Source organism: Thauera sp. 2A1 (assembly GCF_009469595.2).
In the GTDB taxonomy this organism is placed as follows: domain Bacteria; phylum Pseudomonadota; class Gammaproteobacteria; order Burkholderiales; family Rhodocyclaceae; genus Thauera.
In genome coordinates, this window is record NZ_SSXV01000027.1 from 1 (window position 1) to 57,671 (window position 57,671).

General features: G+C 69.1%; 49 protein-coding genes (1 of these 49 running past the window's edge). 20 read left to right on the forward strand and 29 right to left on the reverse strand.

What is annotated here, in order from left to right; genetic code table 11:
* Nucleotides 1-252 precede the first annotated feature (252 nt).
* From GH664_RS19165 to GH664_RS19205, 9 genes are all read right to left on the reverse strand, one after another.
* Nucleotides 253-1,068, reverse strand: a complete 816-nt coding sequence (locus GH664_RS19165) for an NYN domain-containing protein (RefSeq protein ID WP_153169674.1) — start codon at nt 1,066-1,068, stop codon at nt 253-255.
* Between the two features lie 73 nt (nt 1,069-1,141).
* A complete protein-coding gene (locus GH664_RS19170; protein ID WP_153169675.1) occupies nt 1,142-1,420 on the reverse strand; it encodes a Txe/YoeB family addiction module toxin in 279 nt (92 codons plus the stop codon).
* Nucleotides 1,410-1,667 carry a type II toxin-antitoxin system Phd/YefM family antitoxin gene (locus GH664_RS19175; protein ID WP_153169676.1) on the reverse strand — a complete coding sequence of 86 codons (258 nt, stop codon included), beginning with the start codon at nt 1,665-1,667 and terminating at the stop codon, nt 1,410-1,412. Before GH664_RS19175 ends, GH664_RS19170 begins: the two co-directional genes overlap by 11 nt.
* Before the next feature lie 181 nt (nt 1,668-1,848).
* Complete coding sequence (locus tag GH664_RS19180) at nt 1,849-2,190, reverse strand: DUF86 domain-containing protein (RefSeq protein ID WP_153169677.1); 342 nt, start codon at nt 2,188-2,190, stop codon at nt 1,849-1,851.
* Entirely contained in the window at nt 2,180-2,590 is a 411-nt protein-coding gene (locus GH664_RS19185) for a nucleotidyltransferase family protein (RefSeq protein ID WP_228111625.1), read from the reverse strand. The genes GH664_RS19180 and GH664_RS19185 overlap by 11 nt, the downstream gene beginning before the upstream one ends.
* A gap of 12 nt (nt 2,591-2,602) precedes the next feature.
* A complete protein-coding gene (locus GH664_RS19190; protein ID WP_153169678.1) occupies nt 2,603-3,679 on the reverse strand; it encodes an FAD:protein FMN transferase in 1,077 nt (358 codons plus the stop codon).
* On the reverse strand, nt 3,679-4,638 hold the full coding sequence (gshB, locus tag GH664_RS19195; RefSeq protein ID WP_153169679.1) for a glutathione synthase: 960 nt from the start codon (nt 4,636-4,638) through the stop codon (nt 3,679-3,681). Before gshB ends, GH664_RS19190 begins: the two co-directional genes overlap by 1 nt.
* A 121-nt stretch (nt 4,639-4,759) precedes the next feature.
* On the reverse strand, nt 4,760-6,049 hold the full coding sequence (gene gshA, locus GH664_RS19200; RefSeq protein ID WP_153169680.1) for a glutamate--cysteine ligase: 1,290 nt from the start codon (nt 6,047-6,049) through the stop codon (nt 4,760-4,762).
* Nucleotides 6,050-6,218: 169 nt separating this feature from the next.
* A complete protein-coding gene (locus tag GH664_RS19205) occupies nt 6,219-6,680 on the reverse strand; it encodes an Lrp/AsnC family transcriptional regulator (protein ID WP_153169681.1) in 462 nt (153 codons plus the stop codon).
* A 195-nt stretch (nt 6,681-6,875) separates the two neighbouring features.
* On the opposite strand from GH664_RS19205, the gene putA reads away from it, so the two are divergent.
* The 6 genes from putA to GH664_RS19235 all read left to right on the forward strand — a co-directional run bounded on the left by putA (nt 6,876) and on the right by GH664_RS19235 (nt 15,756).
* Nucleotides 6,876-10,559 carry a trifunctional transcriptional regulator/proline dehydrogenase/L-glutamate gamma-semialdehyde dehydrogenase gene (putA, locus tag GH664_RS19210; protein WP_228111626.1) on the forward strand — a complete coding sequence of 1,228 codons (3,684 nt, stop codon included), beginning with the start codon at nt 6,876-6,878 and terminating at the stop codon, nt 10,557-10,559.
* Nucleotides 10,560-10,714: 155 nt separating this feature from the next.
* Nucleotides 10,715-11,809, forward strand: a complete 1,095-nt coding sequence (locus tag GH664_RS19215) for a branched-chain amino acid ABC transporter substrate-binding protein (RefSeq protein WP_153169683.1) — start codon at nt 10,715-10,717, stop codon at nt 11,807-11,809.
* A 152-nt stretch (nt 11,810-11,961) separates the two neighbouring features.
* A complete protein-coding gene (locus GH664_RS19220; RefSeq protein WP_153169684.1) occupies nt 11,962-12,876 on the forward strand; it encodes a branched-chain amino acid ABC transporter permease LivH in 915 nt (304 codons plus the stop codon).
* Nucleotides 12,876-14,192 carry a high-affinity branched-chain amino acid ABC transporter permease LivM gene (livM, locus tag GH664_RS19225; RefSeq protein WP_153169685.1) on the forward strand — a complete coding sequence of 439 codons (1,317 nt, stop codon included), beginning with the start codon at nt 12,876-12,878 and terminating at the stop codon, nt 14,190-14,192. The genes GH664_RS19220 and livM overlap by 1 nt, the downstream gene beginning before the upstream one ends.
* Complete coding sequence (locus GH664_RS19230; protein ID WP_153169686.1) at nt 14,189-15,043, forward strand: ABC transporter ATP-binding protein; 855 nt, start codon at nt 14,189-14,191, stop codon at nt 15,041-15,043. The genes livM and GH664_RS19230 overlap by 4 nt, the downstream gene beginning before the upstream one ends.
* On the forward strand, nt 15,043-15,756 hold the full coding sequence (locus GH664_RS19235; protein WP_153169748.1) for an ABC transporter ATP-binding protein: 714 nt from the start codon (nt 15,043-15,045) through the stop codon (nt 15,754-15,756). Before GH664_RS19230 ends, GH664_RS19235 begins: the two co-directional genes overlap by 1 nt.
* A 155-nt stretch (nt 15,757-15,911) precedes the next feature.
* Here the strand turns inward: GH664_RS19235 and GH664_RS19240 are convergent, their stop codons facing one another.
* Nucleotides 15,912-16,196, reverse strand: a complete 285-nt coding sequence (locus tag GH664_RS19240) for a type II toxin-antitoxin system RelE/ParE family toxin (protein ID WP_153169687.1) — start codon at nt 16,194-16,196, stop codon at nt 15,912-15,914.
* A gap of 14 nt (nt 16,197-16,210) precedes the next feature.
* Complete coding sequence (locus tag GH664_RS19245) at nt 16,211-16,456, reverse strand: CopG family ribbon-helix-helix protein (RefSeq protein WP_153169688.1); 246 nt, start codon at nt 16,454-16,456, stop codon at nt 16,211-16,213.
* A 91-nt stretch (nt 16,457-16,547) separates the two neighbouring features.
* On the opposite strand from GH664_RS19245, the gene GH664_RS19250 reads away from it, so the two are divergent.
* A complete protein-coding gene (locus tag GH664_RS19250) occupies nt 16,548-17,450 on the forward strand; it encodes a DMT family transporter (protein WP_153169689.1) in 903 nt (300 codons plus the stop codon).
* A 341-nt stretch (nt 17,451-17,791) separates the two neighbouring features.
* Here the strand turns inward: GH664_RS19250 and GH664_RS19255 are convergent, their stop codons facing one another.
* From GH664_RS19255 to GH664_RS19270, 5 genes are all read right to left on the reverse strand, one after another.
* Nucleotides 17,792-18,583 carry a DUF3750 domain-containing protein gene (locus GH664_RS19255; protein WP_153169690.1) on the reverse strand — a complete coding sequence of 264 codons (792 nt, stop codon included), beginning with the start codon at nt 18,581-18,583 and terminating at the stop codon, nt 17,792-17,794.
* Nucleotides 18,584-18,641: 58 nt separating this feature from the next.
* Complete coding sequence (locus GH664_RS23945) at nt 18,642-18,791, reverse strand: DUF72 domain-containing protein (protein ID WP_153169750.1); 150 nt, start codon at nt 18,789-18,791, stop codon at nt 18,642-18,644.
* Between the two features lie 6 nt (nt 18,792-18,797).
* Nucleotides 18,798-20,039 carry a class I SAM-dependent methyltransferase gene (locus GH664_RS19260; protein ID WP_153169691.1) on the reverse strand — a complete coding sequence of 414 codons (1,242 nt, stop codon included), beginning with the start codon at nt 20,037-20,039 and terminating at the stop codon, nt 18,798-18,800.
* Nucleotides 20,040-20,181: 142 nt separating this feature from the next.
* Nucleotides 20,182-21,486: an EAL domain-containing protein gene (locus tag GH664_RS19265; protein ID WP_153169692.1), complete on the reverse strand. Its 1,305-nt coding sequence runs from the start codon at nt 21,484-21,486 to the stop codon at nt 20,182-20,184.
* Nucleotides 21,479-22,771 carry an HD-GYP domain-containing protein gene (locus GH664_RS19270; RefSeq protein ID WP_153169693.1) on the reverse strand — a complete coding sequence of 431 codons (1,293 nt, stop codon included), beginning with the start codon at nt 22,769-22,771 and terminating at the stop codon, nt 21,479-21,481. The genes GH664_RS19265 and GH664_RS19270 overlap by 8 nt, the downstream gene beginning before the upstream one ends.
* A gap of 232 nt (nt 22,772-23,003) precedes the next feature.
* Between GH664_RS19270 and GH664_RS19275 the strand changes: the two genes are divergently transcribed.
* From GH664_RS19275 to GH664_RS19295, 5 genes are all read left to right on the forward strand, one after another.
* Entirely contained in the window at nt 23,004-23,798 is a 795-nt protein-coding gene (locus GH664_RS19275) for a caspase family protein (RefSeq protein ID WP_153169694.1), read from the forward strand.
* A gap of 117 nt (nt 23,799-23,915) precedes the next feature.
* A complete protein-coding gene (locus tag GH664_RS19280) occupies nt 23,916-29,429 on the forward strand; it encodes a CHAT domain-containing protein (protein ID WP_153169695.1) in 5,514 nt (1,837 codons plus the stop codon).
* A gap of 149 nt (nt 29,430-29,578) precedes the next feature.
* A complete protein-coding gene (locus GH664_RS19285) occupies nt 29,579-30,550 on the forward strand; it encodes an ABC transporter substrate-binding protein (RefSeq protein ID WP_153169696.1) in 972 nt (323 codons plus the stop codon).
* Nucleotides 30,551-30,626: 76 nt separating this feature from the next.
* Complete coding sequence (locus tag GH664_RS19290; protein WP_153169697.1) at nt 30,627-31,517, forward strand: ABC transporter permease; 891 nt, start codon at nt 30,627-30,629, stop codon at nt 31,515-31,517.
* Between the two features lies 1 nt (nt 31,518).
* On the forward strand, nt 31,519-32,313 hold the full coding sequence (locus GH664_RS19295; RefSeq protein ID WP_153169698.1) for an ABC transporter ATP-binding protein: 795 nt from the start codon (nt 31,519-31,521) through the stop codon (nt 32,311-32,313).
* Nucleotides 32,314-32,320: 7 nt separating this feature from the next.
* On the opposite strand, the gene GH664_RS19300 is transcribed toward GH664_RS19295, so the two are convergent.
* From GH664_RS19300 to GH664_RS19360, 13 genes are all read right to left on the reverse strand, one after another.
* Complete coding sequence (locus tag GH664_RS19300) at nt 32,321-33,340, reverse strand: PHB depolymerase family esterase (protein ID WP_228111627.1); 1,020 nt, start codon at nt 33,338-33,340, stop codon at nt 32,321-32,323.
* Nucleotides 33,337-34,359, reverse strand: a complete 1,023-nt coding sequence (locus GH664_RS19305; protein ID WP_153169699.1) for a PA2778 family cysteine peptidase — start codon at nt 34,357-34,359, stop codon at nt 33,337-33,339. The genes GH664_RS19300 and GH664_RS19305 overlap by 4 nt, the downstream gene beginning before the upstream one ends.
* An 11-nt stretch (nt 34,360-34,370) precedes the next feature.
* Nucleotides 34,371-34,766 carry a PA2779 family protein gene (locus tag GH664_RS19310; RefSeq protein ID WP_153169700.1) on the reverse strand — a complete coding sequence of 132 codons (396 nt, stop codon included), beginning with the start codon at nt 34,764-34,766 and terminating at the stop codon, nt 34,371-34,373.
* A gap of 196 nt (nt 34,767-34,962) precedes the next feature.
* The gene (locus tag GH664_RS19315) at nt 34,963-35,202 is read right to left on the reverse strand and encodes a hypothetical protein (RefSeq protein ID WP_153169701.1); all 240 of its coding nucleotides are present in this window, start codon (nt 35,200-35,202) and stop codon (nt 34,963-34,965) included.
* Between the two features lie 20 nt (nt 35,203-35,222).
* Nucleotides 35,223-37,148 (reverse strand): exodeoxyribonuclease V subunit alpha, encoded by a 1,926-nt coding sequence (gene recD / locus GH664_RS19320; protein WP_194270448.1) that lies wholly within the window; start codon nt 37,146-37,148, stop codon nt 35,223-35,225.
* The gene (gene recB, locus GH664_RS19325; RefSeq protein ID WP_153169702.1) at nt 37,145-40,936 is read right to left on the reverse strand and encodes an exodeoxyribonuclease V subunit beta; all 3,792 of its coding nucleotides are present in this window, start codon (nt 40,934-40,936) and stop codon (nt 37,145-37,147) included. The genes recD and recB overlap by 4 nt, the downstream gene beginning before the upstream one ends.
* Before the next feature lie 120 nt (nt 40,937-41,056).
* Nucleotides 41,057-41,635 carry a TIGR01841 family phasin gene (gene phaP / locus GH664_RS19330; protein WP_153169703.1) on the reverse strand — a complete coding sequence of 193 codons (579 nt, stop codon included), beginning with the start codon at nt 41,633-41,635 and terminating at the stop codon, nt 41,057-41,059.
* A gap of 117 nt (nt 41,636-41,752) precedes the next feature.
* Nucleotides 41,753-42,517, reverse strand: a complete 765-nt coding sequence (locus tag GH664_RS19335) for a proteasome-type protease (protein ID WP_153169704.1) — start codon at nt 42,515-42,517, stop codon at nt 41,753-41,755.
* Nucleotides 42,514-43,464, reverse strand: a complete 951-nt coding sequence (locus GH664_RS19340) for an alpha-E domain-containing protein (RefSeq protein WP_153169705.1) — start codon at nt 43,462-43,464, stop codon at nt 42,514-42,516. Before GH664_RS19340 ends, GH664_RS19335 begins: the two co-directional genes overlap by 4 nt.
* A gap of 46 nt (nt 43,465-43,510) precedes the next feature.
* Entirely contained in the window at nt 43,511-44,956 is a 1,446-nt protein-coding gene (locus GH664_RS19345) for a circularly permuted type 2 ATP-grasp protein (RefSeq protein WP_228111628.1), read from the reverse strand.
* A gap of 174 nt (nt 44,957-45,130) precedes the next feature.
* Nucleotides 45,131-46,072 (reverse strand): transglutaminase family protein, encoded by a 942-nt coding sequence (locus GH664_RS19350; RefSeq protein ID WP_153169706.1) that lies wholly within the window; start codon nt 46,070-46,072, stop codon nt 45,131-45,133.
* A 19-nt stretch (nt 46,073-46,091) separates the two neighbouring features.
* A complete protein-coding gene (locus tag GH664_RS19355; RefSeq protein ID WP_153169707.1) occupies nt 46,092-48,755 on the reverse strand; it encodes a circularly permuted type 2 ATP-grasp protein in 2,664 nt (887 codons plus the stop codon).
* A 6-nt stretch (nt 48,756-48,761) separates the two neighbouring features.
* Nucleotides 48,762-52,250, reverse strand: a complete 3,489-nt coding sequence (locus GH664_RS19360) for a DUF2126 domain-containing protein (RefSeq protein ID WP_153169708.1) — start codon at nt 52,248-52,250, stop codon at nt 48,762-48,764.
* Nucleotides 52,251-52,640: 390 nt separating this feature from the next.
* Here GH664_RS19360 and GH664_RS19365 point away from each other — a divergent pair, with 390 nt between their 5' ends.
* The 8 genes from GH664_RS19365 to cutA form a co-directional block, all read left to right on the forward strand.
* Entirely contained in the window at nt 52,641-53,747 is a 1,107-nt protein-coding gene (locus tag GH664_RS19365; protein WP_153169709.1) for a VanZ family protein, read from the forward strand.
* 116 nt (nt 53,748-53,863) lie between these two features.
* Nucleotides 53,864-54,187 (forward strand): ferredoxin, encoded by a 324-nt coding sequence (locus tag GH664_RS19370; RefSeq protein WP_153169710.1) that lies wholly within the window; start codon nt 53,864-53,866, stop codon nt 54,185-54,187.
* Nucleotides 54,184-54,843, forward strand: coding sequence for an alpha/beta hydrolase (locus GH664_RS19375; protein WP_153169711.1), 660 nt, complete (start codon nt 54,184-54,186; stop codon nt 54,841-54,843). Before GH664_RS19370 ends, GH664_RS19375 begins: the two co-directional genes overlap by 4 nt.
* 40 nt (nt 54,844-54,883) lie before the next feature.
* Nucleotides 54,884-55,495: a glutathione S-transferase gene (locus tag GH664_RS19380; RefSeq protein ID WP_153169712.1), complete on the forward strand. Its 612-nt coding sequence runs from the start codon at nt 54,884-54,886 to the stop codon at nt 55,493-55,495.
* A 28-nt stretch (nt 55,496-55,523) separates the two neighbouring features.
* On the forward strand, nt 55,524-56,267 hold the full coding sequence (locus GH664_RS19385) for a TerC family protein (RefSeq protein ID WP_228111629.1): 744 nt from the start codon (nt 55,524-55,526) through the stop codon (nt 56,265-56,267).
* Nucleotides 56,268-56,280: 13 nt separating this feature from the next.
* Entirely contained in the window at nt 56,281-56,718 is a 438-nt protein-coding gene (locus GH664_RS19390) for a universal stress protein (RefSeq protein ID WP_153169713.1), read from the forward strand.
* A gap of 177 nt (nt 56,719-56,895) precedes the next feature.
* On the forward strand, nt 56,896-57,360 hold the full coding sequence (locus GH664_RS19395; RefSeq protein WP_153169715.1) for a bacterioferritin: 465 nt from the start codon (nt 56,896-56,898) through the stop codon (nt 57,358-57,360).
* Between the two features lie 136 nt (nt 57,361-57,496).
* On the forward strand, nt 57,497-57,671 hold the 5' portion of the coding sequence (cutA, locus tag GH664_RS19400; RefSeq protein ID WP_153169716.1) for a divalent-cation tolerance protein CutA. It continues 173 nt past the right edge of the window; the window shows 175 of its 348 coding nt (coding positions 1-175); the start codon lies at nt 57,497-57,499; its stop codon lies beyond the right edge, outside the window.

A 57,671-nucleotide genomic window follows, 5' to 3' on the forward strand; every position in this document is an offset into this window, starting at 1 on the left:
CTGATGAGGTTCTTGCAGACCCTGTAACTATGCAGAGCACACCACGCCCCAGTGCGGCCGTCGACCGAGCGAACAGCCATGCTGGGGGGTGCCCCTACGCATAGTTGAGAGCTATGCATAGGGGTCGGCAGTTCACGTTCGCGGGTTTGTGAACCTGACGTTCCCTCCCGCGTTAGCTCAAGGTCCCCTGTGCGAACGAATTGGCCGATCACAAGCTGCGCACCTCTCCCGTGCGCAGGCTCTTTCCGATCGCTAGGGCTTCTGCTTGGCCCGAATGTAGAGGATCTTGCTCGTGCCGCCAGGCGCCGTTCGTTCTTCGTGCACGAACAAGTCACTGCGACCACGCACCAGATCCGAAAGCTTCTTGAATCCGTAGAGTCTCGAGTCGAAATCAGGCTGGATCTTCTGAAGGTAGCTGCCGAACGTGCCCAGATGAGCCCAACCCGAGTCATCGGCGGACTTTTCGAGCGCTTCCATCAGGAAATCTTTGGGAAATGATGGGCGCTGGATATCCGCCTGCGAGCCCGTGGCACTCCCGGGCACTTCGACAGGCAATGAAGGCGCATTCGGTTGCGCGGCGGGGTCGACGGCGGCAACGGGCTTGCGGAGCACTTCGGTGAAGATGAACTTGTGGCACGCGTTGCGGAATGCCTCGGGGGTCTTCTGCTCGCCGAAGCCGTACACGACAAGGCCTTCTTCCCGCAGTCGCACGGCCAGGCCGGTGAAGTCGCTGTCGCTGGTGACGAGGCAAAAGCCATCGAATCGGCGCGTGTAGAGCAGATCCATGGCATCGATGATCATGGTGCTGTCGGTCGCGTTCTTCCCCGTCGTGTAGGCGAATTGCTGGACAGGCTTGATCGAATGGCGATTCAGCACCTTTTTCCACGATGCGCTGTTCGGTGACGTGAAATCGCCGTAGATCCGTTTGACGGTCGCTTCACCGAAGCGGGCGATTTCTTCGAGCAGGCCTTCGATCACGCCCGCCTGGGCGTTGTCGGCATCGATCAGTACGGCAAGACGCTTTGCCGGCTCCTCCGCCTCGACTCTGACGACCGTTTTCGGCTGCATCTCGACCTCATGTGTTTTGACTATGCAGAGAGTATAGCCAGGGAGCAAGGGAGCGGGGGGGTGCGACGCCGGATCAGTGGTAATGGTAACGGCAGGCAATGATTACCAAGGCGCTGTCATCGACGGTGTACACAAGCCGATGGGTGTCGTCGATTCGGCGGGACCAGAAGCCGGAGAGGTTTTCCTTCAGCGGTTCCGGCTTGCCGACCCCGTCGAAAGGATGACGCAGGCAGTCCTTGATCAGGGCACTGATGCGCTTCAGGGTCTTGCGATCCTGAGTTTGCCAGTATTCGTAATCTTCCCAGGCCGCCAGTGTCCAGGTCAGTCGAAGCAGTCGGCCCTCAGCCGGCATCGTCGAGGCCCTGCTCGATGGTCTTGCCCTGCTGGAATTGCGCGATGGAGCGCGCCAGATGCGCCGCGTTGGCGGGAGACCTCAGCAGATGCACCGTTTCCATCAGGCTGTTGAACGTGTCCAGCGACATCAGCACCGCATCGGGCGCGTCGCGACGGGCGATGACCGTGTAGTCGGCATCGTCAATGACCTGATCGATCACACCCTTGAGACTGTTTCTGACCTCGGAGAAATTCACGACACGCATGGCGAACACACCCTGAATTGAACAACAAGCGGTACAAGTCTAGTCCGTTCGCCAGTGCGTTGGCAATGCACGATGCGCCCTCGCCCGACCCGCTTCACGCGACGATCGGCTTCACATCGCCGATGACATGCAGCCGTGCGCGCAGCACTTGCTCGACATTGAAGCAGCGCATCACCAGGCGTCAGTCGTCGCCGGCAATGATCGCCCTCAACCGAGTCAGGAGAGCAGGCACCTCGACGGTCGCAGCAATCCAGAGGATGTCCTTGTCGACGTCGAAATAGGCGTGGATCAAACGATTACGCATCCCCGTCAGCGCCACCCAAGGAATTGATCGACAGGCATCCCGTGTTTCCGCCGTAACCTTGCTTGCTGCCTCGCCAATGATCTCGATTGCACGCACCAAGGCGAACAGGCGCATCTGGTCGGAATCGAGGGCGGATCGATCACAGCCGGATACGAACGCCTGCACGCTCTGGCAGGCGTCCACCATGTGCAGCAGCCGGACCCGATCCTCAGCCTGCATACTGGATCTCGGCGCTGCGAATGACTTCGTCCCTGAAGTGGCGCGACAGCTCAGCCGCCGTCCGTAGGTCTACCTTGTGCCCCATCATCCCGGAGAGCTCTATTTCGAGCGCCGAAATCCCCAGCAGGCCCGGCGTGTGCCCCTGCTCGAACTCCACCAGGAGGTCGACGTCACTATCAGGGCGCGCGCTGCCCTTCAATCGCGAGCCAAACAGTGCGAGACGCCGAATGTGGTTCTGACGACAGAATCCGGCGAGCGCGTCGTGGTCGAACATCAGCCGACTGGCCATATCGATAATGACGGTGATGGTTTTCGTTCGGAAATTATCGACCCAAATCCGCGATAAGTCAGTGCCCACAATATCCGACGCTTCCCCACTCACCCACGGCGGCGCTGTCACGCCCGGTACGCCTCAGTCAACGACGACGGGCTTGATGTCATCGCTGAACTGCAGCCGCGCGCGCAGCGCCTGCGTCACTTCGACGCGGCCGTCCTCCGCCACGCGCAGCGCGTGGTCGATGTTGAAGCGGCGGGTCATCGCGCGCCAGTGGTCGCCGGCGATGAAGGCGGGCTTGCTGGCGGCGTCCGACAGCGTGCCGACCGATTCCAGCGCCATGGCGCCGGTGATGCTTGCCGGCGTGACCAGCACGGTGAGCGAGTGCGTGCCGTGCGCGGGTTCGCCGGTGCGCGGGTCGAGCAAGTGGGAATAGCGACGGCCCGCCAGTTCGAAGAAGCGCTGGTAGTCGCCCGAGGTGCCGATGGCCTCGCCGTCGTACAGCGGCAGCGTGGCAATCGGCGGCTGGCCGGGGCGCGGGTCCTGGATGCCGATGCGCCAGGGCTGGCCGCCCTTGGTGCCGAGCGCCATGAGGTTGCCGCTGATGTTGATCAGCGCGTTGGCCACGCCCTGCGCGCGCAGGATGCTCGCCGCGCGGTCGAGCGCATAGCCTTTCGCGTAGCCGCCGAGGTCGAGCTGCACCGCCGGATTGCGGCTGGAGACGCGGTTGCCGTCGATGACCAGATCGGACATGCGTGGCCTCGCGGCGATCAGCGCCTGCACCTTGGCCGGGTCGGGCAGGCGCGGCACGAAGGTGTCGGTGTGGAAGCCCCACAGCTCGATGAGCTTGCCCAGCGCCGGGTCGAACAGCTCGTCGCCGGCGGCGGCGATGCGCTGTGCATCCTTCAGCATCGCCGCGAGCTCGTCGGACACGGTGGCGGTCTCGCCGCGGGCGATGGCGGCATTCAGCGCGGTGAGCTCGGACGGTTCCCACGCGTGGTAGGCGCGATGCAGGCGATCGAACTCGCGCAGCACCGCGCCGATGGCGGCATCGGCCTGCGCTTCATCCTCGCCGTACACCGCGACCGAGACCTGGGTGCCGAAGACGTAGGATTCGCGATGGAAGACCTGCGGACGCGAGCATCCCACCAACAGCATTGCCAGGCAGAGCAGCAGGAGGCCGGCAACCCGGCCGGCGGCGCTCGCGCCCCGCATCAGAGGCCGCAGGCCTGCTCGAGCTTGGTGATCACCAGCCCGGCGACGTCGAAGCCCTGCTGCTGGGCGATCTCGACCATGCAGGTGGGGCTGGTGACGTTGATCTCGGTGAGGTGGCCGCCGATCACGTCCAGCCCGACGATGAGCAGGCCGCGCGCCCAAAGGATCGGCGCGAGGTATTCGGCGATCTCGCGCTCGCGCGCGGTGAGCGGCATGGCCACGCCACGGCCTCCGGCGGCGAGGTTGCCGCGCGTCTCGCCGGCCTGCGGGATGCGTGCCAGCGAGAAAGGCACCACTTCGCCGCCGACGATCAGCACGCGCTTGTCGCCCTCGGAAATCTGCGGCAGGTAGCGCTGCGCCATGATCGTGCGCCGGCCTTCCTGGGTGAGCGTCTCGATGATGACGTTGCGGTTGGGGTCGTCACGGCGCACGCGGAAGATCTGGCTGCCGCCCATGCCGTCGAGCGGCTTCAGGATGACGTCGCCGAGCTCGTCGATGAAGGCCTGGATATCCACCGCGTCGCGCGCCACCAGCGAGGTGGCCATGAACTGCGGGAATTCGGTGATCGCCAGCTTCTCGGAGTGGTCGCGGATCGCGCGCGGGTTGTTGAATACCCGGGCGCCGGCCTGCATCGCGTCTTCCAGCAGCCAGGTGGCGGTGACGTATTCGAAATCGAAGGGCGGGTCCTGGCGCATCAGCACGGCGTCGAAGTCGGCGAGCGACATCGGCTGCTCGTCGCCCAGCGTCTCGTACCAGCGCTCGTCATCGGCCAGCGGGCGGATCGGCAATGCGCGCGCGATGACCGCGCCGTCGCGCCAGGTGAGCGCGCTGCGCTGCATCGTCCACACCGCGTGGCCGCGGGCGGCGGCGGCGCGCATCATGGCGATGCTCGAATCCTTGTAGGCCTTCAGCGCGTCGAGCGGGTCGAGGATGAAGGCGAGCTTGAGGGGACGGGTCATGGTCGAGGCGCGCAAAGGGTTCGGGGTTCGGGATTCGGGGTTCGGAAATCCTGCGTAGGAGCGGGCTTGACCGCGATCAGCGGCGTTCGGTCGCGGTCGAGCCCGCTCCTACGCGTGCATGTCAGGCGAGGGCATCTGCCGGCGCGGTTTCCTCGATCTCGACCGAGGCGGCGAGCAGCGCCAGGCGCGCCACCACGCCATATGCATAGAACCTGTTCGGCGCCGCATCCGGCCCCTGGGCGCTGTCGGGCAGCGTGCAGCAGGCGTCGAAGGCGAGCGGCTTGAAGTGCATGCCGGGCGCATTGAGGTTCTCGTCGCGGCCGCGCTCGGTGTGCACCCGGTAGAAGCCGCCCACCACGTAGTGGTCCATCATGTAGACGACCGGCTCGGCGACGCCATCCTCCACCGTCTCGAAGGTGTGCACGCCTTCCTGGATGATGACCTCCTGCACCTGCAGGCCTTCCTTCACGACCGCCATCTTGTTGCGCTGGCGACGGTTGAGGCCGATCACCTCGGAAGCGTCCTTCACCGTCATCACGCCCATGCCGTAGGTGCCGGCATCCGCCTTCACCACCACGAAGGGTGTGTCGGTGACGCCATATTCGGCGTACTTGGCGCGGATGCGGGTGAGCAGCTTATCGACTTCGGCCGCCAGGGCCTCCTCGCCGGTGCGCTCCTGGAAGTTGATCTGCTTGCACACGCCGAATTCAGGATTGATGCGCCACGGGTCGATGCCGATGGCGCCGGCAAAATCGCGCACCACGCGGTCGTAGCACTCAGCGTGCTTCGACTTGCGCCGCGAATGCCAGCCCGCATGCAGCGGCGGGATCAACCATTGCTCGTCCAGGCCCTGCAGCAGCGAGGGGATGCCGCCCGACAGGTCATTGTTCAGCAGCACCGCGCAAGGATCGAAGCCTTCCAGGCCGAGGCGGCTGCCGCTGCGCTTGAGCGGCTCCAGCGTCAGCGTGGCACCGTTCGCCAGTTCCAGCACGGTGGGCTCGGTGATGTCGGGCAGCAGGCTGCCGATGCGCACGTCCAGCCCGGTCAGGCGCAGGATGGACACCAGCTTGGCGACGTTCTGCAGGTAGAACTGGTTGCGGGTGTGGTTCTCCGGCACCAGCAGCAGCTTGCTGGCGTCGGGGCAGATGCGCTCGATCGCCGCCTGCGCCGCCTGCACGCAAAGCGGCATGAAGGCGTCGTTGAGGTTGTTGAAGCCGCCCGGGAACAGGTTCAAGTCGACCGGTGCGAGCTTGAAGCCGGAGTTGCGCAGGTCGGTGGAACCATAGAACGGCGGCGTGTGGTCCTGCCATTGCGTGCGGAACCACTTTTCGATGTCGGAGGCATTGTCGAGAAACTGCTTTTCCAGCTCCAGCAGCGGGCCGGTGAGCGCGGTGGTGAGGTGAGGGACCATGTCTTTTCCCGGGGAAACGCCATCGACGCGAACCGGCGATGGCAAGAAGGATTGGTTGGAATATTACACCAAAGGCCTGTTGCGCCTTCGCGTCTGCGGGCGCGCCAGAGCGTTTGCGCGGCCACGTCGGCGTCTCTTCCTGGGCCACTCTCGTCTTATTGCGGGCCGCTCATGACCGGGGCAGCGGCAGCTTGCGCTCGTCCTTGACCACTTCCATCACCACGTAGGTGTGCGTCTGGCGCACGCAGGGCAGCGCCGAGATGCGGTCGCCCATCACGCGCCGATACTCAGCGATGTCGCGCGTGCGCACCTTCAGCAGATAGTCGAAATCCCCGGCGATCATCAGGCAGGATTCGACCTCCGGAATGCGCCTCACGGCGTCGTTGAAGCGGCTCAGATCCTGCGCCGAGGTGCTCGACAGCAACACCTGCACCACCACCAGGTGGTCGACGCCCACTGCCTTCGGGTCCAGATCCGCGTGGTAGCCGCGGATCACGCCGTCCTTCTCCAGCCGCCGCATGCGCTCGGCGCACGGCGTCTTGGTGAGACCGACGCGTTGTGACAGTTCGACCACCGACAGCCGTGCGTCGTCCTGAAGCTCGCCCAGAATTTTCAGATCGATCCGGTCCATTGCACTGCAGCAGGCTTTCCGCCTGTGCCTCGAGGTAATTTCAGGAATTATGTCTGTATAAATGGCAATTTTGGCGCCATTAACTGCACTTGTTGGAGAAGAATTCCGCTCCGGGATCCGGCACATAGCGAGCCTGCCGCCCGCCCGTCCGAACCCTGTCGTGCCCCTGCCTCGGGCATGCAACGGAGCCGCACCATGAACAACAGCCTTTCCGCCGCCGCCCTGCCCGACAGCCCGCGCAGTCCGCTGCGCCAGCGCATCGATGCCGCCTGGCGCACGCCCGAACCGGAATGCGTGCCGCACCTGGTGGAGGCGGCGCGCCTGGACGAACGGCTGCAGGCGAAGGCGCGCGACATGGCGCGCAAGCTGGTCGTGGGCCTGCGCGCCACGCGCGCCCGCTCCAGCGGGGTCGACGCGCTGATGAAGGAATTCTCGCTGTCCAGCCAGGAGGGCGTGGCGCTGATGTGCCTCGCCGAGGCGCTGCTGCGCGTGCCCGACAAGGCCACCGCCGACCGCCTGATCCGCGACAAGCTTGCCGACGGCGACTGGCGCTCGCATATCGGCAACAGCCCGTCGCTGTTCGTCAATGCCGCGACCTGGGGCCTGCTGATCACCGGCCGGCTGGTGTCGACCAGCAGCGCCGAAGGGCTGGGCTCGGCGCTCACGCGGCTGGTGGCGCGCGGGGGCGAGCCGCTCATCCGCAAGGGCATGGACCTGGCGATGCGCATGCTGGGCGAGCAGTTCGTCACCGGCCGCACCATCGACGAGGCGCTCGAGCGCGGCCGCGCCCACGAGCAGCGAGGCTACCGCTACTCCTTCGACATGCTGGGCGAGGCGGCGATGACCGCCGCCGATGCCGAGCGCTACTTCCACGACTACGAGAGCGCGATCCACGCCATCGGCAAGGCGTCCGCCGGGCGCGGCGTGGTCGACGGCAACGGCATCTCGGTGAAGCTCTCCGCCCTGCATCCGCGCTACACCTGGGCGCAGCGCGAGCGCGTGTTCGCAGAGCTGCTGCCGAGGCTGAAGGCGCTGTGCGTGCAGGCAAAGAGCTACGACATCGGCCTCAACATCGACGCCGAGGAGGCCGACCGCCTCGACATCTCGCTCGACCTGCTGGAGGCGCTGGCACACGATCCGGCCCTCGGCGATTGGACGGGCCTGGGCTTCGTGGTGCAGGCCTACCAGAAGCGCGCACCTTGCGTGCTCGATTTCATCATCGAACTCGCGCAACGCAGCGGCCGGCGCATGATGATCCGCCTGGTGAAGGGCGCCTACTGGGATGCCGAGATCAAGCGCGCCCAGCTCGACGGCCTGGCGGGCTACCCGGTGTATACGCGCAAGGTGTACACGGATGTGTCCTACCTCGCCTGTGCGAAGAAGCTGCTCGCCGCGCGCGAGCTGATCTACCCGCAGTTCGCCACGCACAATGCGCACACGCTGGCAGCCATCTTCCAGCTTGGCGCCGACAGCACGCCCGACGGCGGCTGGCAGGCCGGCGACTACGAATTCCAGTGCCTGCACGGCATGGGCGAGCCGCTCTACGATCAGATCGTCGGCGACCCCGCCACCAAGCGCCTGGTGCGAATCTACGCGCCGGTGGGCAGCCACGAGACGCTACTGGCCTACCTGGTGCGCCGGCTGCTGGAGAACGGTGCCAACACCAGCTTCGTGAATCGCATCGTCGACGAGAACGTGCCGGTCGAGGAGCTGATTGCCGACCCGGTCGAGCAGGCGGCCCTGCTCGCCGGGGCGCCGCATCCCAGGATCCCGCTGCCATCCGGCATTCTCGGCGCTCGGCGGAACTCCGCCGGTCACGACCTCGCCAGCGAGCCGGTGCGCGCGCGCATCGCCGCCGCGCTGGCCGCCAGCCGCGCCACCGCCTTCGCCGCGGCACCGATGCTGGCGGCGGCGGTCGTGACCGGCGGCGAAGCGCTGCCGGTGACCAACCCCGCCGATCGCAGCGAGGAGGTCGGCAGCGTCATGGAAGCCGACACCGCCGCAGTGGACGCGGCCTGCGCCGCGGCCGCCGCTTCAGCCCGCGGCTGGGCGATGCGCCCGGCCAGCCAGCGCGCCGAGATGCTCGAGCGCGCCGCCGATCTCTTCGAAGGCGATGCCGACACGCTGCTGGCGCTGGCGATCCGCGAAGCCGGCAAGTCGTGGTCCAACGCGGTGGCGGAACTGCGTGAGGCGGTGGACTTCCTGCGTTACTACGCCGCGCAGGTGCGCGACTTCGATCCGGCCAGCCATCCGGCGCTGGGCCCGGTGCTGTGCATCAGCCCGTGGAACTTCCCGCTGGCGATCTTCAGCGGCCAGGTGGCGGCGGCGCTGGCGGCCGGCAACCCGGTGCTGGCCAAGCCCGCCGAGCAGACGCCGCTGATCGCCGCGCGCGCGGTGGCGCTGCTGCACCGGGCCGGCATCCCGGCCGACGTGCTGCAACTGCTGCCGGGCCGCGGCGAGACGGTGGGTGCCGCGCTGGTGGCGGATGCGCGCGTGCGCGGCGTGATGTTCACCGGCTCCACCGAGGTCGCCGGCCTCATCAACCGCACGCTGGCGCAGCGCGGCGGCAATGTCCCGCTGATCGCCGAGACCGGTGGCCAGAACGCGATGATCGTCGACTCCACCGCGCTGCCCGAGCAGGTGGTGGCTGACGTCGTCGCTTCGGCCTTCGATTCCGCCGGCCAGCGCTGCTCGGCGCTGCGCGTGCTGTGCCTGCAGCAGGACATCGCCGACCACACGCTGGCGATGCTGCGCGGCGCGCTCGACGAGCTGCGCGTCGGCAACCCGGCGGACGTGCGCATCGACATCGGCCCGGTGATCGACGCCGACGCGCAGCGCGGCCTCGAGGCCCACGTTTCCGCGATGCAGGCGAAGGGCGCACGCGTCACCCGACTGCCACTGCCCGCGGGCTGCGCAACGGGCACCTTCGTCGCGCCGACCATCATCGAGATCGGCAGCATGGCCGAACTCGGCCGCGAGCAGTTCGGCCCGATCCTGCACGTGCTGCGCTTTGCCGCGGGCGAGCTGCCCGCGCTGGTCGACACCATCAACGCCAGCGGCTACGGCCTGACGATGGGCGTACATACCCGCATCGACGAGACGATGGAGCAGATCCGCAGCCAGGCCCACGTCGGCAACCTTTACGTGAATCGCAACATCATCGGCGCAGTGGTGGGCGTGCAGCCTTTCGGCGGCGAGGGCCTGTCGGGCACCGGCCCCAAGGCCGGCGGCCCGCTCTACCTGCACCGGCTGGTGCAGCGCAGCCCCGGCGCGCAGTTGCAGGACGGCGCGCTGCGGGTGGAGCACGACAGCGAGCTGCCGCTGTTCGATGAGCTGGTGCAATGGCTGGACACCCACGGCCGCGCGCTGCTCGAAGGCGACGAGATCATTGTGCTGCGCGACCGCGCCGACGCCTGCCGCGCACGACGGCTGGCCGGCCTGCGCCTGGTGCTGCCCGGCCCCACCGGCGAGGACAACAACCTGCGCTTCGTGCCGCGCGGCCGGGTGGCCGGCGTGGCGGCGACGGCCGCAGGCTGCGTGCATCAGTTGCTGGCCGCGCTCGCCAGCGACAACCGCATCGTGTTCGACGACGGCGCGGTGACGCGCCGCGTGCAGGCTTCGCTGCCCGAGGCCATCCGCAGCCGCATCGATCTGAGCGCAAGCTGGTTCGACGCCGATTTCGGCGCGCTGCTGGTCGATGGCAGCGACACCGAGGCCGACGCCTGGCAGGCGCGTCTGGCGGCCCGCCCCGGCCCCATCCTGCCGCTGCTGCGCCCCGCGCCGGACTACGACCACGGCCGCCTGGTGCACGAGCGCAGCGTCAGCATCAATACCGCCGCCGCCGGCGGCAACGCCAGCCTGATGGCGATGGGCGCATGAGGCGCGCAGCTGCGGCCGGTTTGACCTGACGCACTGCGCGACGCGCTTTTTCGCTTACCTTACGCGGACGGGTACGCCCGCAAACGATGCACCACCCGCAACACCCCGATGCACCACCTGCAACACCCGATAACGACTCGATTCAGGAGACCCGAATGAAGAAGACCCTGCTTGCCACCGCCTGCCTCGCCCTCGGTACCCTCTCGAGCGCGGCCTGGGCGGATGTTGCCGTCGCCATCGCTGGCCCGATGACCGGCCAGTACGCCTCCGCCGGCGACCAGATCCGCAAGGGCGCGGAGATGGCTGTCGCCGACATCAACGCACGTGGCGGCGTGCTCGGCCAGAAGCTGAAGCTGGAGGTGGGCGACGACGCCTGCGATCCGAAGCAGGCGGTGTCGGTCGCCAACACCATGGTCAACAAGGGCATCGTCTTCATGCACGGCCACTGGTGCTCGAGCTCGACCATCCCGGCGTCGGACGTCTATGCCGAAGCCGACATCCCGATGGCCACCGTGTCCACCAACCCGCAGGTGACCGAGCGCGGCCTGAAGAACATCTTCCGCATCATGGGCCGCGACGACCAGCAGGGCCTGGTGGCCGGGAGCTACGTCGCCGAACACTTCAAGGGCAAGAAGGTCGCGGTGGTCGACGACAAGAGCGCCTACGGCAAGGGGCTGGCCGACGAGATCGCCAAGGCGATGACGGCCAAGGGCATGAAGCCCACCCTGCGCGAATCGATCACCGCCGGCGAGAAGGACTACTCGGGCATCGTCACCAAGCTCAAGCAGGCCGGCGTCGAAGTGCTGGCCTATGGCGGCTACCACACCGAAGTCGCGCTGATCCTGCGCCAGGCGCAGCAGGCCGGTCTCAAGCTCACGGTGATGGGCGGCGACACCATGACCAACTCCGAACTGGTGACTGCCGCCGGCCCCGCCGCCGACAACGTGATGTTCACGTTCTCGCCCGACCCACGCAAGAACCCGGATGCCGCGCCGGTGGTCGAGAAGTTCCGCGCCGCCAAGGTCGAGCCGGAAGGCTACGTGCTCTATGCCTATGCCGCGATGCAGTTGTTCGACCAGGCCGCCACCGCGGCCAAGAGCACGAAGTACAAGGACCTGGAGAAGGCGCTGCGCGGCGGCAACTTCAAGACGGTGATCGGCACGCTGTCCTTCGACGCCAAGGGCGACCAGAAGGCGCCCGGCTTCGTCGTGTATCGCTGGCAGGGCGGCAAGTACGACTACGCGAAGTAAAGGAATGTTGGCGGACTGAAGTCCGCCCTACAGCTAGGATCGTAGGGCGGGCTTCAGCCCGCCATCCGCGAACGTTCGGGGTTCGATGGCGGGCTGAAGCCCGCCCTACACCGTTCCCCCGCCTTGCCGGACCGACCACCACGGGAGACATCGTGGCCTACGCACTGCAACAACTGATCAACGGGCTGACGCTCGGCGCCATGTACGGCCTGATCGCCATCGGCTACACGATGGTGTACGGCATCATCGGCATGATCAACTTCGCCCACGGCGACATCTTCATGGTGAGTGCGTTCATCGCGGTCACCGCCTTCACGCTGCTGGCCGCCGCGGACGTGACGTCCGTGCCGCTGGCGCTCACCTTCGTGCTGATCGTGTCGATCTTCTTCACCTCGGCCTACGGCTGGGCGGTGGAGCGCACCGCCTACCGCCCGCTGCGCGGCTCGACGCGGCTGGCACCGCTCATTTCCGCGATCGGCATGTCGATCCTGCTGCAGAACACCGTACAGCTCACCCAGGGCGCGCGGGTGAAGCCGATCCCGCCGGTGATCCAGGGCGGCATCGAGCTGTGGAGCACGCCCGGCTTCACCGTGCAGATCGGCTGGAGCCAGGTGCTGATCATCGTCACAACCGTGGTGCTGATGTCGGCCTTCACCTGGATGATCACCCAGACGCCGTTCGGCCGGCAGCAGCGCGCCTGCGAGCAGGACCGCACGATGGCGGCGCTGCTGGGGGTGAACGTCGACCGCACGATCTCGCTCACCTTCATGCTGGGCGCGGCGCTGGCCGCGGTGGCCGGGGTGATGGTCACGGTGTATTACGGCGTGGTCGATTTCTTCATCGGCTTCCTCGCCGGCATCAAGGCCTTCACCGCCGCGGTGCTGGGCGGCATCGGCTCGCTGCCGGGGGCGATGCTGGGCGGATTGCTGATCGGACTGATCGAATCCTTCTGGGCCGCCTACCTGTCGGCCGAATACAAGGACGTGGCCACATTCGGCATCCTGTGCCTGGTGCTGATGCTGCGGCCTTCCGGCCTGCTCGGCCGGCCTGAAGTGGAGAAGGTGTGATGAGCGCCGTCGTCTTTGCGCGTCACGCGATGACGCCCGCCGAGCGCCTGCGCGACGCGAGCTGGGTGGCTTTCGTCGGCCTCATCCTGGGCATTCCGCTGGTCGGCCTCACCACCGTGGACGTGGGCGGCCGGCTGGCGATCGAGACCCGCTTCGGCGTGCTCGCCGCCGGGGTGGTGGCGGTGTTCTTCGGCCGCCTGCTGCTGCGCTGGGCGGTCGACCAGGCGCGCAACCGCAAGCTGGAGCGCGACCGCGCCAGCACCACGAGCGCCGCACAGCGCGCAAGTGGCACACAGAAGGTGGTGAGCACGCTCGGCTGGCTGATGCTGGGCGCTTCCATCGCGCTGCCGATCATGTTTTCCGACAACCGCTACGTGGTCGACACTGCCACCACGGTGCTGATCTACGTGATGCTGGGCTGGGGCCTGAACGTGGTGGTCGGCCTCGCCGGCCTGCTCGATCTGGGCTACGTGGCCTTCTATGCGGTGGGCGCCTACTCGTACGCGCTGCTGTCGACCCAGTTCGGCTGGAGCTTCTGGGAGGCGCTGCCGGTGTCGGGCGCGCTCGCGGCGAGCTTCGGCATCCTGCTCGGCTACCCCATCCTGCGCCTGCGCGGCGACTATCTGGCGATCGTCACGCTCGGCTTCGGCGAAATCGTCCGCATCATCCTGGTGAACTGGACCGAGCTGTCGGGCGGGCCGAACGGCATCAGCTCGATCCCGCGGCCGAGCTTCTTCGGCCTGGATTTCAGCCGCAGCGCGCCGGAAGGCCAGCAGACCTTCGCCGGCTTCTTCGGGCTGGATTTCTCGCCCATGCACCGGCTGATCTTCCTGTACTACCTGATCCTGGTGCTGGCGCTGCTCACCAACCTGTTCGTGTCGCGCCTGCGCAAGTTGCCCGTGGGTCGCGCCTGGGAAGCGCTGCGCGAGGACGAGATCGCCTGCCAGGCGATGGGCATGAACACCACCAACATCAAGCTGTCGGCGTTTGCCATCGGCGCCATGCTGGGCGGCTTCGCCGGCGTGTTCTTCGCCTCGCGCCAGGGCTTCATCTCGCCAGAGAGCTTCGTGTTCACCGAGTCGGCCATCGTCCTCGCCATCGTCGTGCTGGGTGGCATGGGCTCGCAGATGGGCGTGGTGCTGGCGGCGACGCTGCTGGTGCTGATCCCCGAGTTCGGCCGCAACTTCGCCGAATACCGCATGCTGCTGTTCGGCCTGGCGATGGTGCTGATCATGGTGTGGAGACCGGGCGGCCTGCTCGCCCATCGCGAACCGACGCTGCGCCTCGGCGTGGCGGGCAAGGAGGGCGCACGATGAGCAAGAACGCGAGCGGCACCCTGCTGTCGGTGCGCAACCTGACGATGCGCTTCGGTGGCCTCACCGCCATCGACGACCTGTCGCTGGAAGTGCCGGCGGGCAAGATCACCGGCATCATCGGCCCCAATGGCGCGGGCAAGACGACGCTGTTCAACTGCCTCACCGGTTTCTACAAGCCGACCACCGGCACCTTGCGCCTGGCCCACCCGACGCGCGGCGAGATCCGCCTGGAGGCGCTGGCCAGCCATCTCGTCGCACGCGACGCGCAGGTGGTGCGCACCTTCCAGAACATCCGCCTGTTCCCGAAGATGACAGTGCTGGAGAACCTGATCGTCGCCCAGCACAACGTGCTGCAGCGCGCGTCGAAGTTCTCCGTCGCCGGCATCTTCAAATTGCCCGGCTACCGCGAGGCGGAACGGCAGGCGATCGAGCGCGCGGCGATGTGGCTGGAGCGCCTGAAGCTCACCCACCTCGCGGATGACGCCGCGGGCGACCTGCCCTACGGCATCCAGCGCCGCATCGAGATCGCGCGCGCGCTGTGCGTCGATCCGGTGCTGCTGTGTCTGGACGAGCCGGCCGCCGGCCTCAATCCGCGCGAATCGGCCGAACTCAACGAGCTGCTGCTCTACCTGTGCGGCGAGCTGGGCATCGCCATCCTGCTCATCGAGCACGACATGAGCGTGGTGATGAACGTGTCCGACCACATCGGGGTGATCAGCTACGGGCGGAAGATCGCCGAAGGCACGCCGGAACAGGTGCAGCACGACCCGCAGGTGATCAAGGCCTACCTGGGCGAGGACGAGGAGGAAGACGAAAAGGCGAACGCAGTGACGGGAGGGGCCGCGGCATGATGCTCAAGATGGAGGGCGTGCACGCCCATTACGGCCACATCCACGCGCTGCGCGGCATCGACGTCGAGGTGCAGGTGGGCGAGATCGTCACCCTGATCGGTGCCAACGGCGCCGGCAAGTCGACGCTGATGATGAGCCTGTTCGGCAACCCCAAGGCCAGCGCGGGGCGCATCGTGTTCGACGGCGAGGACATCACCCGCGTGCACACGCACGAGATCGCCCGCCGCGGCATCGCGCTGGTGCCCGAAGGCCGGCGCATCTTCCCGCGCATGACGGTGGTCGAGAACCTGCAGATGGGCACCGCGCACGCCGACCCGGCCAACTACGCGGCCGACACCGCGCGCGTGTTCGCGATGTTCCCCATCCTGCAGGAGCGCCAGTCGCAGCGCGCCGGCACGCTGTCGGGCGGCGAGCAGCAGATGCTGGCGATCGGCCGCGCGTTGATGAGCCGGCCCAAGCTGCTGCTGCTCGACGAGCCCTCGCTGGGCCTCGCGCCGATCTACATCCGCAAGATCTTCCAGATCGTGAAGGAACTGAACCGCGACCACGGCATGACCATCCTGCTGGTGGAGCAGAACGCCAACCAGGCGCTGCGCGTGGCGCACCGCGGCTACGTGCTGCAGCACGGCGAGATCACGCTCGCCGGCACCGGCGCCGAACTGCTGGCGAGCCCGGAGGTGCGGGCGGCGTATCTGGAAGGGGGGCATGCCTGAGCGGTCGCTGCCTGGGTTGGTGATCGGGCGGGGTATCCGTTCCAAAGGCTGCGGAACTCGCCTTCGCTGCGCTCGGTGCTCGGACAGTCCTCGCCTTTTTCATGGATACCCCGCCCGATCCCCAGCGACTGCGGTTCGATACGGCAGGGACCCGTTTACCAACTCGCCGGCGGGCGCCGGGAAGTATGGAAAGCCCTCAGGATCTGAATTTGATCACCGACGACGCGGTACGGCACAAGGTAGCGCGTGCCGGGCACGACCAGCTCACGCGTGCCGGAAATGCGCCCCGGGCGGCCAACGGCAGGATGGTCGGCGAGGCTTGCAACCGAAGTCAGGACCCGGTCGACGACCTTGCCGGCCGCAACCGGGTCGTCACTCGCGATATATGAAGCCTCTTCGTCGAGATTGCGTAGTGCCGTTCTCAGCCACCTGATCCGCATTCACGCCCCCTCATTCACGCCCCCTCATTTACGCCCCACTTACGGGCCAGGGTGCGAACATCCTCGTCGCTGGCGAAATCGCCGGCTTCGGCTTCGCTCACGCCATTCTGGATCTCGCGCAATTGCCACTCATTCGTCTCGACGTATTCGCGAATCGCCTCTGCCGCCAGGAATGACCGGCTACGTTGCGTCGCATCGGCCAGCGCATCGAGGCGCTCCCTGACGTCCGGTTCGATACGAACCGTCATGGTGGTGGACATCGCCCCGCTCCATCTTGTGATCAGATGTACACACTCTAGCACAGCACATTTCGTGTACCCGCGCTCCCACTTTCTCGCTCACCTCCGATCAATGTCCCACTCCCCCCAACCTGCTCGCTGGCTCCCCTTCGTCGTCCTCGGCATCGGCCTCGCTGCCATCTCCTTCGGTGCCATCTTCGCCCGCCTCGCGCAGGCCGAAGGCGTCGGCTCGCTGGCCGTAGCCACCTGGCGGCTGGGTCTGGCTGCGCTGATCATCACGCCGGTCGCCTTACTGCAGTCGCGCCACGAACTGATAAGACTGACACGCAAGCAGATCGGCATGGCACTGGCGGCGGGTTTCTTCCTCGCGCTGCATTTCGCGACCTGGATCAGCTCGCTGGAATACACCTCGGTGGCCTCCAGCACCGCGCTGGTCACCACCAATCCGCTATGGATCGGGCTGGCCTCCTTCGTCCTCTTCCGCGAGGCGCCGACGAAGATGATGCTCGGCGGCATCGCGCTGTCCCTCGCCGGCAGCCTGTTCATCTTCTGGAGCGACAGCCAGACCGCCGGCGCCGGCAGCGATCCGATGCTCGGCAACCTGCTGGCGCTGGTCGGCAGCTGGTGCTTTTCCGCCTATCTGCTGATCGGCCGGCGGTTGCGCGCCGGGCTGGGGCTGCCGGCCTACATCTGGCTGGCCTATGGCGCCGCGGCGCTGTTCCTGTTCGCCGCCTGCGGCGCGGGCGGGGTGGAGCTGTTGGCGCATTCGAGCACGGCCTGGCTGGTGCTGGGCGCAATGGCGCTGGGACCCCAGTTGCTTGGCCACACCGCCTACAACTGGTCGTTGCGCTACGTGTCGGCCACGCTGGTCGCAGTCGTCACGCTGGGCGAGCCGGTGGGCAGCGCGCTGATGGCCTTCATCATCTTCGGCGAGCGCTTCGCGCCGCTGCAGTTCGTCGGCTTCAGCCTGCTGCTGGCGGGCATCTACCTGGCCGCGAAAGGGGAAAAAGGCTGAGTTCCGCACACCCACAGCCCCGATGGGATGAAATGCGCAAGAATGCAACCGCGCAGGAGCGGGCTCGACCGCGCCCCCCAGCCGCTCACCGCGCCCAACTGGACTGATCGCGCGGGAGTCGCCCGTCGGGATCGTTCACGGTGACGAAATTCCCGCCCTTGAGCTGTTCCACGACATCGCGCGTCTGCCTGCGGACGCGAAGCCGGCCTTCACCAGATGGAGGATCCGCTGCGCCTGCTGTGGGCCGCACGCGTCGACCTGATGCAGGTGCACAACCTGGTGGCCTGGCAGACGCGCCTCGCTACGCCGCGCGACTAGAAGACCGCCGGCCGCGGGCGTGATCAAGGGGTAGCGGCAGCAGCATCGTGCGATACCGTCGCATCGTCCATGCCCAGGCGCCCGACGAAGGGCAGGCGCAGGCCGGGATGATTGAAGTCGAGGCCGAAGCTGAGCCCCAGGATGTTGAATTCGATGCCCTCCTCCGGCCCCACGATGAGGCCGAGCATCCCGAGCAGCGTGGCCTGCACGCCGGCACCCGACGGCGACAGGCCGACGATCTCGCTCAGGGGGCGATAGTCCTTGCCGATCGCGTTGGCCGGCAGGTCGAGCCGCAGCGCGGGCACCTCGCGGCCGATGTGGGCGAGGAAGGTGTTGCTGTTGGGCCCGGGGTAGGTGCGATATTCGTAGGCATAGGGATAACGCTCGATCGCGGCCTCGATGTCGTCGATCATCGCCTCGACACCGCTGCCGCGATGGTCGACCAGCAGCGACGGCATGGCCCCGAACCACAGGCCGTCGGGCACCGCGCCATTGCGCCGCACGACCTTGCCGCCGCCCCAGCGCGTCACCTCGTAGCGGGTGTAGGCGGTTTCGCCCTGACGCTTCCAGATGAGCCACGGATGCACGGCGAAATGCCCGCGCCAGCCGTAGGTCTGGGCGGCATAGACCTGCACGATGGCGGTGTCGGCGAGCGCGGCCGGGTCGGGCGCGATGCCGGCCGAATGACGCGGCGCGGTGCGCCAGCTTTGCGGCTCGCCATGGCCGGCGCCCGGAGGATCCTTGGCCAGGCTGATGCCGAAGGACAGGGTCAGCAGGGCGATGAAGCCGAGCGTGAGGATTCGTGCTGTTTTCATGCGGACGACCCGGGAAAGTTTGGACAGCTCCGGTGAGAACCCGATTGGCGCGATCGGTTCATTGCCGCGGTGAGCGGGCGCCGTTCCCGGCCAGCTTCTTCATGCGGGTGACGAAGCCGCCGGCCTTCACGCTGAAGACGAAGCCCGGCGCCCTCTGCCGGCGCCAGGCGGTGAAGTTGTGCGCGCTGGGCAGGCGGTGGAAGCGGATGCGGCCTCAGAGCGGCGCGAAGGCAGCGAACTCCGCCGGCAGCGGCGCGTTCTCCAGGCTGCGCTGGGAGAACAGGAAGCGGCCGTCACAGACGAAGCCGAGATCGCCCCAGTCGACCGCGTTGAGCGCGTCGCGGAAGGCGGCGAGGTCGATGTCGTCGCGGAGCGGGAACACGGCCATCACCGCGCCATCGTAGTCCTTGCAGTCGTGGATGAAGAAAGGCCGGGCAACGCGCGTCTTGCCGTTCACGTAGACTCGCGGCCGCTCGCTGCGAAAATGCATGCGACCCCACATCCACCAGTTTGATTCATCGAAACGGGTGACCTTGCGCTGCAGCAGGCGTGCCTTGTGGGGCACCAGCACCTCCGGCGGCGGGCTCCCCGGCTCGCTCCAGATCATGCGCCGGGTGCGGCCGGTGCCGACGGTGGCAGAGCAGACGAAGTCGCGGTTGCCATGCTCCGCATCGGCGTACAGGTCGTCGGCACCGGACACCGCGCCGACCTTGACGAAAGCGACGTCGGACAGGCGCAGCGGATAGTCGCCGCGGGTGAACATCAGGTGGCCGGCGCATTCGATGAAGTGGCGCGTCTCCCAGCGCGGCGCGGCCAGGCTGGCGGTGACGTCGTCACCGGCGCCGATCTCGGCATGCCGCATCGTGCGCTCGACGCGGCCTTTCTCGAAGCGCCAGATCAGGCAGTTGGGCACCGCGTCGGGAAACACCCGCGCGTCGCCTAGCTCGATGACGTCGGTGATGGTGCCGGCCTCGAACAGCAGCCGGTTGAGCTTCACCGCCGACGTCGCCTTGAGGAAGTCGCGCGGCGTGATGAAGATCAGCTCGCCACCGGGCTGCAGGTGGCGCACGCACTTCTCGATGAAGAACAGGTAGAGGTTGGCGCGGCCGTCGAAGTGGAAACGCTGCGGTGCACGCTCGATCAGGCCGCGCGTGGCGGCGCCGATGTCCTGGAAGCGCACATAGGGCGGATTGCCGATGATGGTGTCGAAGCGCTCGCGCTCGGGATAGGCGAAGAAATCCATCGCCAGCGCACCCGGCGGGCAATGGTCGGCATCCAGCTCCAGGCCCACCGCGCCCGGCAGGTGGCGCAGGAAGGCGCCGTCGCCGCACGAGGGCTCCAGCACGCGGCCACGGTTGCGCCGCAGCGCGAGCATGGCCCGCACGACGGGATCGGGAGTGAAGATCTGGCCGAGCACCGCGATGTCGCGCAAGCCCAGGGCGAGCTGCGCCGTCATGACGCGCGCCTCGCATGCGGCAGCGGTCTGGCGAGCCGGCGAAACGCGGCGGAAACGGGACGCAAGGTGAGAAGCGGCAGGAGGAAGGATGCGGACATGGGACGTGATGTTACCAAGCCGTCACCGCACGCGGTCTTTGGCGTCAGCCCGCCCTGCCCTCTCGCTCGCGCCACCAGGCGATGAACTCGGCGAGGGGCATCGCACGCCCATGCAGATAGCCCTGCGCGGAGGTGCAGCCCAGCTCGCCGAGCAGATCCATCACCTCGTTCGTCTCCACCCCCTCGGCGACGATGCGCAGGCCCAGCGAGCGCGCGAGACTCGAGATGGAACGGATGATCTCGCGGTCGCGCGGCGAATCGGTGATCGGCGCCACGAAGCGGCGGTCGATCTTGACCTCGTGCACCGGCAAGCGTTGAAGGTAGGCCATGCCGGCATAGCCGGTGCCGAAGTCGTCGATGGCAAGGCGCACGCCGAGGCCGCGCAGGCGATGCAGCACGTCGGTGACCTCCTGCGACTCCTCGACCGCGACCGTCTCGGTGATCTCGACGCACAGCCGCTCCGGCGGCAGGTGCCAAAGGGTGAGCGCCTGCGCCACCAGGTCGGGCATCTCGGGATCGAGCAGGTCGTGGGCGGTGATGTTGATCGACATGTCGACCGGCACCTGCGCGTCACGCAATTGTGCCAGCGTCAGCGCCGCCGCCTGGAACAGCCAGCGGTTGAAGGCGTGGCGCAGGCCGGCGCGCTCGATCGTCGCCATGACGAGCGGCGGCTGTACCCACTCGCCGTTGCGCCGCTGCCAGCGCAACAGGGCCTCGCCGTGCACACAGCGACCGCTCGCGACTTCCACCTGCGGCTGGACATACAGCGCCAGCGCGTTGTCGGCGAGGTCTTGCTGCAGTTCGGTGACCAGGTTCTGCTGCGCGGTGCTTTCCTGCTCCATTTCGGGGTCGTACAACGCGACCCATTCGCCGCGCTGCGATGCGGCCAGCGCCGCGATGCGCGCAGACTGCACCAGATGCAGCGGATCCTTGCCATGCTCCGGGCTGAGCGCCGAGCCGCACACCGCGTTGAGCCCCACCTCGACACCGCCGATCGCGAGCGGCGGCTGATAGAACACACGCCGGAACTTGAGCATCGCGAGATGAACCGGGGCGCTGCTGGGCAGGTTGGGCAACAGCAGCAGCCATTCCCACTCGCCCAGCACGTACAGCCGATCGGCCGGCCGCAAGGCGGCGCGCAGGCGGTCGGCGATGTGCATGCTCAGGCGCGCGACTGCCTCGGGCGCCAGCCGCAGCAAGGCCGGCTCGCGCACCACGCTGAACACGACCAGCCCCTGGCAGCTCGACGCGTCGGCATCGCCGGCGAGGCGTGTGAGGTCGGCCAGCGCCTGGCGCAGGCGAGGCAGCGAACCCGGCAGATCGACGTCGCCGGCAGGGGAATTAGACAAGATAGAACTCCGCCGGGTCGATGCCGTAGGCGTTGTCGGGCAGTGCGCCAAGGATGCGGTAGGGCTCGCCGGTCGGCCCCAGCGGGTTCAGCATCAGATCCAGCGTGCGCGGGTAGCGCTCCACCGACTTGTCCGGCGCCAGCAGCACCATGACCTTGGGCTGCAGGCGCCGCACCTGGTTCTGCTGCAGCACCACCGCGACTTCGCCGGAGTTGAGTTCGACCAGGGTGCCGATGGGGTACAGGCCCATGCACTGCACGAACTGGTCGACCAGCGTGTCGCGAAACTTGCCGCCGCGCATGCGGACCAGTTCGCCGATTGCCTTCTGGCTGGACATGGGCAGGCTGTAGGAGCGCTCGCGGATCATCGCGCAGTAGGTGTCCATCAGTCCCGACATTTCGGCCGGCAGGCCAAGTTCCTGACCCTGCAGCTTGAGCGGGTAGCCACTGCCGTCGATGCGTTCGTGATGGCGGCCGATGATCTCCAGCGTGTCCGGTTGCAGGCCTGGCCGGTTGGCGACGATGCGCAGCGTGCTCACCACGTGATAGCGCGCCAGCTTGAGCTCTTCCGCAGTCAGGCGGCCGGGCTTGGTGAGGATTTCCTTGGGCAACTGGGTCTTGCCCAGGTCCTGGATGAGGCCGGCCACGCCCACGCTCTCGATCTGCTCCCTGGGCAAGCCCAGGAAGCGCGCAAACACCATGAGGTGCACCGAGACGTCCAGCGCGTGGTCGTAGCTGTATTCGTCGGTGCTCTTGAGCCGGGTGAGCCACAGCAGCGCCTCCGGGTTGCGCACCACGCCGGCCGCAACCTCGGCGATGTTCTTCGACACATCCGCCAGATCGAGCGGCGTGTCCGCCTGCACGCAGGCGGTCAGCGAACGCAGGCTGGCCTGCACGTCGTCGATGACCGATGCGGAATAGAGCAGTTCCTCCTCGAGCAGGCTGAGCGAGTCGCGGGCGCGCACGCGCGGCGTGCGTGCGCGGCGGCTCATGCCGCCGCGGCGCACCGCCTTGGCGATGCGGACGAAATCGGGCTGTCTGGGCCGGGCGGGCGGCGGCAGGCCGGCGAGAGGCGCATCCTTGCCATGCACCGTGGCGGCGAAGAACATGCCGACGGATTTGCTCGGATCGATCTCCACCGTTCGGCACAACAGTTGCAGATGGTCGATCTGCGACTGTTCCTCGATCAGGAATCCCTGCAGCAGGAAGGGCGTCTCCAGCCAGGGACGATCGAGTTCGGCAACGAACATCCCCACCTTGAGATCGCGTGTCGACACAGACGTCATAGACCTTTTGCTGCTCTCCGTTCCGGATTTCCTGTCTGCGAATCATCGCACAAGGGGTTTTCGGCAGTATCGACCGATCCTGTAGTGCACTTGCTCAATCCGGACAATTCCATGCGTTTTTGCCGCGGCTGGTTATCGCCATGGCGATGCGCTATTTTTAAACTGAATCGGGCTCCTTGGGGAGCCCTGCTGCCCATCCGGATCAAGACCGCATCAACGCAGGAGTGGAGCCATGGCCAAACGCGCCCTTTGCATCGGCATCAACAACTACCCAGGCACCGACAGCGACCTGTCCGGCTGCGTCAATGACGCCCTCGACTGGAGTGCGACCTTGCAGTCGCGAGGCTTCACCGTCACGACGCTGCTCGACGAAAAAGCCACGCGCAGCGCGATGGTAAATGCGATCAGCGGCCTGATCCGTGACGCACGCCCGGGCGACACCATCATATTCACCTATTCCGGGCATGGCACCTGGGTGGAGGACACGAACGGCGACGAGCCCGACGGCCGCGATGAGGCCTTGTGCCCGCAGGACATCACCACCGCCGGCCCGCTGCTCGACGACGACATCCGCGTCCTGTTCGACCAGCGTGGCGCAGGTGTGCGTCTGCTGCTGATCTCCGACAGTTGCCATTCCGGCTCGGTCACGCGCGGCGACGAGAGCGACCTCGATCCGGGCGGACCGCGCCCGCGCTACCTGCCGCCCGCGGCATGGATGAAGCTGGGCACCGAACCCGCCGCGCCGCGCGCCAGCGCGATGAACCTGATCGGCGGCATGCGCCGCACCGGCGGCGACCTGCTGCTGGCCGGCTGCCGCGACGACGAATACAGTTGGGACACCGGCTTCGGCGGTCGTCCCAACGGCGCCTTCACCTACTACGCGCTGAAGACGCTGAAGCAGGACAATCCCGAGACCTACGACGCGTGGCATGCCGCCATCCGCCGCTACCTGCCGTCCACCCGGCTGCCGCAGGAGCCGCAGCTCTTCGGCACGCGCAGCGCGCGCCGCATGCGCGTCTTCGAGTAAGGCCGCAGGCCGTGTCCGCCCGGGCTGCGCGGCTGCGGCCCGGCGGCGCGCGGCGCGGCGCCCCGCTTTCCCACTCCCGCGGCCGCCCGGCCGCCATGCCCCGCTCCGGAGCCCTCCATGGCGCAGCGCAGCTTCACCCTACGCGGCACGACAGCCCAGACCGCGCCCCCGCCGGTGACGACCGGCGTCGTCGTTTCCAGCGCGCGGCGCCTGATCCCCGGGCGGGCGCGCGACGGCGTCGGTGGCGAATTGCAGGTTGGCGCCGACGAGGTGGTGCGCATCGAGCTCGACAACGGCTTCGTGCTGTGGTCACGCGCCGACAGCCTGGTGCGCGACCATGGCCGCCTATCGCTGTCGCGCGACGGCGGCGAGGCCTGGGAGTTCGACAGCGTGGTCGGCGCGCCCGGCACACGGCGCTCCGGCGCCGCAGCGCGCGACGAGCGCGGCCTGGTCGGCCTGGGCATCCGGGTGCTGGACTTCTTCGGCATCGATCTGGCCAAGCATGGCGCCACCGAGCTGTCGACCTGGTTCGAGGACAAGCAGCTCCATCGCGACGGCCCCGGCCTGTACCGCTGCCCGCTGGACGATGGCTTTGCGCTGCACAAGCTCGGCGCGAACGAAGCCGTGCCGGCCGGCGCACCGGTGCTGCTGTTCCTGCATGGCACGGCGTCGAGCACCGAAGGCAGCTTCGGCAAACTGTGGGATGCGGCCAACGCGGTGGGCGCCGACGTCCGGAAGCGGCTGCGGCAGGCCTATGGCGACCACGTCTACGCACTGGAGCACCGCACGCTCACCGAAAGCCCGATCCAGAACGCGCTGGCGCTGGCCGAATCGCTGCCGAAAGGCGCGCAACTGCACCTCGTGAGCCATTCTCGCGGCGGGCTGGTCGGCGAACTGCTGTGCCTGGCCGGCAGCGCAGGGGCCACCGAACTGCTGACGGCCGACACGCTGGAGGCGCTGTTCCGCACCGACCGCACGATCGCGCCGCAGCTCGGCCTGTTCCCGCTCGGCGCCAGCGAGAAGAAGGCGCGCGACGACGCCTATCGTCAGGACTGCGCGCGGCTCGCCAGGCTGCTGAAGACGCTGCGCAGCCGCAGCGTCACGGTGCAGCGCTTCGTGCGCGTCGCCTGCCCGGCGCGCGGCACCACGCTGGCGTCCGGCCGGCTGGACCGCTGGCTGTCGGTGCTCGGCTTCGTCGCCGGCCACGCGGCGGGCGCCGACCTCTTCGCCGGCGGGCTGGATTTCCTCCTCGCGGTGGTCAAGGAGCGCACCGACCCGCGCATCCTGCCCGGCCTCGAGGCGATGATGCCGGGCTCGGCGCTGACCCGCCTGCTGCAGCACCCGGACCTCCTCACCACCGCCGACCTCAGCGTGATCGCCGGCGACATCGAGGGCGATTCGCTGTGGCAGAAGATCAAGCTGGTGGCGGCAGACTGGTTCTATGGGGCCGACCACGACCTGGTGGTGAACACCGGCTCGATGTCCGGCGGGCTGCCGCGCCCGCCCGGCGGCGCGCGCTTCCGCCAGGACAAGGGCGCCGACGTCAATCACTTCAGCTATTTCCGCAACGCGCGCAGCCTGCAGTGGCTGCAGGCCGGGCTGCTGCGGGCGGAAGGCGACGCCGGCGGCTTCCTGCCGATCGAGGCGGCGCCCAGCGCACCGCCGCGCTGGCGCGAGGCGGTGCAGCGCAGCAGCGACGACGACACGCCGCGGCCGCTGGCGATCGTGCTGCCCGGCACGATGGGCAGCGCACTGTCGGTGCGGGGCGATCGCGTCTGGCTCAACTACTGGGCGCTGCTGCGCGGCGGCCTGAAACGGATCTCCAGCACCGCCAGCGACGTCGCCCCGGTCGATCTGCTCGACGACTTCTACGGCCCCTTGCTCGAGTTCCTGTCGCACACCCACCGGGTGAAGGTTTTCCCCTACGACTGGCGCATGTCGGTAACCGAGGCCGCGACCAAGCTCGCCCAGCGCCTCGCCGACTGGCTGCCGCTGGCCGAGCGCCAGGGCCAGCCGGTGCATGTCGTCGCGCACTCGATGGGCGGCCTGGTGGTGCGCGCGATGATCGCCGACGACGGGCCGGGCAAGGCGCTGTGGGAGCGCGTCCGACGCCTGCCCAACAGCCGCTTCCTGATGCTGGGCACGCCCAACCTCGGTTCGCACGAGGCGGTGCGCTGGCTCACCGGCTTCAACCCGACCGAAGCCAAGCTCGCGCTGCTCGATTTCACCCAGGGCACCGACGACATCATCGGCATCGTGCGCGACTACCCCGGCCTGCTCGAGCTGCTGCCTTTCGCCGACGCGGCGCTTCCCTTCGCGAAGCAGGACGTCTGGAAACGGATCTGCAGCGAGACCCGCGCCGCATGGAAGATCGCCACTGCGCCCCGCCTGAGCGACGCGGCACGCACCTGGACGCGCCTGCGCGCGGCTGCGCCCGACCCGCTGATGCGCTACGTCGCCGGCTGCCAGCCCGCCACCGTGATCGACTACCGCCTGGTGGAGGACGAGACCCTGGGCCGCCAGGGCAGCAAGCGCATCGAATTCCTCGCCACGCGCGAGGGCGATGGCACCGTGAGCTGGGCCTCCGGACGCCTGCCCGGAGTGGACACCTGGTATGCGGAAGACACCGCGCACGATGCGCTGTGCACGCAGCGGCGCGCCTTCGCCGCCTACCTGGAGCTGCTGCAGACCGGCACGACCAGGCGCCTGCCTTCGGCGCCGCCGGCGCGCGCCCGCGGCACCGAAGGCGAGGCGCCGGTGTTCGTGCTGCCCGCCTGCCCGCCCGCCGACGGCATCCCCGGCGAGGGCCAGGTGTCCCGCCTGGGCTTTGGCGGCGAACTGCCGGAAGAGGACGACACGCGCCCGCCGGTGCCGACGATCTCGGTGAGCATCCGCCACGGGGACCTGTCCTACGCCCGCCATCCGGTGGTGGTGGGCCACTATCTCGGCGACACCATCGTCAGCGCGGAAAAGATGCTGGACCGGCGCATGGGCAATGCGCTGTCGCGCCGCCACTTCCTCGGTCTCTATCCCGGCCGCCTGCACACCCATGCGCTGTTCTTCCACCCGCGCAAGGAGGGCAAGCCTGGTGGCGCCATCGTCATCGGCCTGGGCCAGGTCGGCGAGCTGACGCCGGGCCTGCTGGAGGCGGTGACGCGCTCTGCCCTGCTCGACTACGCGCTGCAGGTGGCGCAATGGGCGGACGACCGCTTCGGCCCTGCCGGCAGCCCGCGCCGCGCCTCCGTCACCTGCCTGCTGGTGGGGACCGGCGCCGGCGGCATGCCGGTGCGCGACTCCATCGAGGCGATGCTGCGCGGCGCAGTCGCCGCCAACGCGCGGCTGGTCGAGGCCGAGCTGGACGGCCAGGTGACGATCGCCGAGGTCGATTTCCTCGAGCTGTACGAGGATGTGGCGATCAATGCCGCCGCCGGCCTGGCGCAGATCCTCACCAACGGCGAGCTGGCGGCGACGGTGAACTGGTCCGCACGCCAGGTCGAGCCCGGCGTCGGCGGCCACCGCCGGGTGCGCTTCGAGGAAGCACCCGAGTGGTGGCACCGCCTCGAGATCGCCGAAGACGAGAACCGCGCCGATGTGCTGCGCTTCGTGTTCGCGACCGACCGCGCGCGCGCCGAGGAGACCTTGTCCACCGGCCAGCTCGCGCTGGCGGACGCGTTCATCCGCAGCGCCTCGCGCTCGGCGCGCGCCAACCCTGAAGCCGCGCGCACCCTGTTCGAGATGCTGCTGCCGCTGCGCCTGCGCGAGATGGCGCCGCGCCAGAGCGATCTGGTGCTGCTGGTCGATGAGCGCTCGGCGCGCTATCCCTGGGAACTGCTCGAAGACCGCTGGAGCGCCAACGGCCGGCCGCCTGCGGTGGCCTGCGGCCTGGTGCGGCAGCTCAAGTCGCAGACCTTCCGCCCACGCCCGGCGCATGCCTTCGAGGCGCGTGCGCTGGTGATCGGCCACCCCGACCTGCAGGGCTGGGACAAGTTCAGCGACCTTCCGGGGGCGCGCGAGGAAGCGCGCCGCGTGGCCGACCTGCTGGCCAGCAGCGAATTCCGCGTGACCGACAGCGTCGATGAAGGCACCGACGCGATCATCGAGAACCTGCACCGCGACGCCTGGCGCATCCTGCACCTGGCCGGCCATGGCGCGCACGAGTACGAGCTTGCGCTGCCGCCGGCGGTTGCCGGCGTGCTGCAAGCCGCAGCGGCTTGTCAGCCTGCGGTCCGCAAGGTCTCCGGCATGGTGATCGGCAAGGAAGTGTTCCTGACGCCGGGCGACATCGAGCAGATGCGCTGGGTCCCCGAGCTGGTGTTCATCAACTGCTGCCATCTGGGCAAGACGCTGTCCACCGAGCCGGCCGACCGCGGCGCGCTGGCGGCCAACCTGGGCGTGCAGTTCATCCGCATGGGCGTGCGCGCGGTGGTCGCCGCCGGCTGGGCGGTGGACGACGGTGCCGCGCTGACCTTCGCCGAAGCCTTCTACGGCCGCATGCTGGCCGGCGAGGCCTTCGGCGACGCGGTCCGTGCCGCGCGCGAGGAAGCCTGGCGGCGCCATCCGGGCGTCAATACCTGGGGCGCCTACCAGTGCTACGGCGACCCGGCCTTCCGCCTGCGGCGCGATGCCGGCTCGCGACCGCGCCCGCGCACGCCGTATGCGGCCGTATCGGAACTGGTCGCCGACCTCGACAACCTCGCCTGCAGCCTGCACGCCAGCAGCACGGACGATGACGCGGCGGCCGCGATCGACGCGCGGCTGGCACGCATTCCCGACGGCCAGCACGACAACTGGCTGAAGCTCGGGGAAGTGCGCGCCGCGCTCGGCTTCGCCTGGGGTGAGGCGCGGCGCTGGGACGAAGCCATCGACTGGCTGGGCCTGGCGCTGGACGCCGACAAGGGCAACTGTCCGCTGCGCGCCGCCGAGCAACGGGCGAACTTCATCGTGCGCCGCGCCGCGGACGCATGGCAGGCGGCCGAGGCCGGCACGACGCTGGCCGCCGAAGACCGGACGCGGCTGCTGCAGGCGGTGCGCGACGCGATCGACGACCTCGATCGCCTCGCGCGCAACGGCGAAACCGAGGAAAGGCTGAGCCTGCTGGGCAGCGCCTGCAAACGCCTGGCCCTCATCGACGATGACCCGGCGCGCCGGGCCGATGCCTTGCAGCGCATGGCGGATTACTACCAGCGCGCGTTCGAGCGTGGCGGCCAGACAAAAGCCTACGCCTTCACAAACTGGACCACCGCGGCGGTGCTGGCGGGCCTGCCGCAGGATGAGGCTGCGCGCACCCGATGGCAGACGCAGTTCCAGCAGGACGCCGAGCGCCTGTCTGCGCTGACGCAGCGCAGCAATGATGCCGATCCCAGCTTCTGGGACGCTGCCGCACTCGGCGACATCGCCCTGGCACGCCTGCTTGTCCGCTTCGGCCCTGCTCCTGCGGCACCGCTGCCGGCGGAGGCCGAAGCGCTGGCGGACGCGGTGATCGCGCGTTATCGGGATGCGATGGAGCGTGGCGCCAGTCCGCGGGAGCGCAGTTCGGTGGTCGAGAACCTCGATTTCATCCTCGCGCTGGCAGGTGCCGCCGCAGGCGCGCTGGGCACCACGCTGCAGCGCATCCGCGCCACGCTGCCCTGAGCGCGCGGGAAGCCTCGCCAGACGCGTGGGGGAGCGGCCGGGTTGATGCGCCGGGTTGAGGCGTTTTGCGGCCGCCCGCCGCACAGGTAGACTAGTGCGTTGTCGCCCGCGGGCCGGAGTGCCCGATTCATTCCCCAAAGGAGTTCCCCATGTCCTTCGCCAAGCCCTGCACCACGCTGCTGAGCGCCCTGATGCTGTCTTTCGCGATCGCCGCCCCGGCCGTCGCGCAACAGAAGTCCGTCGCAGTGACGGCGATCGTCGAGCATCCGGCGCTGGACTCGGTGCGCGACGGCGTCAAGGAAGGCCTCGCCGCGGCGGGCTTCGAGGAAGGCAAGAACCTGAAGTGGCAGTACCAGAGCGCGCAGGGCAACACCGGCACGGCGGCACAGATCGCGCGCAAGTTCGTCGGCGACAGGCCCGACGTGATCGTCGCCATCGCCACGCCGTCGGCCCAGGCCGTCGCCGCGGCGACCAAGGAAATCCCGCTGGTGTATTCGGCGGTGACCGACCCGATGGCGGCGCAACTGGTGCCGTCGATGGCGCCCTCGGGCACCAACGTCGCCGGCGTGTCCGACGTGCTCGAACTGGACAAGCAGATCGCGCTGATGAAGCAGGTCGTGCCCACGGCCAAGCGTGTGGGCGTGGTGTACAACCCGGGCGAGGCGAACTCGGTGGTGGTGGTGAAGGCGCTGCGCGAGGCGCTGCCCAAGCAGGGCATGAGCCTGGTGGAAGCCGCCGCGCCGCGCACGGTGGATGTGGGCGCCGCGGCGCGCAGCCTGATCGGCAAGGTGGACCTCTTCTACACCAGCACCGACAACAACGTGGTGTCGGCCTATGAATCGCTGGTGAAGGTCGGCAACGATGCCAAGATCCCGATGATCGCCGCCGACACCGACAGCGTGAAGCGCGGCGCCATCGCGGCGCTGGGCATCGACTACCGCAACCTCGGCCGCCAGACCGGCGCCATGGTCGCGCGCATCCTGAAGGGCGAGAAGCCGGGCACGATCGCCTCGGAGACCAGCTCCAAGCTCGAGCTGTTCGTGAATCCGGGTGCGGCCGAAAAGCAGGGCGTCAAGCTGTCCGAATCCGTGCTGAAGTCTGCGGCACAGATCGTCAAGTAATCGCAGCGCGCGCTTCGCAGCCGGCCATGGCGCCGGCTGCGGCGGCCTGCCTCCAGACCTTCATCGGTAATCCTCCATGTCGCTCTATACCCTGCTCGGGGCATTCGAGATCGGGCTGATCTTCAGCCTCGTCGCGCTGGGCGTGTACATCTCGTTCCGGCTGCTGCGCTTTCCCGACCTCACCGTGGATGGCAGCTTCCCGCTCGGCGGCGCGGTTGCCGCCACGCTGATTTCCAGCGGCTCCGACCCCTTCCTCGCCACCATCGTGGCGACCATCGCCGGCGCGGTGGCCGGCCTGATCACCGGCTGGCTCAACATCCGCCTGAAGATCATGGATCTGCTCGCGAGCATCCTGATGATGATCGCGCTGTACTCGATCAACCTGCGCATCATGGGCAAGCCCAACGTGCCGCTGATCACCGAGCCCACCGTGTTCTCGGTGCTGCAGCCCGACTCGATTTCCGACTACGTGCTGCGCCCGCTGCTGCTGGTCGTGGTCGTGCTGGCGGCGAAGTTCCTGCTCGACTGGTTCTTCTCGACGCAGACCGGCCTGGCGATGCGCGCCACCGGCTCGAACGCCCGCATGGCGCGCGCGCAAGGCGTCCACACCGGCCTCATGGTGCTGGGCGGCATGGCGCTGTCGAACGCGCTGGTGGGCCTGGCCGGCGCGCTGTTCGCGCAGACCCAGGGTGGCGCCGACATCTCGATGGGCGTGGGTACCATCGTCATCGGCCTCGCCGCGGTGATCGTCGGCGAGAGCCTGCTGCCCTCGCGCCGGCTCTACCTGGCGACCATCGCGGTGGTCGTCGGCGCCATCGTCTATCGCTTCTTCATCGCGCTGGCGCTCAACAGCGACTTCATCGGCCTGCAGGCGCAGGACCTCAACCTGGTCACCGCGTTGCTGGTCACCGTGGCGCTGGTGGTGCCCAAGCTGCGCCAGCACTGGTCGGGCAGGAAGGGGATCTGAAATGTTGAGAGCACAGGATCTGCACATCACGTTCAACCCCGGCACGCCGATCGAGACGCGGGCGCTGCGCGGCATGTCGCTCGACATCCCGTCGGGCCAGTTCGTCACCGTGATCGGTTCCAACGGCGCGGGCAAGTCCACCTTCCTCAACGCCGTCTCGGGCGAACTCCGGGTCGATAGCGGCCGCATCGAGATCGACGGCATCGACATGACACGCCAGCCGGTGTGGGAACGTGCCCGCCACGTCGCGCGCGTATTCCAGGACCCGATGGCCGGCACCTGCGAGGACCTCACCATCGAGGAGAACATGGCGCTGGCCGAGATGCGCGGCCACAAGCGCGGCCTGGGCTGGGCGGTGAAGCCGGCGCTGCGCGAGGAGTTCCGCGCCCAACTGGCGACGCTGGGCCTCGGCCTGGAGAACCGCCTGTCCGACCGCATCGGCCTGCTCTCGGGCGGCCAGCGCCAGGCGGTGAGCCTGCTGATGGCGGCGCTGCGCCCCTCGCGCCTGCTGCTGCTCGACGAGCACACCGCGGCGCTCGACCCGCGTACCGCCGACTTCGTGCTGCAACTGACGGTGCGCATCGTCGCCGAGCACAAGCTCACGACCATGATGGTGACCCACAGCATGCGCCAGGCGCTGGACGTGGGCGAGCGCACCGTGATGCTGCACCAGGGCAAGGTGGTGCTCGACGTGTCCGGTGACGAGCGCAAGGGCATGACGGTGAAGGACCTGCTGGCGATGTTCGAGCGCGTGCGCGGCGAACAGATCGACGACGACGCCCTGCTGCTGGGCTGAGCGCAGGTCAGCGCGGCAACTGGCGTGCGACGAAGGCCCACGCCATCTTCGAGGCGTCCGGGCCGTGCGCATCGCTGAACGGCTGGCGCGCATCGCCGCCGCTCCAGGCATGGCCCAGGCCTTCGACCAGGCACAGGCTGGCGATGGTCCTTCGCTTCAGCTTGAAGTCGGTCACGGTTGCCGGATGGCGCCTGCCGCGCTGCAGGGCACGCGGTTCGGCGGCGATCGCGCCAGCCGCCGCCGCCCACGACTGCACGGCGGCGATGCCGTTGCCCGGCGCAACGAGCGGATCGCGGTCGCCCTGGATGACGAGCAGCGGCGGCAGGGGCTGCGACGTCACAGGCAGCTCGGGATCGCGCCGCCCGCCCATCGCCGCCAGCGCCGACGCGGCCGAATGCGCGGCCCCCGGCGCCACGCCCGAGTGCATCACCACCGCGCGGAAGCGCTCGGGATGCAGGGTGGCAAGCAGCGCCGCCATGCCGGCCCCGGCCGACAGCCCGGCCACGGCGATCGCCGCCGGGTCCACCGGATACAGCAGGCAGGCCTGGTCGATCGCCGCCATCAGGGTCGCCGCCTCGGCCTGTGCCTGGCGCGTGACGGTGCCGTACCAGTCCCAGCAACCCTGCGGATTCACGCGCCGGTCCTGCTCCGGATACAGCACCAGGAAGCGCTCGCGCACCGCCAGCCGGTTCATGCGCGTGCTGCGCGCGAAGCTCGCCGCGGTCTGGCCGCAGCCGTGCAGCATCACCATCAGCGGCAGGCGCTCGGCGTTCGTCACGCCCGGCGGACGGAACAGGAAGAAGCGGCGCACGCCGCCAGCGCCGATGGCCTGGCCGCTGATCCAGTCGCCCGGCCCGGGCGGCGGCCGCAGTTGCTCCGCGGCCACGTCCACCGCCCGCTTCGCCAGCGTACCGGCCATGCGGCTGCCGCTGCGCAAGGTGGCGCGCGTCATCGCCGTCACCGCGCGCTGCAGCGACTTGCCCAGCGCGGATCCGGCCAGTGGCGAGCGGCGCAGACGCTTGCTCACGGGCTGGCCGGCGACGGCGCCGCGGTCGGTCGGCGGCGCTGGCGCCTGGGGGCGGGGGGAGCGGCGTCGTCGATGCGGCGCAGCGTGGCGCGCGCGCTGTCGGCGATCGCACCCTCCGTTCCGGCGCGCCCGACCGCCTTCACTGCCGCGACGCGCGCCTCCGCACGGCGGCCCAGCTCGAGCAGCACGGTCGCGAGATTGTTGTAGGCGGCAGCGGCGTCATGCCGCTGCGCGGCAGCGGCGAAGGCGCGGCGCGCACCTTCGAGGTCGCCGGCGGCGTAGCTGGCGTTGCCCAACCCCATCGCCAGCGTCAGGCTGCCCGGCCAGCGCGCCAGCCCTGCGGCGTAGGCCTGCGCCGCCTGGCGCGGCAGCACGGTGCGCTCGAAGGCGACCAGCGCGCGGGTGGCTTCCACCTCGTCGGCGGTCGCCGGCAGCCTGTCGGGCGGCAGCGCGACGAAGGCCCAGCGCTGCGCCCGGTCCCAGGTGTGCTCGAAGGTCGACAACGGCAATTCCTGGCGCTCGATCGGACCGGAACGCAGCAGGAAAACGCCCGCGTCGAGGTCGTAGCCGATCACCACCGCGTAATGCCAGGACGGCGCCCACGACAGCCCCAGGTTCTGCAGCACCACCACCGGGTTGCCCGCAGCGGTCTCGCGCATCACCGCCTCCAGCGTGCCGGGAATCACCGTCGCCACCGCGCCCGAGCGGCGCGCGCCGGCGAGCATCTCGATCTGCAACGAACCCTCGCGCCCCGGCAGGAAAACCTTGCCGGTAAGGGCCTCCGGCCGCGTCGGCAAGCCCACCGCGCTGAGCGCGGTGGCCAGCGCCGCCGGGCCGCACTGGTAATCCTCCTGCGGGAAGAAAGGCGTGGCGCTCAGCTCCACCCGTCGCGGCAGTCCGTCCGGCGGCGAGGCGAGCAGTCGCGGCGTCTGCACCGCGCAGCCGGACAGCGCCAGCGCTGCGACGGCCGCCCCGCCCAGAAGGAAACGCCGCCTTGCGGCGGCGCTGGACCCCGGCATCGGACGCAGACTCAGCGGATCGAGCGGGTGAAGGGGAAGACCTTGGTCAGGCCAAGGATGTCGGTCAGCAGCAGCACGAAGAACACCAGCAGGATCGCGCCGATGATGCCGCCAGCCGGGGCGTCGTCCACCTGCTTGACCAGCGCCGCGGCTTCCTCGTCGGTGAGCGCGGCGATGCGCTCGCGCGCCTGGTCCTCGGTCAGGCCGTAGCGCTGCAGTTCGGCCTGCACCTCGGTACGCGCCAGCATGTCGTTGAGACGCGCATGGCTGTCACCCGCCTGCTGCACCGCCGCGGCCTGGGCGACCTGTTCGGTGCTCACCATGGCAGCCTGCACGTTCTGGACCATGCTGACACCGGAAAAGCTGACGATGAGCAGGACGGACAGCAGCCGCTTGAACTTTTTCATGACGCACCTCGAATGGGATTGTTGGGGTTTTGGGACGGGATCCGGCTGCAGGCGTGGAGAATACACAAGCTGCTGCGGCAGGCCTTCGCCCGTCAGGCGGGATGCTGCCATCGTCTGGCCTTGCACGGTGCATGTCGATTCATGCGGATACAAAAATCGCCGCCCCGGCGATGCGCCGGTCACCGGGTGCGGTGCGCTACTTGGTCGATTGTTCGCCCTCCTCGCGCGCCACCGCGGACAGGTCGCGCAGGTACCAGGCGGCATAGGCGAAACCCGCCACCGCGACGAGCGCAGTGAACATCAGCGTGCGGTCGAAAGGAAGCCCGGCAGCAAGATTGACGACGACGACGTAGCCGAGATAGCAGCCGGCGAACAGACCGCCGATGATGCGGATGAGCGCGAAAGTCTTGCGCTGCTTGAGGGTAGGCTGGGGCACGTGGAACTCCTGGTCGATGATCAGCGAAAGCCGGCCCGCGCGCGCTGCGCGAGGCGCGCGGCGAGGCCGGCATGGCGTCGGGTACGGGCGGCGCAGGCGGCGAGGAACACGTCCTGCGGGCCGGCGAGCGCCACCCGGCGCGCCGCGCGGGTGACGCCGGTATACAGCAGCTCTCGCGTCAGCACCCGGCTCGGCGCCGCCGGCAGCACCAGCAGCACCTCGTCGAACTCCGAGCCCTGGCTCTTGTGTACCGTGAGGGCGAAGGCGGTGTCATGTTCGGGCAGCCGCAGCGGCGCGACGGCGCGGAAACCGCCGCCGCTGCGCGGGAAATACACCACCAGCTCGCCACCCTCGTCCGCCAGGCACAGACCGACGTCTCCATTGTAGAGGCCGAGCAGGTAGTCGTTGCGCAGCACGATCAGCGGCCGGCCGGGATACCAGCGTCCCGCGCTGCCCGTGGCGACGGGCAGGCCGAGGGCGGCGCGAAGATGGCGCTCAAGATGGGCATTCAGCGCCGCCAGGCCGCGCGGCCCTTCGTGTACCGCAGCCAGCACGCGAAAGCGGTCGAAGGCCGCAAAGGCCGCCGCCACGCGCGTCTGCACATCGCCGCGCTGGTCGCGCAGGCAATCCAGGTAGGGCGCGTAGCCGGCTTGCATGCGCGCCAGCGTCTGCGGCCCCGGTCGCGCGCCCTCATCGGCGATCCATTGCGCCGCCGCGTCCTCGCCCGCCTGCAGCCAGGCCAGCGCCGCGCCACCGGCGCCGGCGTTGATGTCCGCGGCGAGGCGGCCGATGCCCGAATCACCCCGAAAACGGTGGCTCTCGCTGAGCCAGATCACGCTGTCGGCGAGCGTCTCCACAGCGTCGGCTGCGCCCTGGACCGCGCGCGCCTCGCCCGCCGCTGCGTCATCGCCCGCCAGCGCCTGCGCGATCCTCGCCGCCGGCGTACCGCACAGCGCGGCGAGGCGCTCCAGCATGGCCGGCGTCAATGTCCGCGTAGCCGACAATTCGGCGAACACCGCGCCCGCCTCCACCGCAGCAAGCTGGTCCTTGTCGCCGAGCAGCACCACGCGCGCCGCGGGCGGCAGCGCGTCGAACAGCCGCGCCGCCAGCGCCAGGTCCAGCATCGAAGCCTCATCCACCACCAGCACATCGACGGCGAGCGGATTGTCCGCATCGTGGCGGAAGCGGCCCGGCGCGGGCGTCACGCCCAGCAGGCGATGCACGGTGTGGGCCTCGTCCGGCAGGCGTGCGCGCAGCGCCTTCGGCAGGCCTTGCGCGCGGCTACGCAGCGCCTCGAGCATGCGCGCCGCCGCCTTGCCGGTGGGCGCCGCCAGCGCGATGCGCAACGCCGGCTCGCGTTGCAGCAGGCAGGCGAGCAGCGCGGCGACAGTCGTCGTCTTGCCGGTGCCCGGACCGCCGCTGATCACCGTCAGCCGCCCGTCCAGCGCGAGCGCCACGGCGAGCTTCTGCCAGTCGGGGCCGGCAGCGTCCGCCCGTGGCGGAAAGAGCGCATCGAGCAGTGCGGCGACGCCCTCGCCCGCCGGCTCGGCGGTGCGCGCCCGGGCGCGTGAGGCCAGGGCCCGGGCGAGACGCCATTCGAGGTCGAAGAAGCGGCGCAGATACAGACGGTCTCCCGCGTCGAGCACCATCGGCTTTGGCGAAGGCCGCGGCCCACCGATCTCGTCTTCGCTCGCCACCAGGCTGCTATGCAGCAGCCGCTCGCGCAGCGCCTCCACGGCCAGCGCCTGGGCGCTGCCCTCCGCGCGCTGGAACTCCGCCAGCGGCAGGCACACATGGCCCGCGCTCGCCGCCAGGCTCAGCGCACGCGCTACGCCCGGCAGCACGGCGAGGCTGTCGGCCGGCGCCCCCATGCTGCGGGCCCAGGAGAGCACGTGCGCGGCGAAGCCATCGGCGAGGTCGAACTGTGCCGGAAGCGTGTCGTTCATGCCGGCACCTCGTCGAGCGCGGACGCCACCCCGGCCAGCAGGGCATCCAGCGCGGCGATCGTCGCGTGCTCTGCGCGGTGGTGGAACACACCCGCTGGCTGCCCATCCTGGCGCCAGCCCGGGCGTACGCCACGCACGAAGAGGTAGAGCACGCCGCCGAAGTGGCGCTCGTAGTCGTAGCCCGCCAGGCTGCGGGCAAGATGGCGGTGCAGCGCCACGCTGTAGAGCAGATGCTGCAGGTGGTAGCCGTGCGCCTGCATCGCCACCTCGAGGCGCGGCGGCGCGTAGTCCTCGATTCCGTCGCCGAGGTGGTTCGACTTCCAGTCCAGCACCCAGTAACGGCCGTCGTGCTCGAACACCAGGTCGACGTAGCCTTTCAGGTAGCCGCTCAGCTCGGCGAACGCGAGGCGCGGAACGCGGTAGCCGCGCGCAGCCAGCCAGGCATTGAGGGCGGCGGCGGAGAGCCGCGGCGCAGGCAGATGGAAGCCGAGCTCAACCAGCCGGCGTGCTGTCGGCAGGCTGTCCAGCCGCAGCATGGATGCGCCATCGGTCAGCAAGGGCGTTGCCAGCACGTCGTCCAGCATGCGCCGCAGCATGCGCGGCAGGCGGCTGGCGTCCGCAGCGGTCGGCAGGCGCTGCGGATGGTCGGCCAGCGCCGCGGCGATGGCGGCCTCCCAGCCCTCGGGCGCGGTGAAGTCGATGCGCTCGAACACCGCATGCAGGCAGTCGCCCGCCACCGGCCCACGTGGAAAGCGCAGGATGTCGTCGTCGGCGATCGCCGCGCTGTCCGCAGCGGCACGCGGTGCGCCCCATGCCGCTTCCGATTCGCTGCCCGGCGCGCCAATTTCGGCGGCAGGCAGCGCGCGCGCGTCATGGTCCAGCGCCGCCTGCTCGTGCGCCGCGCCGGACAGCAGCGCGCTGAAGCTGCCGATGCGCCAGCCCGCAGGTATCGCCGGCGGCCGCAACGCGCGCGGTCGCGCACCCGCCACCTGCGCGGGCGGCAGCGCCGCGCCGCTGCCGTCAGGAAGGTCGGTGAGCGACATCGTCGGCTGCCCGTCGAGCACGCTCGCGCCCACCACCGCGCGCCAGCGCGCATCGATCTCGGCCGGCGTCATCTTGTGCGTGCGCCAGGCGGAAAGTTCGACCTCGGCGCCCGCCACCATCCAGTTCAGCAGGCTGCGGCCGGCTTCGCCGTAGCTCGCCTTGCCACGGGTGATCTTTGCGTAGCAGCCCACCACCAGGTAGCAGCGATGTATCGCGCGCGTCAGCGCGACGTACATCAGGCGCACGCTCTCCGCGTCGCGCTCCAGGCGCATGCGGGCCTTGATGTCGTCATCCGCGCGCGCGCCACGCCGGTAGTCGAGCACCAGCCGGCCGTCATCGTCGTGCCAGGCGCACGTGTCGCCGCCCTCGGCGCCGGACGGATAGCCATCGAACAGGAAGGGGCAGAACACGACGCCGTATTCCAGACCCTTGGCGCGGTGGATGGTGACGATCTGCACCAGGTTGCGGTCCGACTCCAGCCGAAGCTGCGCCGCGTCGCCGCCGGCACCGTCGCGGCGGCGGGTGGCGAGCGTGCGCAGCAGCACCTCGGGCGAGGCACTGCCGGCGGCCTGCTGCAGCAGTTCGGCGAGGTGCATCAGGTTGGTGAGGCGGCGCTCGCCGTCGGCGCGGGCAAGCAGCCGCGCGGCCACGTCCTCGTCGGCCATCCACTGCCGCAGCATGACGCCGAAGCCACGCGCAAGCCAGGTGTCGCGCCAGCGCGCGAAGGCGTCCAGCGCCGCGAGCAGCGCCGTTTCGTCGGCGGCGAGCGCAGCCAGCGCCCCGGCATCGCGCCCCATCGCCGCGGTGGCGAGCGCGGCCTTGACGCGCCGCTCGCGCGCGGGCTCCGCGATCGCCAGCAACACGCGCTCGAGTTCCTCCGCATCCTCGCTGGAGAACACGCTCGCCTGCGACAGCTCCACGCTGCCGACGCCGAAGGCCGCCAGTGCGCGGCGCATGCGCGCACCCTGGGCATGGCTGCGCACCAGCACGGCGATGTCGGCGGGGACGAGGCCGCGCTCGCCGATGCGGACCTCGCCCGTGCCACCCGCGGCGATCAGGCGCGCGATCTCGGCGGCACTGGCCATCGCGGCGCGCTGTATCGCCATTCCGCGCGGCAGGCGCTCACCACCCTCGCCGCCGCCGTCATCGTCGTCGAGCTCCTCGTCGCGCGGAATCCGCCACAGGCGCAGCGCGGCCGGGCTGGCGCCGCTCGCGCTGCGATCGACGAAAGGCGCGCGCGGGCGGGCGCCGGCATCGACACGCTCGTAGGCCAGCCCGGGCAACATGAAAACCCCGGGATTGGCGCCGAACAGCCGGTTGCAGGCTTCGATCAGCGCCGGCGACGAGCGCTGGTTGTGGCGCAGGGTATGGCGTGTGTCGGTGCGCTCGCGCGCGGCGAGATAGGTGTGCAGGTCGGCGCTGCGGAAGCTGTAGATCGCCTGCTTGGGGTCGCCAACGAGGAACAGGCTGCCGTGGCGGCCTTCGGCGTTGTAGATGCGATCGAAGATGGCGAACTGCAGCGGATCGGTGTCCTGGAACTCGTCGATCAGCGCCACCGGAAAGCGCGCATGCAGCGCCGCCGCCAGCCACGGCTGGCGCCCGGCGGTGAGCGCGTCGTAGGCGTTCCACAGGATGTCGTCGAAGGCGATCTGGCGACGCTCGCGCTTGCGCCGGCGCAGCTCCTCGGTGGCTTGCCCGATGAAACGGCGCAGCAGGGCCAGGCGCGCGGCTTCGATGCGGTCCTCGGCCTCGGTGCGCGCCGCGAGCAGTTCGCCGGCCGCGTCGAGGAAGGGATGCTTCGGCGGCGCGATGCCCTTCGCCAGGCCGGCCTTGGTGGTGCGCCGTTCGAGCATCGCCGCAGTCAGCAGCGCGAGCTTGCTGTCCTCGGGCAAAGGCGCACGGGCATCGCCGGCGGCAAGCCAGGCGGCCCACTGCTGGCTGGCGCGCGCCACCGACTCCTTGCTGTAGCTGTTGCCGTTGAGGCCGGGCAGCGCATCGTCCAGGGCCCGGGCAATGGCGGCCTCCTCGCCCTGCCAGCAGCGTCGTGCCGCAGCATATGCAGCGTCGATGCGCACGGCGGCCGCGGCCAGGTCCGGGTCGGTGGGGAATTCGTCCCAACGGCGTTCGGCGAGCGGCCGCGCCATGTCGCCGGCGAGCAGCTCCGCCCAGCTCTCCGGACTGTCGCCGCGCTGCAGCAGGCGGTCGGCCAGCGGCTGCGGCAGATCCCCGCCGGCGATCTCGCGGCGCCAGAAGTCCTGCGTCACTTCCAGGCGCAGTTCGCCATCGTCCTCGACCAGCTCCAGCGCGTAGGGCAGGCCGGCGGCGAAGGGCGTGTCGGCGAGGGCGCGCTGGCAGAAGCCGTGGATGGTGAAGATCGCCGCCTCATCGAAGGCCTGCAGTGCGGTGCGCAAGCGGCGCGCCATGTCGTCATGCGCGAGGCGGCCGGTGGCGAGCACGGCGCCGATCAGCGACGGGACGAAGGGATCACCGTCGGCTTCGCCGCCCTCCAGCACCCTGAGGGTATCGACGATGCGGTCACGGATGCGGGTCGCCAGTTCGGCGGTGGCGGCGCGGGTGAAGGTGACGACGAGGAGCGATTCGACCGGCACCGCCTGCTCCAGCAGCAGGCGCAGGTAGAGCCCGCAGATGTTCCAGGTCTTGCCGGTGCCGGCGGAGGCCTCGACCAGGCGGAGGCCGTCGAGCGGGCAGGCGAAGACGTCGAGATCGGTGGCGGTGGCTGGCATCGCCGGGATGGTAGCGAGGGCGCAGTGCGGTCGCAAACCGGCCGTACCAAAAGCGAAAGGGCCCCGCAGGGCCCTTTCGCTTTTGCATGCGTGCGAACCGCACGCGCGGGGTCCTCAGGCTCAGGCGGCCTTCAGCACCGAGGCGGCAGCCTGGGTCGTCTTGGAGACGGTCTCGACGGCGGCGGCAGTGGCGCTCTCGACGTTGGCCTGGGCCACTTCGGACACCTGCTTGGCGGCCTTGGTCGCGCCTTCGTAGGCGGCGGTGGCGTTGGCGATGGCGCTCTTGAGCGCGGCGACGGCAGCTTCCGAACCGGCCGGCGCGTTCTTGGCGAAATCCTCGACCGCGGCGTTCAGGTTCTTCACCAGTTGATCGGCTTCGGTTTCGTACAGCTTGCTCAGCTCACCCTGGGCCTGGGCGGCGATGCTGGCGACGGAGCCCAGATAGGCGACGTTCTTTTCCAGCACCGGGGTGATGAGGCCGAGTTGCAGCGAGGCCAGGGCCTTCGGGTCCTTGGCTTCGGCGACCGACTTGCTCAGCGCGATGCTGTCGTCGAACAGCGCACGGGCGGCGGCCAGGTTCAGGCTCGACAGGCGCTCGACGGCGGAGAAGAGGCTGGCGCTGGCGGCGGAAGCGGCCTGCAGGCCGGTCTCGATGCTGGCCTTGCCGGCGGCGACGAATTTTTCAGCGGACATGTTCATGGTGAGACTCCTTGGATTGATCTGGAAGCTGCAAACTCTTGATGTGATTCGTATGTTGCACTGCAACAAAATCAATTACAAGGGGTTTCTCGAAATTTTTGCCTGCTCGCTGCCGGGCTAGCGAGGAGCAGACGCCGATGCATCCTCCGCCCAGTTCGCCCAGTCGGGGTCGGGCAGCTCGGCGAACACGCGCCGCAGGCTGGCGCCCCACTGGCCGTGGATCATGTTGAAGTAGGGGTTCTCGGCGTCGATGCTCACGTGGCGCGCGACTTTCAGTTCGTTGCTGCGGTAGATCAGCAGGTCCAGCGGCAGGCCCACCGACAGGTTCGAGCGGATGGTGGAGTCCATCGAGATGAGCGCGCATTTGGCGGCCTCGTCGAGCGAGGTGGCGCTGGTGACGACGCGGTCGATGATGGGCTTGCCGTATTTGGATTCGCCGATCTGGAAGTAGGGCGTGTCCTCCGTGGCCTCGATGAAATTGCCCGCGGCGTAGATCTGGAACAGCCGCGGCGGCTCACTGTCGATCTGCCCGCACAGGATGAAGGAGGCGTTGAAGTCCACGCCGAACTCCTTCAGCGGCCCGGCGTCGCGCTGGTAGACCTTGCGCACGGTGTCGCCCACCATGCGCGCACATTCGAACATCGTCGCCGCGCTCCACACGCTTTCATGGTCCTGCACGCTTGCGTGTTCGCGCAGCAGGTTGACCACCGCCTGGGTGATGGCGAGGTTGCCGGCGCTCATCAGCACCACGACACGATCCCCCGGGCGCTCGAAGACGGTCATCTTGCGGAAGGTGTTGATGTGGTCCACCCCGGCGTTGGTGCGGGAGTCGGACAGGCAGACCAGGCCTTCGTCGAGGCGCATGGCAACGCAGTAGGTCATGGGGTGGCCACCGGCATCAGGAAATCGTTGCTGATGCGGTCGCCGAGCTTGTTGATGCAGGCGAGGAACTTCTCCAGCGATTCATGCAGGCCGACCGCGAAAATGTCGTCCATGCTGCCGTAGTGCAGGCTGGCATGCAACGCGCCGGCCTTGCGCGTCGTCTCGCAGGAACGCGAATTCGCGACCTGGCCGAGGATGTCGACGATCTCGTCCAGGCAGGCGTGCAGCGAGCGCGGCATGGCATCGTTGAGCATCAGCAGCTCGGCCACCTTGTGCGGCGTGATGACATCGCGATAGACCTGGCGGTAGGTCTCGAACGCCGACACCGAGCGCAGCAGCGAGCCCCAACGGTAGTAGTCGGTGGCGTTGTGCACGTCCTCGCCCGCCGGCATCAGCGCGTGGTACTTCACGTCGAGCAGGCGCGCGGTGTTGTCGGCGCGCTCGAGGAAGGTGCCCAGGCGCGCGAACTGGAAGGCGTCGTCGTGGAACATGGTGCCCACGGTGACGCCGCGCAGCAGGTGCGAGCGGAACTTGACCCACTCGAAGAAGGCGCCGAGGTCCATGTCCTGCAAGCGGGCAGGCGTCAGCTCACGGATCTCCAGCCAGGTGGTGTTGGTGGTCTCCCACATCTCGCTGGTGAGCTTGCCCCGCACCGCGTGGGCGTTCTCGCGCGCCGCGCGCAGGCAGTTCCACACGCTGGACAGGTTGTCGCGATCGAGCAGCACGAACTCGATCACGTCGCGCGGGCTCAGCGGCCGGCCGGTGCGCGCATAGGCGTCGGTCAGCTCGCTGATGTCGAGGATCGCGCGCCAGTCGGCGTGGCCGTCGCCATTCACACCGGGCAGCATCGACATGCGATAGGACACGTCGAGCATGCGTACGGTGTTCTCGGCGCGTTCGGTGTAGCGGGCCATCCAGTACAGGTGGTCGGCAGTGCGGCTCAGCATGATGCAATCCTCCGTATCGTTCTTGTCGGCGGTTGGGCGCGCGGGCTCAGTCGACCACCCAGGTGTCCTTGGTGCCGCCGCCCTGCGACGAATTCACCACCAGCGAGCCTTCCTTCAGCGCCACCCGGGTCAGGCCGCCGGGCACCATGCGGATCTGCTTGCCGCCCGACAGCACGAAGGGACGCAGGTCGATGTGGCGCGGCGCGATGCCGGCCTCGACGAAGGTCGGGCAGGTCGACAGCGACAGCGTGGGCTGGGCGATGTATTTCTCGGGCGCGGCGAGGATGCGCTGGCGGAAGTCCTCGATCTCGGCCTTTGTGGACGCCGGCCCGACCAGCATCCCGTAGCCGCCCGCGCCGTGCACTTCCTTCACCACCAGCTCGGGGAGGCGGTCCAGCACGTAGGCGAGGTCGTCCTGCTCGCGCAGCATCCAGGTGGGAACGTTGTTGAGGATGGGCTCCTCGCCGAGGTAGAAACGCACCATCTCCGGCACGTAGGGATAGATCGACTTGTCGTCGGCCACGCCGGTGCCCACCGCGTTGGCCAGCGTCACGTGGCCGGCCTGGTAGGCGCGCATCAGGCCGGGCACGCCCAGCATGGAATCGGCGCGGAAGGCGAGCGGGTCGAGGAAGTCGTCGTCGATGCGGCGGTAGATCACGTCCACCCGCCGCGGTCCCTGCGTGGTGCGCATGTACAGCACGTCGTCCTGCACGAACATGTCCTGGCCTTCGACCAGTTCCACTCCCATCTGCTGGGCGAGGAAGCTGTGCTCGAAGTAGGCGCTGTTGTGGGCGCCCGGCGTCATCACCACCACCGTGGGGTCGACCACGCCGGCCGGCGCCACCGCGCGCAGCGTCTCCAGCAGCAGGTCGGGGTAGTGATCGACCGGCTGCACGTGGTAGCGCGAGAACAGGTCGGGGAAGAGCCGCATCATCATCTTGCGGTTCTCCAGCATGTAGCTCACGCCCGAGGGCACGCGCAGGTTGTCCTCCAGCACGAAGAACTCGCCCTTGCCGTCGGCCCCGGCCGCGCGCACCAGGTCGATGCCGGCGATCATCGAATACAGGCCGCCGGGCACCTTGACGCCCTTCATCTCGGGGCGGAACTGCGCGTTGTCGAGGATCTGGTCGGCCGGGATGCGGCCGGCGCGCAGGATTTCCTGGCCATGGTAGATGTCGGCGAGGAAGGCATTGAGGGCGCGCACGCGCTGGGCCAGGCCGCGCTCGAGCTCGCGCCACTCGCTGCCCGGAATGATGCGCGGCAGCAGGTCGAACGGGATCAGCCGCTCCTTGCCGCCCTCTGCGCCATACACGTTGAAGGTGATGCCGACGCGATGAAAGGCGATGTCGGCCTCGCTGCGCTTGCGCTCGATCAACTCGCGCGGCATCTCGTGCAGCCAGCGCTCATAGGGCTGGTAGTGCGGGCGCACGGCGCCGTCCGCAGAGTGCATCTCGTCGTAGGGCTTGGCCCCGGTTCTGGTCGCTTCGGACATGTTCAGACTCCCCTTTCCGATTTGACTTCAGCAGAAACCGTGCCAGCGCCAAACCCGCGTCAAACCGCGGCTGCGCGGCGTCGCACCCGGCTGGTGCGCACCATCTCGGCCATCCGCGCATCATTGCGGTGCATGCGGCATGCCACATGCACCAGAAGCTCGATCACCGCTCGATCACCGTTCGCGGGCGGCGTGCTGCGGCAGGGCGCCGCTCCCGACCGGTGTCACCGTGACCGCCACGTCCACACGGTGCCCGCCACCGCCGAGGATCACGCCGCGCAACGGACACACATCGCCATAATCGCGCCCCCACGCCAGCGTGACGTGCGCACCGTCGGGCCGCATGTCGTTGGTGGGATCGACATCCACCCACCCCACCCCGGGGCACCAGGCGGCCACCCAGGCATGCGAGGCATCGGCGCCGATCAGCCGCGGCTGGCCGGGCGGCGGTTCGGTGAGCAGGTAGCCCGACACATAGCGCGCAGCCAGACCGATCGCACGCAGGCAGGCGATCATCAGGTGCGAGAAGTCCTGGCACACGCCGCAGCGGCGCTCGAACACTTCGGCCACCGGCGTCGCCACGCTGGTGGCCGCCGGATCGAACCGAAAATCGGCATGGATGCGCGAGGCCAGATCCAGCAGGGCCTCGACCATCGGCCGGCCCGGCCGGAAGCTCCTGAGCGCGTAGTCGCCAAGACGCGCGGACGGGTCGCCCAGGGGGATGAAGGGCGAGGCAAAGCGGTACTGCCCGACATCGCGCGCATCGTCCTGCAGCGGCGCGTGCCCCGACAGCCCTTTGCGCAGGTGCTCGCGCGCCAGCTCCCAGGGCGCGCTGTCCGCGGGCTCGGGCCACGTTGATGGCCTTACCCTGACCCGCGAGCGCGCATGCACCGCCAGCGTGTCGTGCGGCGCTTGCAGGCTGAAGGCGGTCACCGGGTTGCCGAAGAAGTCGATGCGCTCACGACGCCGTTCCTCGCCGGGCTCGATCGTCAGCGTGTGCGCCAGGCAGTGCTGGCCGGCGCAGTCGCGGGGTCGCAGGTGGGCGAGTTGCTGCGACAGCATCACCGCGCTGTCGTAGCGGTAGATGGTGTCATGCGCGATGTCGTAGAGGGGCATTCCGGACTCTCCTGCACGCTCACCGCGAGGCGGTCGCCTGGCTGCGGGTGTCCAGATGCGTGAAGTAGCGCTGCGACAAGGCATCCGCGAGCCGGTTGCCGCACGCCCAGGTCTCTGCAAGCGCCTGCTGCAGGAGCTCGCAATGGCTACCGGTCGCGCCCGCTTTCGCCCTGCCTTGTTTCGCCCCGGCCAGTTCGCGGACGAGGCAGTCGCACAGCGACAGCGAACTCAGCGCCTCGAGCCGATGCTGCAGCGGCGTCGCCAGCCCGGCACCGCCCGGCAATGCCGCGGCGTGCTCGATGAGCGACTCGAGCTGATAGCGCAGCGCCCGCGGATTGTCGCCGTCGAGCATGACCATCTCAGCCACCGGCTGCGGCGCCAGCCCGCGCGCATGCCGGCTGCGATAACGCAGTTCGGCATCGGTGACGGCCAGCAGCGCCTGCAGCGCACCGGTGCCGGGGGTCGGCAGCAAGGCCGCCAGTGCCGCGGAGAGGAACTGCAGCCGCTCGACGCGCCGGCCGATCGACAGGAAGCGCCATGCCGCATCGCGCGGCATGCTCTCGATGACGAAGCCCGACAGGGTGACCAGCGACAGCATCGCTTCGTCCAGCCGGTCCAGTGCGTCGCCGAGGCAGGAAGTGCTGTCGGCCAACGTGGCAAATTCGGACAGGCGGTTGTAGATGCGCCAGCTATCGGGCGACAGGCGGTCGCGCACCTGGCCGGCCAGGCGCAGCACCAGGCGCAGGTTGGCGGCGACCCCGCCACAGGCCGGATCGAACAATGCGTGCGCGAAATTCTCGGCGGGCGCGAGCGCGCGCAACGGCGGCGACGCTGCTGCGTCCGCTGGCGTCAGCACGATGCCGATGCGCCGGCACAGCCCGAGCAAGGACGCCAGCGTCGGATCACGCTCCGCCGCGGCAGCCGCCAGCGCCATCGCGCCGGGCGACAGTCGGCTGCCCGGCTCCGCAGCCTCGGCCGGAGCGGCATCGGCGCCGCCGGCCAGGCCCCCCAGACGCGCCAGGGTCTCGCGGCCCAGGCGCACGGCGGTGTCCGCGCGCTCACTGTAGCGGCCCAGCCAGAAGAAGTTCTCCGCCACCCGGCTCGACAGGCTGAGTGCCCGCGCCCGCCGCTCGGGAGGCGCAATCAGCCCGGGGACGATGCGCGCCGCGGCGCGCGGCGGCACCCGCTCACCCAGCACCCACGCGTCCTTGCTGCCACCACCATGCTGCATGGACACGATGCGGGTGTCGGGACCGGAGGCGACGCGGGTGAGGCCACCCGGCATGGCGCGAAAGCCGTCGGGGCTCGCGGCGACGAAAACGCGCAAGCCGATGTTGCGCGCCACCAGGCTGGCGGATGCATCCTCGGTCGCCAGCACCGGCGCCTGCGAGATGTTCACCATCTCCTGCGCGACGAAGTCGAAGGGCCGTGCGACGATGCTCGCCGCCAGGGCATCCAGCTCCTCCGCCGGCAGGTCGCGGCAGAACACGGGGCGCTGCCCCAGCGTCGGATAAGCCGGCTTCAGCACCAGTTCGCGCAGGTGCTTCAAGGCGTAGTCGCAGGCGGCCGGCTCGCCGCACCACCAGGTCGCGACCGATGGCATCTTCAGGTTCTGCCCCAGCAGATGCTCCGCCAGGCGCGGCAGGTAGCCCAGCAGCGCCCCCGTCTCGAGGATGCCGCTGCCCAGCGCATTGGCCACCGTGACCTTGCCCGCGCGCACCGCCGCCACCAGCCCGGCCACGCCCAGCGCCGAGTCGTCGCGCAGCTCCAGCGGATCGCACCAACTGTCGTCCACCCGGCGCAGGATCACATGCACCCGGCGCAGCCCGTCCAGCGTGCGCAGGAAGACTTTCTCGTCACGCACCGTCAGGTCCTGGCCTTCGACCAGCGGAAAACCCATCTCGCGCGCGAGGAAGGCGTGTTCGAAGTAGGTCTCGTTGTAGGGACCCGGCGTGAGGACGACGATCAGCGGCTCGTCGCCGCCCTCTGCGGCGTCGGCCGGGGCCAGCGCCGCGAGGCTGTCGCGGAAGCCCTCGAAGAAGGGCACCAGCGGCTGCACGCCGGCTGCGCGATACAGCTCGGGCAGCGCGCGCGCCACCACGCCACGGTTTTCCAGCGCATAACCGGCGCCCGAAGGTGCCTGCGTGCGGTCGGCCACCACCCACCAGCGGCCGTCGGGCGAGCGCGCCAGGTCGACCGCATACAGGTGCAGGAACAGGTCACCCGGCTGCTTCGCGCCCACCAGCGGGCGCAGGAAGCCGCTGTGGCCGTAGATCAGCGCAGGCGGAATCAGGCCCTGCTGCAGCAGCGTCTGCTCACCGTAGAGGTCGGCGAGGATGCGGTTGAACAACGTCGCGCGCTGGATCACCGCCGCCTCGATCTGCGCCCATTCGGCCGCCGGCAGGATGTAGGGCAGCAGGTCGAGCTCCCACGGCCGCTCGAAGCCGCGCGGGTCGGCATACACGTTGTAGGTGATGCCGTTCTCGTGGATCTGGCGCCGCAGCGTCGCGCGCCGCGCCGCCAGCTCGCCCGCCGACAGCGCCGCCAGGCCACGGAAGAACTCGCGCCAGTGCGGCCGCACCACGACGACGCTACCGATGCGCTGGCACAGCTCGTCGTAGCGATCCGGCCGTGCCGCGTAGGCGGCGAGCAGTTCGGGCGGGCTCTGCAACTGGACCTGCATCGTCCCTCACCCCTGCCGGCGCAGGTCGAGGGTAAAGGGGAAGTCGGCGTTGCGCTCCGCCGCTGCCGGCGCGATGCGGCCCGGCGTGTGGCCGGTGGTGGTGAAGCGCGCCAGGCGCCGTCCTTCCGCTTCGTACGGGTTGACCGGGTAGGTCTCGTAGTTGCGCCCGCCCGGATGCGCCACGTGATACACGCAGCCGCCCATCGAGCGCTGCATCCAGCCGTCGACCAGGTCGAACACCAGCGGCGCATGCACGCCGATCGTCGGATGCAGGCAGGACGGCGGCTGCCAGGCGCGGTAGCGCACGCCGGCGACGAATTCACCGACCACACCGGTCGGCTGCAGCGGCACCGCGCGGCCGTTGCAGGTGAGCACATGGCGATCGTCATTGAGGCCGCTGACCTTCACCTGCACGCGCTCCACCGAGGAATCGACATAGCGTACGGTACCACCGGGCGCGCCCTCCTCGCCCATCACATGCCAGGGCTCGAGCGCCATGCGCAGCTCGACGTCGACGCCGCGCGCGGCGAACTCACCGTATTTCGGGAAGCGGAACTCGAAGTGCGGCGCAAACCAGTCGAACTCCATCGGATAGCCGAATTCGCGCAGCTCGGTGACGACGTCACGGAAATCTTCCGCCACCCAGTGCGGCAACAGGAAACGGTCGTGCAGCTCGGTGCCCCAGCGCCGCAGCCGACCGGGCGCATAGGGCTGCTGCCAGAAGCGCGCGATGAGCGCGCGCAGCAGCAGTTGCTGGGCGAGGCTCATGCGCGCGTGCGGCGGCATCTCGAAGGCGCGCAGCTCGAGCAGGCCAAGGCGGCCGGTGGCGCTGTCCGGGCTGTAGAGCTTGTCGATGCAGAACTCCGAGCGGTGCGTGTTGCCGCTGGCATCGATGAGCAGGTTGCGCAGCAGGCGGTCGATGAGCCACGGCGGGACCTGCGCGCCGACCTCGGGGAGCTGCTGGAAGGCGACTTCCAGTTCATGCACCGAGTCGTGGCGCGCCTCGTCGACACGCGGCGCCTGCGAGGTGGGGCCGATGAAGAGCCCCGAGAACAGGTAGGACAGGCTGGGGTGGTTGTGCCAGTAACTCACCAGGCTGCGCAGCAGGTCGGGACGACGCAAGAAGGGCGAGTCGGCCGGCGTGGCGCCACCGAGCACGAAGTGGTTGCCACCGCCGGTGCCGGTGTGGCGGCCGTCGAGCATGAACTTCTCGGTCGACAGGCGCGACTGGTGGGCCTCGTCGTAGAGCGTGGAGGTGCGCTCGACGAGCTCGTCCCAGTTGGCTGCCGGGTGGATGTTGACCTCGATCACGCCCGGGTCGGGGGTGATGCGGAAATGCGCAAGGCGCGGATCGGACGGCGGCTCGTAGCCTTCGAGGACGACGGGAAGCTTGAACTCCACCGCGGTGTCCTCGACCGCGGTGACGATCTCGAGGTAGTCCTCCAGCGCCGCGGTCGGCGGCATGAAGAGGTAGAGCAGGCCGCCGCGCGGTTCGGCGCACATCGCGCTGCGGGTGATCCAGGCGGCGGATTCGAAAGGCTGCGGCCGGCGCGTGGGGGCGATGCGCTCGTCGCGCGTCGCCAGCCCGGCTTCCGCCGCGCCGGGCAGCGGCACTGCCGCCTCGCCCTGCGCACCGCGGAAGCCGGCATGCTCGGCGCGGCCGGGGGTCCAGCCGCCGCCATGGGCCTCGAAGCCGAGTCCGCTGTCGGCGCCGACGGTGGCACCGCCCGCAGCGCCGGTCGGCCGCAACTGCTGACGCAGCTCTGCGTGCGCCGGCAGCGCGGGAAAGGCCTGGTTGGGATCGGCGTGGTGGATCCAGGGGAAATCGCCTTTCCCCACCCAGGGTTGGGAGTCCAGCGGCAGGCGGTAGCCGATGGGCGAGTCGCCAGGGATCAGGTACAGGCGCTCGCTGCGCAGGAACCACGGGCCGCTCTGCCAGCGGCAGGCCCCCGCGTGATTGCGCACGATCGGCAGCACATGGCCGATGACCTGCTTCAGGCCCTGGTCGAAGATCTTGCTCAGACGCGCGCGCTCAAGCGGATCGTCGACGCGCGAGTCGTGTGGATCGACGTTGGTCGGCAGCCGGCGCTCGCGCCACAGGTAGTACCACGCATCCTCGAAGGCCGGCATCATCCACTGCGCATCCACGCCGAGGCGTTCGCCGACGCGCGCGAGGAAGCGTGCCGCCATGGCCTCGTCCACCGCGGTGCCGGAGAGCTCGCGCGCGAACAGATCCGGGTCGTGCCAGATCGGCTCGCCGTCGCGGCGCCAGTAGCAGTTCAGCGACCAGCGCGGCAACTGCTCGCCGGGATACCACTTGCCCTGGCCGAAGTGCAGCAGGCCCTGCGGCGCGTAGTGGTCCTTCAGCCGGAACATCAGGTTCTCGGCCAGTGTGCGCTTGCTCGGCTTGCTCGCATCACGTTGCTGCGGGTCGAGCGCGTCGCTGTTCCAGGCCGCGCCGTCGCGGTCGTCGAGCGACACGAAGGTGGGCTCGCCGCCCTGCGTGAGGCGCACGTCGTGGGCGCCCAGGTCGCCATCGATACGGTGGCCGAGGGCCTCGATCGCCGCCCACTGTTCGTCGGTGTAGGGCTTGGTGACGCGGGGCGCCTCCCACACCCGCTCGACCTTCATGTGGTGCTCGAACTCGCATTCGCATTCGTCGGTGAAGCCGGTGATCGGCGCCGCCGACGAAGGTTCGGGCGAGCAGGCGAGCGGGATATGGCCTTCGCCGGCGAAGAGGCCCGAGGTCGGGTCCAGCCCCACCCAGCCGGCGCCGGGCAGGTACACCTCGCACCAGGCGTGCAGGTCGGTGAAGTCCACCTCGGTGCCGGAAGGGCCGTCGAGCGACTTCACGTCGGGCACGAGCTGGATCAGGTAGCCCGACACGAAGCGCGCCGCCAGGCCGAGGTGGCGCAGCAACTGCGCCAGCAGCCAGGCCGAGTCGCGGCAGGAGCCGCTCGCCAGCGTCAGCGTTTCCTCGGGCGTCTGCACGCCGGGCTCGAGCCGCACCAGATAGCGGATGTCCTGCTGCAGGCGCTGGTTGAGCGCAACGAGGAAATCGACGCTGGCCTTGGGTTCGCGCGGGATGGATTCGAGGTAGTCGATGAACTTCGGCCCGAGCGCGGCGGCCGGCGCCTTCACCAGATAGGGTGCCAGCTCGACGCTCAGCTCGTCCGCATAGACGAAGGGAATCTTCTCCGCCACCGGCTCGAGGAAGAAGTCGAAGGGGTTGATGACCGACATCTCGGCCACCAGATCGACCTCGATGCGCAGCTCGGTGGCCTTGTCGGGGAAGACCAGGCGTGCGAGGTAGTTCGACTGCGGGTCCTGCTGCCAGTTGATGAAGTGGCCGACGGGCTCGACCTTCAGCGAATAGGCATGGATCGGCGTGCGCGAGTGCGGCGCGGGGCGCAGGCGCACCACCTGCGGCGACAGGCTCACCGGCCGGTCGTAACGGTAATGGGTGACGTGATTGAGCTTGACGTGTATCGACACGGGGACGCCTCGTGATTTTTCGGACTGAGTGACGCACTGCTACGCAAGAAGCGTGCAATCCCTGCATCCGAGCGGAAAAGAAAGGAGATGCACGGTTTCCGGGCTCACCCCTGCCGCGGCGATGCACCAGGACAGTGCGCGAAGCCCTGCGCGTGCATCCGGATGGCGCCAGGCAGCACGAGCGCCTCCGCATCGCGGCTGTCGCCGCTCCCACAGGAAAAGCCCCGGCACACCGCATACCCGGGTGGGAGCGGACCTGGCCGCGATGCGGCGCAGCCGCCCCCAGACTCCCATCGCGGCCGTCGGCTGCACAGACCGGACCGCAGCGCACGGCGCTGCCGTTACACTTGACCCTCCTGCAGCTCGATGCTGCGCCTCCGTTCCGTCTGCATGCCCACGACGACGCGCCCGGCTTCGGCCTTGCCGCGCAACCTCGCCCTCGCCTACGCGCTGCTGATCGCCTACGCCTCCCTGCATCCTTTCGCAGGCTGGAAAGCGAGCGGACTGCCGGCGTTCGACTTCCTGGTGGCACCGTGGCCGAAGTACTTCGTCCTTGCCGACCTGGTGTTCAACGTCCTGGGCTACCTGCCACTGGGCTTCCTGCTGGTCGCTGCCCTGCCCGGCAAATGGGCGGCCAGGCGCAGCATCCTCGTCGCGACGCTGGCCGCCGGCCTGCTGAGCCTGTTCCTGGAGACGGCACAGAACTTCCTGCCGTCGCGCGTCGCCAGCAACGTGGACCTGGGCGGCAACACGCTGGGTGCGCTGCTCGGCACGCTGCCTGGCATGCGCTGGGGACGCAGCTTGTTCGGACGCGATGGCCGTGCGCGGCGCTGGCGCACGCGTTACGTCATCGGCGGCAACACCGGCGACGCGGGGCTGGTGCTCGTCGGGCTGTGGCTGCTGAGCCAGCTCACCGCGACCGACCTGCTGTTCGCCAGCGGCGACGTGCGCAACCTGCTCGGCATCGCTGCGCCGCTGCCTTTCAGCGCCGAGCGTTTCATGGCCTTCGACATGGCGTTGACCACGCTGTCGGTGCTGGCGATCGGGCTGTTCGCGCGCTGCATGATGCGCCACACCACCGTGTGGCCCCTGGTGCTTGTGCTGCTGCTCGGCGTCGGCGCCAAGACGCTGGCCACCGCCACCTTCTTCGTGCCCGGGGCACCGCTGGCCTGGCTCACGCCCGGGACCGGACGCGGATTGCTGCTGGGCGGCGCGCTGCTGGCCGGGGCGCTGATGCTGCCGCGCGTACTGCAGCACGCTCTGGCGGGCATGACGCTGCTGGCCAGCACCGCGCTGGTCAACCTGATGCCTGAGAACCCCTATGTGGTGTATGAGCAGCGCCTGACGAACTTCAGCAACTTCCTCAACTTCCACGGGCTGACCCAGCTCACCGACAGCCTGTGGCCGTTCTTTGCCCTGGCCTACCTGTCCGCCGTGGGCCTGTGGCGTGGCGAGCACCTGAGCGGCCGCCCGGATTCGCGCGAGCGGCGTCTATAATCCGCAGCACCAAATCAGGACCCGGCCACCACGCCGGGGCGGCAACGCACCACCACCCGACTGCCGCGCAGGCGCCGCCCGCGAACATGGCGCCGGCGCACCGAGACGAACCCGCGATGAGCTATTTCAAACACCACGTCTTCTTCTGCTGCAATCAGCGCCAGAACGGCGAGAGCTGCTGCAACGACCACGGCGCCAGCGCGCTGCAGACCTATGCCAAGGAGCGCACCGCCGCGCTCGGCCTGAAGGGCAAGGGCAGCGTGCGCATCAACAAGGCCGGCTGCCTGGGCCGCTGCGACGAGGGGCCGGTGCTGGTCGTCTATCCCGACAACGTCTGGTACACCTACGTCGACAAGGACGACGTCGACGACATCATCGACACCCATCTGGTGCAGGGCCGCATCGTCGACCGCCTGCGCCTGCCGGAGGACGCCGCATGAGCCGCCCGCTGCCCACCGAATCCGCGCTGCTGCGCGGCCAGGCCGGCAACATCGAAGTCCTGATCGACGCGCCGGGAGAGGTGCGCGGCATCGCGCTGGTGTGCCACCCGCATCCGCTGTTCGGCGGCGCCAACACCAACAAGGTGGCGCACACGCTGGCGCGCAGCTTCCGCGACCTCGGCTATGTGGCGATCCGGCCCAACTTCCGCGGCGTGGGCAAGAGCGAGGGCGCGCACGACGCCGGCAACGGCGAAACCGAAGACATGCTGTCGGTGATCAGTTGGGCGCAGTCGCGCTGGGGCGTGTCGCCGCTGGCGCTGGGCGGCTTCTCGTTCGGCGGCTTCGTGCAGACGCGAGTGGCGAATCGCCTCGCCGACGGCATCGCGCCGCCGCGCCAGCTCGTGCTGGTGGGCATGGCGGCCGGGATGGCGGCCGATGGCGCACGCCACTACGACACGCCGCCAGTGCCCAAGTCCATTCCGACGCTCATCATCCACGGCGAGAACGACGAGACCGTCGCGCTCGCCAACGTGCTCGACTGGGCGCGCCCGCAGGAGCTGCCGGTGACGGTGGTGCCGGGCGCCGACCATTTCTTCCATGCCCGCCTGCACGTGATCCGCGACATCATCGCGCGCAACCTTCCGCCGCTGGCCTGAACCCGCCGCTGACTTTGCCACCCCGACGCAGGAGATCCCGATGAAGCTCTTCGCCTCGCTCACCAGCCCTTACGCCCGCAAGATCCGCGTGATCCTCGCGGAGAAGGCGCTGCACTTCGAACTGGTGGTCGATTCGCCCTGGGAGGCGAACACCCGGGTGCCGACGGTCAACCCGCTCGGCAAGGTGCCGGCGCTGGTCACCGACGCCGGCGACATCTTCTTCGATTCGCCGGTGATCGCCGGTTACCTCGAGACGCTGGACGCGGCGCCGCGGCTGCTGCCCGCCGACGCGCTTGCAGCCGTGCGGGTGCGGCAGAACGAGGCGCTGGCCGACGGCATCACCGATGCGGCAGTCGCCGCGCTGCTCGAGTCGCGCCGCCCCGACGGCGAGCGCAGCGAGCGCGAGATCGCGCGCCAGCTCGAGAAGGTGGAGCGCGCCCTGGTCGAACTCGAGCGCCGCGCCACGGACCGCGACTGGCTCAATGGCGACCGCATGCAGTTGGGCGACGTCGCCGCGGGCTGCGCGCTGGGCTACCTCGACCTGCGCTTCCCGAAGATCGACTGGCGCGGCCGCCATGCGGCGCTGGCCGCACTGGCGGCGCGGCTGTTCGCGCGGCCGAGCTTCACCACCACCGTTCCGCCGGCGGGCTGAACAGCCGGCGCACACAGGAGAATCACGCGTGTTCGAATCCATGATGCACGCCGCCTTCTGGTTGTCGGTGCTGCAGATCATCGCCATTGACATCCTGCTCGGCGGCGACAACGCGGTCGTCATCGCCCTGGCGTGCCGCAAGCTGCCCGCGCATCAGCGCAACAAGGGCATCGCCTGGGGTGTGGTGGGCGCGATCGCGCTGCGCATCGTGCTGATCTTCTTCGCCCTGCAACTGCTCGCGCTGCCCTTCCTGAAGGTGGTCGGCGCGCTGCTGCTGCTGTGGATCGGCGTCAAGCTGATGCAGCCGGAAGACGATGACGGCCATGGCAACATCGAGGGCAGCACCCACCTGATGGGCGCGATCAAGACCATCGTCGTCGCCGATGCCGTGATGAGCCTGGACAACGTCATCGCCGTGGCCGGCGCTGCGAAGGGCGACCTCGGTCTGGTGGTGTTCGGCATCGTGGTCAGCATTCCCATCATCGTTTGGGGCAGCAAGTTCGTGCTCAAGCTGATGGACCGCTTTCCCGCCGTCATCACGCTCGGCGCCGCGCTGCTGGGCTGGATCGCCGGCGGCATGGTGGTGGGCGACGTCACGCTGCAGCCGCTGCTGCAGGGACTGCCGGGCTGGCTGCACTACCTGACCTCGGTGGTGGGTGCGGTGTTCGTGGTGACGCTGGGCGGCTGGCTGGCACGACGCCGGACGCGAGAGGGAGCCGGCGTCGCCGAGTTGACGCTCGCCGACGCGCCTCCCGGTGCAGGCGACAAGTGAGGAGGCGCGCACCATGAAGGTACTCATCCCCGTCGATGGCTCGGAAAACGCCATGCGCGCAGTGGCCCACGTGCTCGCGCTACGCCGCGAGACCCCGGCGCTGGAGATCCACCTGCTCGCCGTGCAGATCCCCATCGATGGCCACGCGCGCAGCTTCGTCAGCAAGGAAGCGCTGGAGGACTACCATCGCGAGGAAGGCCTTGCCGCGCTCGCCAGTGCGCGAAAGCAGCTCGATGAAGCCGGCGTGGCCTACACGCACCATGTTGCGATCGGCCATGTCGCCGACACCATCGTGCGCTACGCGCGGGAACGCGGCTTCGACCGCATCGTGATGGGCTCGCATGGCCGCACCGGCCTGCTGCACCTGCTGATGGGCTCGGTGGCGCGCGAGGTCTCGCAGCGTTCCACCGTGCCGGTCACGCTGGTGAAGCCGGATGAGGCGGCGCGCTGAGCGCGTCCTGCGGACATCGCCGCTCCGCCGCGACGACCCGCGGAGCCACGTCCCGGCAGGGCGGGCAGTGGCTTGCGCCACGGCAGTCGTCGTCTAGAGTGAAACGAGCCGGCCCGCACGCACGCGAATGAGCGCGTCGCACGTACAACGCCGGCCCCCACAGGGAAGGAGAATGTCATGGCAGAGCTCGACAAGGAGGCCGTCGTCGCGGTCCTGAACCGCATCCTCGAAGCGGAACTGGCGGGGGTGGTGCGTTACACGCATTATTCCTTCCTCGTCTTCGGCTTTGGCCGCATTCCCATCGTGTCCTGGCTCAATGCCCAGGCGGACGAGTCACTGCTGCATGCGCGCCAGGCAGGGGAATGGATCACCACGCTCGGCGCCTACCCTTCGCTGGGCATCGGGCCGTTGCTCGACTCCCACCAGCACGATGTGGGAGCGATCCTGCGCGAGTCGCTGGAAGCGGAGAGCAAGGCCCTGGGCCTGTACCGCGAACTGCTGGCGCAGGTGGAAGGCCGCTCGGTCGCGCTGGAGGAGTTCTCGCGCCAGATGATCCACGCCGAGGAGCTGCATCTGGCCGAGGTCGACAAGATGCTGCGCAAGCCCGGCGACCTGCAGGCTTTCGCCCCGCGCAACATCTAGCCCGCCGGTGGCGGGCCAGGGCGCGGCCGTGGCGTAGAGGCAGGGCGCAGCCGCCTGCAGCGGGCCGCTTGATCCAGGTTAGCGCACAAGCGCGCGCCGTCCGCGATAATCGCGCTTCCCCGCCCACGGAAGCGACATGACTCACGCACTGATCGTCTTCACCAACTTGCCCGACCAGGCCACGGCCGCGACACTTGCGCAACGCCTGGTGGGCGAGCGGCTGGCCGCCTGTGTGAGCATCATGGCCCCCTGCCAGTCGGTGTATCGCTGGCAGGGGGCGATCGAGTCGGCGGGCGAAGTGCCGCTGCTGA

Excerpts from the sequence above, each read along its gene's own strand:
- gshB (WP_153169679.1), bottom strand. The coding sequence starts at position 4,638 with ATGACCCGTCCCCTCAAGCTCGCCTTCATCCTCGACCCGCTCGACGCG.
- GH664_RS19255 (WP_153169690.1), bottom strand. The coding sequence starts at position 18,583 with ATGAAAACAGCACGAATCCTCACGCTCGGCTTCATCGCCCTGCTGACC.
- GH664_RS19310 (WP_153169700.1), bottom strand. The coding sequence starts at position 34,766 with ATGAAAAAGTTCAAGCGGCTGCTGTCCGTCCTGCTCATCGTCAGCTTT.
- GH664_RS19350 (WP_153169706.1), bottom strand. The coding sequence starts at position 46,072 with ATGCCCCTCTACGACATCGCGCATGACACCATCTACCGCTACGACAGC.
- GH664_RS19280 (WP_153169695.1), top strand. The coding sequence starts at position 23,916 with ATGGCGCAGCGCAGCTTCACCCTACGCGGCACGACAGCCCAGACCGCG.
- GH664_RS19240 (WP_153169687.1), bottom strand. The coding sequence starts at position 16,196 with ATGCGGATCAGGTGGCTGAGAACGGCACTACGCAATCTCGACGAAGAG.
- phaP (WP_153169703.1), bottom strand. The coding sequence starts at position 41,635 with ATGAACATGTCCGCTGAAAAATTCGTCGCCGCCGGCAAGGCCAGCATC.
- GH664_RS19305 (WP_153169699.1), bottom strand. The coding sequence starts at position 34,359 with ATGCCGGGGTCCAGCGCCGCCGCAAGGCGGCGTTTCCTTCTGGGCGGG.
- GH664_RS19345 (WP_228111628.1), bottom strand. The coding sequence starts at position 44,956 with ATGTCCGAAGCGACCAGAACCGGGGCCAAGCCCTACGACGAGATGCAC.
- GH664_RS19260 (WP_153169691.1), bottom strand. The coding sequence starts at position 20,039 with ATGACGGCGCAGCTCGCCCTGGGCTTGCGCGACATCGCGGTGCTCGGC.
- GH664_RS19375 (WP_153169711.1), top strand. The coding sequence starts at position 54,184 with ATGAGCCGCCCGCTGCCCACCGAATCCGCGCTGCTGCGCGGCCAGGCC.
- GH664_RS19230 (WP_153169686.1), top strand. The coding sequence starts at position 14,189 with ATGAGCAAGAACGCGAGCGGCACCCTGCTGTCGGTGCGCAACCTGACG.
- GH664_RS19355 (WP_153169707.1), bottom strand. The coding sequence starts at position 48,755 with ATGCAGGTCCAGTTGCAGAGCCCGCCCGAACTGCTCGCCGCCTACGCG.
- GH664_RS19250 (WP_153169689.1), top strand. The coding sequence starts at position 16,548 with ATGTCCCACTCCCCCCAACCTGCTCGCTGGCTCCCCTTCGTCGTCCTC.
- GH664_RS19180 (WP_153169677.1), bottom strand. The coding sequence starts at position 2,190 with ATGCAGGCTGAGGATCGGGTCCGGCTGCTGCACATGGTGGACGCCTGC.
- GH664_RS19215 (WP_153169683.1), top strand. The coding sequence starts at position 10,715 with ATGAAGAAGACCCTGCTTGCCACCGCCTGCCTCGCCCTCGGTACCCTC.
- GH664_RS19340 (WP_153169705.1), bottom strand. The coding sequence starts at position 43,464 with ATGCTGAGCCGCACTGCCGACCACCTGTACTGGATGGCCCGCTACACC.
- GH664_RS19190 (WP_153169678.1), bottom strand. The coding sequence starts at position 3,679 with ATGCGGGGCGCGAGCGCCGCCGGCCGGGTTGCCGGCCTCCTGCTGCTC.
- GH664_RS19205 (WP_153169681.1), bottom strand. The coding sequence starts at position 6,680 with ATGGACCGGATCGATCTGAAAATTCTGGGCGAGCTTCAGGACGACGCA.
- GH664_RS19295 (WP_153169698.1), top strand. The coding sequence starts at position 31,519 with ATGTTGAGAGCACAGGATCTGCACATCACGTTCAACCCCGGCACGCCG.
- GH664_RS19285 (WP_153169696.1), top strand. The coding sequence starts at position 29,579 with ATGTCCTTCGCCAAGCCCTGCACCACGCTGCTGAGCGCCCTGATGCTG.
- GH664_RS19290 (WP_153169697.1), top strand. The coding sequence starts at position 30,627 with ATGTCGCTCTATACCCTGCTCGGGGCATTCGAGATCGGGCTGATCTTC.
- GH664_RS19245 (WP_153169688.1), bottom strand. The coding sequence starts at position 16,456 with ATGTCCACCACCATGACGGTTCGTATCGAACCGGACGTCAGGGAGCGC.
- GH664_RS19335 (WP_153169704.1), bottom strand. The coding sequence starts at position 42,517 with ATGACCTACTGCGTTGCCATGCGCCTCGACGAAGGCCTGGTCTGCCTG.
- GH664_RS19235 (WP_153169748.1), top strand. The coding sequence starts at position 15,043 with ATGCTCAAGATGGAGGGCGTGCACGCCCATTACGGCCACATCCACGCG.
- GH664_RS19390 (WP_153169713.1), top strand. The coding sequence starts at position 56,281 with ATGAAGGTACTCATCCCCGTCGATGGCTCGGAAAACGCCATGCGCGCA.
- GH664_RS19275 (WP_153169694.1), top strand. The coding sequence starts at position 23,004 with ATGGCCAAACGCGCCCTTTGCATCGGCATCAACAACTACCCAGGCACC.
- GH664_RS19175 (WP_153169676.1), bottom strand. The coding sequence starts at position 1,667 with ATGCGTGTCGTGAATTTCTCCGAGGTCAGAAACAGTCTCAAGGGTGTG.
- gshA (WP_153169680.1), bottom strand. The coding sequence starts at position 6,049 with ATGGTCCCTCACCTCACCACCGCGCTCACCGGCCCGCTGCTGGAGCTG.
- recD (WP_194270448.1), bottom strand. The coding sequence starts at position 37,148 with ATGAACGACACGCTTCCGGCACAGTTCGACCTCGCCGATGGCTTCGCC.
- recB (WP_153169702.1), bottom strand. The coding sequence starts at position 40,936 with ATGCCAGCCACCGCCACCGATCTCGACGTCTTCGCCTGCCCGCTCGAC.
- GH664_RS19380 (WP_153169712.1), top strand. The coding sequence starts at position 54,884 with ATGAAGCTCTTCGCCTCGCTCACCAGCCCTTACGCCCGCAAGATCCGC.
- GH664_RS19370 (WP_153169710.1), top strand. The coding sequence starts at position 53,864 with ATGAGCTATTTCAAACACCACGTCTTCTTCTGCTGCAATCAGCGCCAG.
- GH664_RS19365 (WP_153169709.1), top strand. The coding sequence starts at position 52,641 with ATGCCCACGACGACGCGCCCGGCTTCGGCCTTGCCGCGCAACCTCGCC.
- livM (WP_153169685.1), top strand. The coding sequence starts at position 12,876 with ATGAGCGCCGTCGTCTTTGCGCGTCACGCGATGACGCCCGCCGAGCGC.
- GH664_RS19170 (WP_153169675.1), bottom strand. The coding sequence starts at position 1,420 with ATGCCGGCTGAGGGCCGACTGCTTCGACTGACCTGGACACTGGCGGCC.
- GH664_RS19395 (WP_153169715.1), top strand. The coding sequence starts at position 56,896 with ATGGCAGAGCTCGACAAGGAGGCCGTCGTCGCGGTCCTGAACCGCATC.
- GH664_RS19270 (WP_153169693.1), bottom strand. The coding sequence starts at position 22,771 with ATGACGTCTGTGTCGACACGCGATCTCAAGGTGGGGATGTTCGTTGCC.
- GH664_RS19165 (WP_153169674.1), bottom strand. The coding sequence starts at position 1,068 with ATGCAGCCGAAAACGGTCGTCAGAGTCGAGGCGGAGGAGCCGGCAAAG.
- putA (WP_228111626.1), top strand. The coding sequence starts at position 6,876 with ATGAACAACAGCCTTTCCGCCGCCGCCCTGCCCGACAGCCCGCGCAGT.